Here is a 54,891-nt window from a genome sequence, read left to right as displayed (position 1 = left end):
ATGTTCGGTGTGACCGATTACGGCGCCTTCCTGATTGCCTTCGTGGTGCTCCTGGCCATCCCCGGCCCCGGCAACTTCGCGTTGATCACCGCGACCGGCAAGGGCGGCGTAAGGGCGGGGCTGGCGGCCACCTGCGGGGTGATCCTGGGCGACCAGGTGCTGCTGTGGATGGCGGTGGCGGGCGTGGCGACGCTGCTGGCCACCTACCCGGCGGCCTTCCATGCAGTGCAGTGGCTGGGTGCGGCCTACCTGGCCTGGCTGGGCCTGCGCATGCTGATGAGCAAGCCGGGCGATGCACCGCGGCAGAGCCGCATGGACAACGGCCACTACCTGCGCCAGACCATGCTGATCACCCTGCTCAATCCCAAGGCCATCGTGTTCTATATGGCCTTCCTGCCGCTGTTCGTCGACCCGGTGAAGCACCAGGGGCTGGTGACCTTCGCCTTCATGGCGGCGACCGTGGCCGTGGTGACCTTCCTCTACGGGCTGATAGCCGTGCTGCTGACCCACCGGCTGGCCGAGCGCATGCGCGCCAATCCGCGCGTGACCAACCTGCTGGAACGCCTGGCCGGGGCCTGCCTGCTCGGTTTCGGCATCAAGCTGGCGGCGATGCGCTAGGGCCGCGACACGCTAATCGGTTTTCCAGGGGCCGGCTCGAAAGACCGGCCCTTTGTCATGCGCAGCGCGTGTTGTCAGCGCGACGGGCGACCTGCTTTGATAACCCCACCACCCAACCTCGATGGCGGCGAATGGAAACCATGCTCGACGAATCCCCGGAACCCCAGTCGGTCGACAGCCCGATCACCCGCAGCGCGATCTTCCTGGTTGCCACCCTGACGCCGGGCAAGGACTGGAGCCCGCTACGCTCGCTGTGCGAGGACGTGTCGGCGCTGGTGCGCTCGGTCGGCAAGCGCGTGCCGACGGGCAACCTGTCGTGCGTGGTGGGCTTCGGTGCGGCGGCCTGGGACGCCTTGTTCGGGGCTCCGCGCCCGGCTTCGCTGCACGCCTTCCGCGAGATCGGCAGCGGCGCGCGTGTTGCCGTATCTACGCCGGGCGACCTGCTGCTGCACATCCGCGCCGAGCAGATGGACCTGTGCTTCGAGCTGGCCACGCAACTGCTCGCGCGGCTCGGCGAGGCGGTCACGGTGGTCAATGAGGTCCAGGGTTTCCGCTACTTCGACATGCGCAGCATCATCGGCTTCGTCGACGGCACAGAGAACCCGCAAGGGCGTGAAGTCCCGCACTTCACCCTGATCGGCGACGAGGATGCCGGCTTCGCTGGCGGCAGTTACATGCTGGTGCAGAAGTACCTGCACGACATGACCGGCTGGAACCAGCTTTCCACCGAAGCCCAGGAACGCATCATCGGCCGCACCAAGCTGGCCGATATCGAACTGGGCGACGACGTGAAGCCGAGCTGCTCGCACAGTTCGCTGACCACCCTGGAGAAGGACGGCCAGGAGGTGAAGATCCTCCGTGACAACATGCCGTTCGGCCGCCCCGGGGCCGGGGAGTTCGGCACCTACTTCATCGGCTACGCGCGCTCGCCGGCGCCGCTGGAGGAAATGCTGCAGAACATGTTCGTCGGCCGCCCGGCCGGCAACTATGACCGCCTGCTGGATTACAGCAAGGCGGTGACGGGCAGCCTGTTCTTCGTGCCGTCGGCCGACCTGCTCGAAGTGCTGGCCGACAAGCAGCCCTGAGCGCCCCAGCGGCCCTGAGCGCTCAAGCGCCGACCTTCGCCGGGAAACACTGCACCAGCCAGTCGATGAACACCCGCAGACGGTGCGTGACGTAGCGGTTCTGCGGGTAGACGACGTGGAACGGGTAGGGGGCCGGGCGCCAGTCGGCGAGGATTTCCACCAGCGTGCCGTCGCGCAGGGCGCCGGCGGCGGCGTAGGAAAAAGTCTGGATGATGCCGAGGCCGGCGACGCAGGCCGCCAGGTGTGCATTGCTTTCGTTGACGCCGATGCGGTGCTCGATCTTCAGCTCGCTGCGTTCGCCGTTGCGCTCGAAGCGGAACGGTACCGCGCGGCCATTCTGTGGTGACAGGTAGCTGACCAGCCGATGGCCGTTGCGCAGCTCCTCCGGGTACGCAGGGATGCCGTTCTGGCGCAGGTACTCGGGAGTTGCGCAGGTGACCATGCTGGCCTGGCCGATGCCGCGTGCCACCAGTGACGAGGCGTCCAGCGCGCCGCCGCGGATCACGCAATCGACGTTGTCGCCGATCAGGTCTACCGAGCGGTCGGACACGCCCAGGTCGATGCGGATGTCCGGGTAGCGCGCGAGGAAGTCCGGCAGCAGGGGCAGCAGCACGTCGCGCGCCGTCGAGCCGCCGACGTCGATGCGCAGGTGCCCGCGCGGCTTGCTGCGGGCGATGTTGAAGGACGAATCGATGTCCTCCAGGTCGCGCAGCACGCGGCTGGCCTTGGCGTAATAGTCCTGGCCTTCGGGTGTCACCGTGACGCGCCGCGTGGTGCGCTGCAGCAGGCGCACCCCCAGGTGCGCCTCCAGTTCCTGCACGAGTTTGCTCAGGGTGGCGTTGGGCATGTCCAGCGAGTCGGCGGCGCGGGTGAAATTGCCGGCCTCGACCACACGGGCGAAGGCGCGGATGGCCTGGAGCTGATCCATGGGAGTTCCTCTGGAGGGATCAGGTGATTATCCATGGGTGTGGATAGTCATTCCATTGTAGGCGCTTTTTCGCTTAATCGACGGGCCCTAGAGTAGCGCCATGCCTCACCGCAAAGCCGCGCCAGACGCTGGCCAGGAGGCAGAACCCGACATCCTGAAAACCCTGGAGCTCATCATGAACAAGTCCCTCACTGGTAAAGTTGCACTGGTCACCGGCGGTAGCACCGGCATCGGCCTCGGCGCCGCACAGGAACTCGCCGCGCAAGGCGCCCGGGTGTTCATCACCGGCCGCCGCCAGGCCGAACTGGAGGCCGCCGTCGAAGCCATCGGGCCGGCCGCCACGGCCATCCGCGCCGACGCCTCGGTGCTTGCCGATCTCGATGCGGTGTACGCGCAGATCGCGAAATCCGCCGGCCGCCTGGACATCCTCTTCGCCAACGCTGGCGGCGGCGACATGCTGCCGCTGGGGGCGATCACCGAAGAGCATTTCGATCGTATCTTCGGTACCAACGTGCGCGGCGTGCTGTTCACCGTGCAGAAGGCGCTGCCACTGCTGAGCGATGGCGCGTCGGTGATCCTCACCGCGTCCACCACCTCGATCCAGGGCACCGCCAACTTCAGCGTCTACAGCGCGAGCAAGGCCGCCGTGCGCAACTTCGCCCGCTCCTGGGCGCTGGACCTGAAGGAGCGTGGCATTCGCGTCAACGTCGTCAGCCCCGGGCCGGTGCGCACTCCCGGCCTCGGCGACCTGGTGCCCGAGGAGGCACGCCAGGGCCTGTTCGATGCGCTGGCCAGCCAGGTGCCGCTGGGCCGTCTGGGCGAGCCGCGGGAAGTCGGCAAGGCGGTGGCTTTCCTGGCCTCCGAGTCGGCCAGCTTCATCAACGGCATCGAGTTGTTCGTCGACGGCGGCATGGCGCAGGTCTGACAGTGCACCGGGTCGGGCAGGGCTCAAGTCCTGCGCCGGCCCGCGTGGCCCTGGCCTGTTTGCCCGTTCGCCCATTACATTGGCGCGAAGCAAGTCTTCCAGACAGGAGCCGCCAGCCATGAATGATTCGTCTACCGACCTGCGCAACTGGTTCGACCAGGGCGGGCAAGCCTACGCGCGTTTCCGTCCCGAGTACCCGGCGGAGCTGGCCGCCTACCTGGCCTCGGTGACGCCCGAGCGGGCGCTCGCGGTGGATGTCGGTTGCGGCAGCGGCCAGTTGACCCGGCAACTGGCCGAGCATTTCCAGACGGTGATCGGCTTCGATCCCAGCGCGGACCAGCTCGCCCACGCGGCGGCGCAGCAGAACGTCAGCTATGTCTGCGCGCCAGCGGAACACCTCCCGCTGCCCGAGCGCAGCACCAGCCTGATCACCGCCGCCCAGGCCGCGCACTGGTTCGATCTGCCGAGGTTCTATGCCGAGGTGCGGCGGGTTGCCCAGCCCGGGGCGATCCTGGCGCTGATCAGCTACGGCGTGCTGCGCCTGGCTGGCGCGCTGGGCGAGCGCTTCGAGCAGTTCTACTGGAAAGAGATCGGCCCCTACTGGCCCGCCGAACGCAAGCTGGTGGACAGCGGCTACGCCACCCTCGACTTTCCCTTCGGCGAGTTTGCCGGGCCGGAGATTGCCATCCGCCTGGAGTGGAATCTTGCGGAGTTCCTCGGTTACGTCTCCACCTGGTCGGCGCTGCGCAGCGCGCGCGAGGCCGGGCGCGAGGAGCTGTTGCAGCGCTTCGCCGCCGACATGGCCGAGCGCTGGGGCGACCCTGCGGCGCGCCACCCGCTGAGCTGGCCGATCAACATGAGGATCGGTCGCCTGTGAAGCCGGCGGCAATGGCAGGCTGAGCTGTTCAGCCGGTACCCCGGCAACTCTCGGCCTGCCGCTTCGGCACCGCCTGAGCGGCCGCTGCCTTGGCTCCCGACAACCGCGAAACGCCGAACAGCACCAGTGCCAATCCGGCAATCTGGTAGAGCGTAATCGCCTCGCCGAGCAGCGCCCAGGAGGCGAAGACGGTCAGCACCGGGCCCAGGTTGCCGAACGCCGCCGCATGAGTGGCGCCCATGCGCTGGATGGCCAGTGCCATCCAGTAGATCGGCAGCACGGTGGAGATCAGCGCCATCAGCGAGCCGTGGATCCATACCGCACCGGGCAGCGTTGCCAGTTGCCCGGCGTTGCCGCTCACGGCGTAGTGCATCAGCACCATCACCGACGATGCGCCGCCGGCCAGCCCGGCCAGGCGCATCGAACCGACGCGGCGCACCACGGCGGCGGTGCCCATGTAGTACAGGGCATAGGTCACGGCGCTGGCGAACACCCAGAGAGCGCCGAGCAGGATCTGCCCGTCGCTGCCCTCCACGCGCAGGTCATGCACCAGGGCGATGCCCAGGCCGAGGTAGCACAAGCCCATTGCCGCGAGGGTGCGGGAGCCGGGGCGCTCGCGGGTCACGACCATCTGCAGGAGCAGCACCAGGGTCGGGTAGGTGAACAGGATCAGCCGCTCCAGCCCGGCGCTGATGTACTGCAGGCCGTAGAAGTCGAACAGGCTGGAGAGGTAGTAGCCGAACAGCCCGAGGAGCAGGATGCGCACGCCATCGGCCAGCGTCAGGCGAGCCTGTTCGGGGCTGCGGCTCAGCCAGATCAGCCAGAGAAACAGCGGCAGCGCCAGGCCCATGCGGATGGCCAGCACCGTCAGCGCATCCACCGGCGCGGCAGCGTAGGACAGCTTCACGAAGACCGCCTTGAGGCTGAAGCCGGTGGCGGAAAGTACGGCGAAGAGTACGCCGCTGCGCAGGCTGCGCTGGTAGAGGGAGGTCAGGCTGGTCATCGCGGCACGGCTGCAAGGCAGGGGAAAGGCTTTATTCTAGAGAGAAGGCTGTTCCACTAGAATCGCATCTTGGCGAACATTGCTTTCGTTTTTGGAGAACGCTCAATGCACTTTGATCTTGCCGACCTGCGCCTGATCGCCGCCATCGCCAGCAGCGGCAGCCTGAGCAAGGCGGCGGCCTCGGTGCCGGTAGCGGTGTCGGCGGCGAGCAACCGCCTGCGCCTGTTCGAGGAGCGCTGCGGGCTCTCGCTGTTTGTCCGGCATAGCGACGGCATGAGCCTCACGCCCAGCGGCCGCCTGGTGCTGGAGGCCAGCCAGCGGGTGCTGAAGGAGGCGCGTCAGCTCAGGGACACCCTGCAGGAACTCAGCGGCGAACGGCGCATCACCTTGCGCCTGGCGGCCTCGACTGTCGCCAACAGCACCTTCCTGCCGACTGCGCTGGGCCCTTTCCTGGCCGATTACCCGGAAGTGGACCTGCAACTGACCGAGCAGAACAGCAAGGACGTACTGCGTGCGGTGCAGGACGGGGCGATCGATATCGGTGTCTACGACGGCAACCTGCCCACCGCCGGCCTGCTGTCGCTGCCGTTCCGCAACGACAAGCTGGTGCTGCTGGTGCCGCAGGATCACCCGCTGGCCAGCCAGCACTTGCCCAGCCTGCGCGATGCGCTGAGCTTCGCCTTTGTCTGCCTGCCCGCCGAACGCGCCATGCAGCGTTTCGTCGAGGCGATGGCAGTGCGCAACGCGCTGCCGCTCAGGGTCCGTGTGCGGGCACCGAGCTTCGATGCGATTGCCCAGCTGGTTGCCCAGCGGGTCGGCGTGGCGATGCTGCCGGAGGCCGCCGCGACTCGCCTGGCGCAGGAGCTGCCGGTGGCGGTGGTGGCGCTGGAAGATGCCTGGGCGACCCGCGAATTGCGCATCTGCGTCAGCGATTGGGATGCACTGTCCTCCCACGCCCGGCAACTGCTGAGCTACCTGATGAACGAGGGCGCCACCGCCCGCTAGGGAAGGGCGCCAGGCCGGCCGCACGGGGTCAGGCGGAGGTGTTTACCGAGGTTCCGCTGGTGCTGTTGCCGGAATCGCTGAGTGCTTCGGAATAGGCCGCGGTGGCCGCCGCTACCGCCGCTGCCGCGGACGACACACGCGCCTGCGCGGCCTGTGCCGCGACCTGCTGGGCCTGCTTCTGTTCTTCTGTCTGGCCGGCACCGCCCTGGGTGGCCTTGGCGGCCGCCTTCTCGGCCTCCTGCAGTTCCTTCTGCGCCTGCTCCAGGGCCAGCTTGAGCTTCTCCAGGGTGCTGTCGGAACTGCTCTCCGAACTGCCGCTGGCCGTGGCGCCGGCGCCACCGGAAGCGCCCTGCGCGGATGCGCTCGGGGAAGCCTGGGTGCTGCTGGTGGCGTCGCTGGTGGTGCTGTCTTCGCCGTTCGCCGTGGAGTTGCTGGAGGCGGCTCCGGCGGTGGCCGGATAGCGAATGCTGGTGGTGCTGACGGTGCCGATGCTGGTCATGGATATCTTCCGCTGAGGGTGGATATCCGCTGTGGCGGCCGTCGCACGAGGAAATTTAGCGCGGTTTGTTATCGACTTGGTATCAACCCTGGTACGTTCGGCTCCAGCCCGGCGCTGGCGTCAGTTCAGTTCGACCAGGCGCGGCGTCTGCGCGCCTTGCAGGGACAGGTGGATCACGCCGGCGCGGCTGGGGAAGTTCGGCGAGTCGTCGTCGCTGTTCTGCATGACGGGAATGTCGATCAGGGTGCGCTGCTGCGTTGCTTCGCCGACCAGCCTGGCGTCCAGTTTCTCGATCGAGCGCCAGCCACCGCCACCAATCTGCATCGCGTCCAGCAGGCTGAAGTGCTCCTGGCCTTCCTCGTCCGGAGTAGAGGAGAAGACCGCGAGGTACTGGTTGTAGTTGTTGCCCATGTCGAAGCCTTCGATGGTGAAGACTGCCAGGGTGAGTTCGGTGCCCTTGCCGATCTTCAGCGTCTGCACGCGAGTGGCTGCGGGGTAGCCGGTGGCGAAGCTGTCCTTGTACAGCTCCACCAGGCGGCCGACCTGCTCCTCCAGCGGCCTGGGGATGGCCGGCTGCTCGGCGGCGTGGGCGAGGGTGCAGGCCAGCAGCAGGCTGGCGGATAGCAGGCGCAGTGTCATGGGGGGAAATCCAGGCAGTGCTCCGGTCAGCAGCGGTGGATGCTGACCTTCGCGGTATTACGGCTTGAGGCCGGGCACGCTGTTCTTCGGCACCCAGTCACCGACTGCCGAACAGGAGTAGGTGTTGGAGTAGTCGTAGTAGCGCTCCAGCGGCGTGTTGCTCTCGTAGGTGCCGCACTGGTAGACCGACGTGCCTTTCTGCAGGATCAGGAAGTGAACCTGCGTGACCCGCCCCGGGGCCACGTAGGCCGCCTTCACCTCATAGCCGCCGCGCAGCAGCTCCGTCACCTTCACCTCTTCGGCAGACGCCGGCGAGCCGATGGCCAGGAGGCCGAGCAGCACAGCGGTGGCTTGCGCCAGGTAGTTCATGGTTGGCATGGTTTCGCTTCCTCCTTGATGGCGATGCCTGGCCTCAGGCTTCCGGCTTCAGCGGGATGCCGCCGCAATTGCCGCGGGTCAGCAGGTAGTCCACTTGCCGGGCGCGGTTGATCGCGACGCGGATTTCGCAGCTGGCCGAGTGGACCACGTCGCCCCAGTACTCGGTATGCACCAGTTGGCCGTTCTGCGGGCCGGTGTAGGTGCCGAGCGCTTCACGGGAAACGTAGGAGGTGTCGCGGCGATAGATCAGCACGACCCAGTCGTTCTCCGGCGCCAGGCCGATGTCGCTGGGCGCGCCGAAGTGGTCGATGGCGTCGCCGGCCGGGCGGCCCTTCCAGTAGCTGCGGGCCTGCGCCTCGGGCAGGGTGGGGATGGCGGAGCAGCCGCCGAGCAGGATGGCGATCATCCCCAGTGCGAGTAACCCTTTCATTGCACGCCCTCCTTGGCCGGTGCGTTCTTGACGGGCATCTGTTCAAAGCCCTTGTCGACCATCTCCAGGATCAGGTTCTTGGCGTGCTCGCGGTTGCGCAACTGGAACAGGCCGGGAGCGGCCGAAACCAACTGCGCAGTGGGCATCTTGCCCAGTGGATACATCTTCTGCTCCACGTGGGCGTCCGGCTTGCAGAGGAAGTCGCGGCTCTGGGCGATCCACGCCTCAGGCTTCTTCTGCCACTCCTTGGAGACCTTCTTCGGACGGATGTCGTTGTAGAACTTGTCGTAGTTCTGCGCGCCGTTGAGGCGCACGCGGTTCTTCGCGCAGTCGACCTCGACGTCATAGGCGGTAAAGGTCGGCTTGGCGCCTTCCTCGTAGAACTGATAGACGCCCAGCGAGCGCACACCGTTCTTGCGGTCATAGATGTTGGCGGGGTCGCCATCGATGACGAAGATTTCGTTCTTGTAGAGGCTGCCCTGCTGGTGAATCAGCCAGAAGTCGCCGGAGGGACCTTCCGCTTGCGCGGCGAGAGGGCTGCAAAGCAGCACGGCAGGCAGCCAGGGCCTGAGAGGCTTGAACATAACGGGACATTCCTTTGCCGTTGTGATCGCCAGGGCGCAGCGCACCCCGGCGAAAGAAGGGTAGGAATCTAGTGACGCGGGGAGGGACGGTCAACCAGAGTGTCTGAATTCTGTGACGAGTGGCAGCGAACTTTCCTGGTCGACAAGGCACCAGATTGTGTAGGCCGAGCCACTCCACCAGCGGCCATCAGCGGGCGAGTGCCGCTGCAGTCTCCCCCTTGAGGCGCCGGCCATGCCTGAACGCCTCCCACCTGTCACTCACTCCGTTCTGATCGCTTCCTGAACAGAAAGTCAGCTTGCACATCGCGATTGGTTATCTAGGCTCTCCTGCACAGTCGTCGATCCTGTACGGGAAAGTCAGCAGTCGTCTCCAGTGTGCATTCGGAGCCTGGGTTCGCCACTCACTTGCGTGTGTGGCGGTGGGTAAACGAATGGGCAGGGAGCGCTGGATGAGTTCAGTCGATGGCCAAGCCGGACACGCCGCAGCCTCGTTGGCTGGTGGGCTTTCCCTGGCCGGCGAGGCGGGCCAAGGGGAAACCGGCCCCGGCTCGACCGGGCGTCAACTCGCCGGTCATTCCTGGCGATCTGTATTTCCCAGGCGGCAACTCCAGCGCCGTTGCACTGCACGCCTTCACGCCACCCGCCACCACATCACCCTGCACCTCGTCGACAGGGGCGCGAGCTGCGCTCCGGATAGCGTGCGGCAGAAAGATTTCGGCCCCGAAACCGAGCGGAAAAATCCACAAGGAGCAACTCGATGAACTGGAAGACGATGGCGTTACCGCTGTGCCTGGCGACATTGACGCTGGCCGGGTGCGCGAGCAAATACGTGGCGCCCGAGGAGTATTCCGGGTTCCTGAAGAACTACAAGGCACTCAAGGAAGAGACGTCGCCGTCGGGCGCCCCGGTGATGCGCTGGATCAAGCCGGGCGTGGACGTGAACAGCTTCACCAGCGTCTATGTCGAGCGCAGCCAGCTTTACCCGCAGCCGCAGCCGACCGAGAAGATTCCGCAGAAGACCCTGCAAGGCATCACGGACTACTACGACCAGGTGCTCCAGACCCAATTCTCCAAAGCTCTGCCGCTGGCCAACGGCCCCGGGCCGAACGTCCTGGTGGTACGTCCGGCGATCACCGCCGTCAGCGCCTCCACCAAGGGCCTGCAGCCGTATGAGGTGATTCCCATCGCCCTGATCGCTGCTGGCGTCAGCACCGCCACCGGCATCCGTGACCAGGACACCAGCCTCGCCACCGAAGCGGCCTTCCTCGACGGCGGCAGCGGCGAGGTGGTGGCGCAGGTCGTGCGCAAGGGGGCTGGTGCCGAGCTGGAGAACTCTTCCCAGGTCATGACCGCCAACGACGCCAAGGCCGTTCTCGATGGCTGGGCACGGGACATGGTCAAGTCCTACGAGCAACTGAAGAAGTGAGCCTTGGTGCGAAAGGGGCGGCCAGGAGCGCGCTCCTTTCCGGACTGAACACAGCAAACATCACAACAACACTGCTGGCAGTTGCCTCGAAGGGTACAGCGCTTCAAGCAAGAAGGAGCTTGAGATGAAACTGATCGCGCAATCTTCGAACCCACTGGATGGCCAGGGCGCCGCCAGGCTGTGGAAATTCAGCTCGTCGTTCCTGTTGGCCGCGGCCATCTCCATGACCACCCAGGCCTGGGCCGCCGAAGCGCCCAAGCCGGCCACCGATGCCACCAAGGCGGCCAACGATGCACTGCTGCAGGAACTGCCGTTCAACGACAAGACCTCGTTCGAACTGGCTCACAAGGGTTTCATCGCGCCGCTGCCCGCCGAGCCGATCAAGGGTGAGAAAGGCAACCTGATCTGGGACCCGGCCAAGTACAACTTCATCAAGGAAGGTGAAGCCGCGCCGGCCACCACCAACCCCAGCCTGTGGCGGCAATCGCAGCTGATCAATATCTCCGGCCTGTTCCAGGTCACCGACGGCATCTACCAGGTGCGCAACTACGACCTGTCGAACATGACCATCGTCGAAGGCAAGAGCGGCATCACCATCTTCGACCCGCTGATCTCCGCCGAGACCGCCAAGGCGGCGCTCGACCTCTATTACGCGCACCGGCCGAAGAAACCGGTGGTCGCGGTGATCTACACCCACAGCCACGTCGACCACTACGGCGGCGTGCGCGGCGTGGTCGACGAGAAGGACGTGAAGGCCGGCAAGGTGAAGATCTACGCGCCGCTGGGCTTCCTCGAACACGCCGTGGCGGAGAACGTCATGGCCGGCACCGCGATGAGCCGCCGCGCCAGCTACATGTACGGCAACCTGCTGCCGCCCAGCGAAACCGGCCAGCTCGGCGCCGGCCTGGGTACGACCACGTCCGCCGGCACCGTGACCCTGATCCCGCCCACCGACATCATCTCCAAGACCGGCGAGAAACGCGTCATCGACGGCCTTACCTACGAGTTCCTCTACGCGCCGGGCAGCGAGGCGCCGGCCGAGATGATGTATTACATCAAGGAGAAGAAGGCCCTCAACACCGCCGAGGACTCCACCCACACCCTGCACAACACCTATTCGCTGCGTGGCGCGAAGATCCGCGAGCCGCTGCCCTGGTCGAAGTACCTCAACGAGGCGCTGAAGATGTGGGGCGACGATGTGCAGGTGATGTACGCCATGCACCACTGGCCGATCTGGGGCAACAAGGAGGTCCGCGACCAGCTCTCCTCGCAGCGCGACATGTACCGCTACATCAACGACGAGACCCTGCGCCTGGCCAACAAGGGCCTGACCATGACCGAGATCGCCGAGCAGGTGAAACTGCCCAAGGGCATCGCCGATCGCTTCTCCAACCGTGGCTACTACGGCTCGCTGAACCACAACGTCAAGGCCACCTATGTGCTCTACCTGGGCTGGTTCATCGGCAACCCGGCGACCCTGTGGGAACTGCCGCCTGAAGAGGAAGCCAAGCGCTACGTCGACATGATGGGCGGCGCCGACGCCGTGCTGAAGAAGGCCAAGGAGTACTACGACAAGGGTGACTTCCGCTGGGTGGCCGAGGTGGTCAACCACGTGGTCTTCGCCGATCCGAACAACCAGGCGGCGAAGAACCTGCAAGCCGACGCGCTGGAACAGCTCGGCTACCAGGCCGAGAGCGGCCCGTGGCGCAACTTCTACCTCACCGGCGCGCAGGAACTGCGCAACGGCGTGCAGAAGCTGCCGACCCCGGACACCGCCAGCCCCGATACCGTCAAGGCGATGGACCTGGACCTGTTCTTCGACTACCTGGCCATGCGCCTGAAAGGGCCTGAAGTCGCCGACAAGCACATCACCCTCAACTTCGACTTCACCGACCTGAAGCAGAAGTACAGCCTGGAGATGGTCAACGGCGTGCTCAACCACACCGAAGGCGCGCAGGCGAAGGATGCCGACGCCACCATCACCCTGACCCGCGACACCCTGAACAAGCTGATGCTCAAGCAGACCACGCTGAAGGATGCGGAAGGCTCGGGCGAGATCAAGGTGCAGGGCGACGCGGGCAAGCTCGACGAGCTGATGAGCTACATGGACAACTTCGACTTCTGGTTCAACATCGTGACGCCCTGACGTTCCCTCCGAAGCCTGAAGGGTTCAACGGCAAGCCATCCGCGACGGCGGATGGCTTGCCGGCTTTTTCAGCGGGGCGGCCAGCGCCATGGCCGCCATTCGCGGATGGTGCTCCCGCAGTCCGGCAAGTCGGACCCGAACCCCGGGCACGTCGCCGCGGCGCCGGGCGACTGGCGCACCATCGGTTGTTGCCGTGCGCAGCCGCCCATCGAGCCCGGACGGCCACTCAACGAATGCAGCCAGCGACGGCCGGGTAGCGTGCTGCGGCCAGGAGGAAGCATGCTCAAGTTCATCAAGACAACCATTGCCGGTGGCTTGCTGCTGATCCTGCCCCTGGTCCTCGTGGTCATCCTCATCGAGAAGGCAATCCACCTGCTCAGCGGTCCGCTGCAGAAGGTGCTGCCGTTGTTCGACGGTTTCGGCGTGGCGGCGGCGACCTCCGTCACCCTGGCCGCTGTCCTGGCGCTGGCCGCCCTGTGCTTTCTTGCCGGCCTGCTGGCGCGGACCCGACTGGCATCGAAGGGGCTGCAGACGCTGGAGGATCGCCTGCTCGGCAACCTTCCTGGGTATCAGTTGCTCAAGGATGCCACCGCCCGTTTTGCCGGGCTGGAGCAGATCGAAGGTGCGCGCGTCGGCATGATCAGCGAGGGCGGTGGCTTCCGCCTCGGGCTGATTCTCGAAACCCAGGGCGACTGGGTGCTGCTCTATCTTCCCGACGGCGGCCCCGCAGGAGGCACCGCCGGTGAGGTGCGGGCCCTGCCGGCGACGGAAGTCATGCTCACGGAGATTCCCTGGCTGTCCCTGCTGGCCTGCCTGCGGCGAGGTGGCAGAGGTACCCTGGAACTGGCGGCCCGCCACCTGGATGCCAGTGCCCTGAGAAATCCACCAGCGGCCGACTGATTGGCCGCAGCCGGCGCCCGGGATTCGACCAGGCCCGCCCTGCAGCGGGCCTTCCGGCGGCGATGCAAGCCGTCAGTGATGCTTGTGCTTGTGCTTGTGCTTGTGGTTGCCATGCCCACCATGATCGTCGGCCAGGCTGTTGCCAACCGCGCTGCCCGCAGCGCCCCCGAGGCCCGCGCCGACCGCGCCGCCGGTGGAACCACCGAGATTGTTGCCGATCACCTGTCCGCCGGCTGCCCCGAGGCCGCCGCCGATTGCCGCTTCCGTCTTCTTGCCGTTCTTCGCCGACATGGCCCCGCCGGCCGCGCCGCCGACACCCGCACCGATTGCCGCGCCAGTACTGCCGCCGACGGCATTACCGACAACGCTGCCCAGTGCACCGCCCAGCCCGCCACCGACGGCGGTGCTGGCCGTTTCGCCAGCCATGACGCCTTGCGACGCCAGGATAGTGAGCGCAAGCGCGGAGAGTGACTTTCGCATCATTCGTTCCTCAAACTGTATACAAGAGGCCCAGTCTGTAGGATGCGGAAATGACCGACAAACCGACCTCCAGGCTTCATCGACCTGGGTCAATGAAATTGTCCTGAATACTTCCGCCCATCGCTTCGCTGTGTGCCCTCACGGCAGTGATCCCGGCGCAGGCCGGTCGGCCGACGAGGGCTCCGCGGCGGGAGGCGTGCCTTCTGCTCAAGCACCGCCGCGCGAACATGCGCGACTGCACGCCATGCCTGCGGCCCTCGTGCGTGCCTTGTATCCCACTGTATCTGCCGAGCGCTGAGACACGTGGCGAGATGACCACGGCGCTTTTCGACACGCTGCAGATACTCCGCGAGTCCTCAATGAGCTCCAACAGTTCAGCGGACATGGCAGGAACCCAAGGTTCCCCAGTGCGTTGAGCTGCCCCCTTTGGACCCTTGAGGATCGATGCCATGAAAAACCTGAAGACCTTCGTGACCGCCGTTGCCTTCTCGCTGGCCGGCGTGGCTGTCCATGCCAATGCAACCGAGGCGAGCTGCGCCCATGCGGCCGCCTGTTTCCAACTGACGCCCCTGGCCGAGCGGAGCGTGACGCCAGAACTGGCCGAAGATGGCTTCAGCCGGACACCCCTGGGCATGCGGGTAGATTCGCCAACACCGGCACAGCAGCGGATTGCCGCCGACGGCTTCGGCAGGACGCCGCTGGGCAAGCGCGTTGCTGCAGCGCAGGAGTCGGGCGTGGCCTGATGTCGGCCCGGCGAGGTGCATGCCCTGACGGCTGCGGTGAATGGTGGTGTGGATGAACTGGCCCGGCGCGGAGGCGTTTGTATAATCCCTGCCAGAAGCGGCAGATCGGCTCTGTGCCGGGCGGTCACACCGGTGGACGCCCGGCCGCGGCGACTGCCGGCCAGCATTCGCAAGGGTACGCAACCGTGGAAAGAAGGCAGTTCAGCGAATCGATGCAGGGGCAGAACCTGCGTTTCGTCAACGCGCGCAAGGGCGAGCCGCAGCGCCAGCACAAGGTCGGTTTCGTCCTGCTGGAGCACTTTTCGCTGCCAGCCTTCACCCAGGCGCTGGACACCCTGGTCACGGCCAACCTGATCCGCGAAGAGGCATTCACCACGCGGACCTTCAGCCTCGATGGCGAGTCGGTCACCAGCGACCTCGGATTGCTGATCTGCCCGGCGGCCGCACTGCAGGGCAAGGACCTGGACATGGACCTGCTGGTGGTCTGTGGTGGCCTGCGCACGCCGCTCAGGGACATGCCGGCTCTCAGCCGCCTGCTGCAGCTCGCCGACGAGCGCGGCATCGCCTTGGCCGGTCTGTGGAACGGTGCCTGGTTCCTCGGCAAGGCCGGCCTGCTGGATGGCTACCAGTGTGCGGTGCATCCGGAGAATCGTGCGGCATTGGCGGAGGTCGCGCCGCACAGCGTGGTCACTGCCGAAAGCTACATCCTCGAGCGCAACCGCCTGACCGCCGGCAGCCCGACCGGCGCCTTCAACCTGGTGCTGGAGTGGATTCACAGCCTGCACGGCCGCGAGCTGGTCGAAGGCATCGTCGACATTCTTGCCTTCGAGGAATCGCGCTACCGCCGGACTCGCCCGGCGCTGCACGAAAAGATGACCGAGCCGCTGCGCGAGGTGCTCAACCTGATGAGCGCGAACATCGAGGAGCCGCTGAGCACCGACCAGTTGTCCGCGTACGTGGGCCGCTCCAAGCGCCAGCTCGAGCGGCTGTTCCAGGAGCAGCTGGGCACCTCGCCGGTACGCTACTACCTGGAGCTGCGCATCACCGAGAGCCGGCGCCTGCTGCAGCACTCGGACCTGTCGCTGGTGGAGGTGGCGCTGGCTTGCGGCTTCGTCTCGCCCAGCCATTTCAGCAAGTGCTACACCTCGTTCTTCGGCCATTCGCCGTCGAAGGAAGTGCGCCTGGGCTGCGTACGTTCCGCCAGATAGCGCGGGTGCCCGGTGCGTCGGTCTGCGTGCCCGCAGTGCCTTGCCGGTGGTGTTCCCCGGGTGGGTCGGCTGGTTAACTGGCCGGACGTGCGAAGAACAAGAGCGAGGAACAGGACGTGATCTTTCTTTACAACGCCGAACCCGAACACGCGGACCAGTGGCGTGCCCTGCTGGCCGCCCAGGTACCGGACCTGGAGTTCGTCGAAGGCTTCGAATCGGTCGACCCGGCGCGTGTCACTTACCTGCTGACCTGGAAAGCGGTCGCCGATATCGAGCGTTATACCAGCCTGCGTGTGTTGTTCGCGGCGGGCGCCGGGGTGGACCAGTTCGACCTGTCGAAGATTCCCGAATCGGTGGCGCTGGTGCGCATGGTCGACGACTCCCTGGCGGACATCATGGCCGAGTTCGTGGTGATGTCCGCGCTGGCACTGCACCGCGAGATGCCGGCCTACCGCGTGGCGCAGGCCGCCCAGGTGTGGGAGCCGCTGAGCATCTTCCCGGCCGCGACCAGTCGGGTCGGCGTGATGGGCCTTGGCCAACTGGGCCAGGCCTGCCTGGCGCAACTGCGCCACCTGAAGTTCCAGCTGCTCGGCTGGAACCGTTCCGCGCGACAGATCGACGGCGTGACGACCTACACCGGTCCCGAGGAGCTGGCGAGCTTCCTGTCCCAGTGCGACATCCTGGTCAACCTGCTGCCGCTGACCGACAGTACGCGCGGCATCCTCAACCGCGAGACGCTGGCGCAGTTGCCCAGGGGCGCGGGGCTGGTCAATGTCGGCCGCGGCGAGCACGTGGTGGAAGCCGACCTGCTCGCCGCGCTGGATGCGGGGCAGGTGGGGGCGGCGATCCTCGACGTGTTCCAGCAGGAACCGTTGCCGCAGGAGCATCCGCTGTGGTCGCACCCGCAGGTGTGGGTCACTCCGCACATTGCCAGCACCATGCAGGTGGAAGGCGGTGCAGCGGTGGTGGCGAAGAATATCCTGCGTGACCTCGAAGGCGCCGAACTGCTGCATACCGTGGACCGGCAGGCGGGCTATTGAGGCGTTTGGCTTATCACTGAAATAGCCGGCGCAAGCTGTTTGTCCGGATCGGCACTTTCGATACTGGCGGCTCCCAACCGCTGTTCAGGAAGTGCCGTTCATGGATCACGAACCGATCGAAGCCGGCGATTTCGCCTTCATCCACTTCGCTGCCGTTGCCTGGTGCGGCGCACTGATCGCCGCCCTGGCGCTGTTCCTGGCGCGGCTGGGCGTGCTCCTGCACTGAGGCTCAGGCGCTGACGGCCTGGCTCAGTGCGTCGATCAGCGCGCGCGTCTGCGCGTCACGCTGGGCGCAATAGACCACCACATCGCGGGGTGGCAATTCAGGCAGGCCGAGGCGCTCGCGCACATCGACGCAGCCCGCCGGCGCCATGCGCTCGACCATCGCGCCAATGCCGATACCGGCCGACACCGCCGCTCCTATGGCGAGAATGCCCGAGCCGACGAAGGCTTCGCGCCAGTTGCGGTTCTGCCCCTGCAGCGCACTGCTGACCATGCTGCGCATGCCGCAGGGCGCCGGCTGGATCGCCAGTGGCAGCGGCGCGCCAGCCTCCAGCTCGAACGACTCGGCAGCCATCCAGCCGAAGCGTGCGCTGCCGATCAGCTCGCCGTCCTGGCGGCGGTTGTCGTGGCGCAGGATCAGCGCGATATCCAGTGCGCCTTCCTCGTAGCTCTCGAGCATCTGCCGTGAAGTGCCCAGGCTGAAGGCTACGATCACTTGCGGATCGGCCTGGGCCAGACGCCTGAGCCAGTGGCTCAGGTCTGCGCCGAGGATGTGGTGGCTCACGCCGATGCGCAGGGTCCGTCGTGGCGTGTCGAAGCAGCGCAGTGTTTCGTCGTAGCTCTGCAGCAGGTGGCGGGCGCTGGCGAGGAATACCGAACCGTGGGCGGACAGGGTGACGCGGCGAGGGGTGCGCGCCAGCAGGGCGCGGCCGAGGGATTCCTCCAGGCGCTTGATCTTCAGGCTGATGGCGGCCTGGGTCGTGCCGGTAACCTCGGCGGCGCGGGTGAAGCTCTTCAGGTCGGCGACCAGCACGAAAGCGCGGATGGCTTCTATATCGGGGGTTTTCATGGCAGCGAAGCGTCCTTGGGGCTGCCGCCAGTCTGGCAGCTGGGCGGGCACAACCCAAGCCCCGGATGCGCTACAGTGCCGCCTTCGAGACTGACAAGGAGCTGCGATGCTGACCCAGGCCTTCGCCTACAAATGCTGGTCGGACCGCCGGACACTGGACGCCGTCGCCCTGATCGACCGCGAGCGCTTTCCCGCCGAGCACGCCTTCGCTCTGCAGCAGCTCAATCACATGGCCATCGTCGAGGAGCTGTTCCGCGCACGGCTGAACGGTGAAGCGGACCCGCACCCGGCGACCAATACCGCGACGCTGCCCGGCTACGACGAGCTGCGCGAGCGCCTGCTGAGCTCCACCCAGTGGTACGTCGAGCAGCTCGCCGCGCTGACCCCGGCGCAGGGACGTGAAGTCATTCGCTTCCGTTTCACCGACGGCCGCAGTGGCAGCCTGACTCGCGAAGAGATGTTCTTCCACATCCTCAACCACGCGACCTACCACCGCGGGTCCATCGCCCGCGCGCTGGACCAGGCTGGCGTGGCGCACCCGGCCGACACCTACACGGTATTCGTGCACGCCACGCAACCGCAGCGCCGCGAGAGCTGAGGACTCAGCAGGCTACCTCGTCGATGATGATCTGCAGCGTCTGCCGCGAGCAGCGTTCGACCCGCGCCCGGACGCCGTAGACCTCGCCGAACAACGCTGGCGTCAGGATGCTTTCGGCAGCGCCGGCGGCCACCAGGCGGCCCCGGTGCAGCACCGCCAACTGATCGGCGTAACGCGCGGCGAGGCCGATGTCGTGGAGCACGGCAATGGCGATCAGGCCGTGCTGGCGCACTTCTTCCTGCACGCATTGCATGACCCGCAGCTGATAGTTGAGGTCCAGCGCGCTGGTCGGTTCGTCCAGCAGCAGCACCTGCGGGCGCTGTGCCAGCAACTGGGCCAGGCTGACCATCTGCCGCTGGCCGCCGGAGAGACGGTCCAGGCGCTGGTCGCGCAGGTGCAGGATGCCGACCCGGCGCAACGCTTCGAGGGCGGCGGCCAGTGGGTCGGCGCGGCGCAGATCGGTGTCGAACGGGTTGACCCGCAGGCTGGCCAGCAGCGCATCGAGTACGCTCAGGGCGATGCCGCCGGGCAGGTGCTGCGGCATGTAGGCGATGCGCCGGCTGCGTTCGCCGACCGACAGCGATGTCAGGGATTGGCCGTCGAGACTCAGCTCACCGCGTACGCGCTCCAGGCCCGCGAGACCGCGCAGCAGGGTCGACTTGCCGGCGCCGTTGGGGCCGATCAGTGCGGTGAGGGTGCCGCGTCTCAGTTCCGGCAAGGTCACCTCGTGGACCACCGCATGGCGGCGGTAGGCGACCGTCAGGTTCTGCGCAAGCAAGCTCATGCGTGGCGTCCTCCGCGGCAGACCAGTACGACGAACACCGGCACGCCGACCAGTGCAGTGACGATGCCCACCGGTACGATCAGCCCCGGCATCAGCAACTTGCTCGCCACCGACGACAGCGACAGCAGCAGCGCACCGACCAGGGCGCTGGCCGGCAGGTAGAAACGCTGGTCCTCGCCGATCAGCAGCCGCGCGATGTGCGGGCCGACCAGGCCGATGAAGCCGATGGTGCCAACGAACGCCACTGCGCAGGCAGACAGCAGGCAGATGCGCAGCAGGGCGAAACGGCGCAGGCGGCGCACGTCCACACCCAGGCTGCGGGCGCGGTCCTCGCCCATGCGCAGTACGGTGAGCTTCGACGCGGCAGCCTGGGAGAAGGGCAGGCACAGGGCGAGCACCAGCGCCAGTGCGCCGGCCTTGTGCCAGTCGGCGCGGGCGAGGCTGCCGAGGGTCCAGAACACCAGCTGTTGCAGCACGTCCTCGCTGGCCATCATCTGCAGCAGCGCCACCGCCGCGTTGCAGCTGAACACCAGGGCGATGCCGAACAGCACCAGGCTTTCCACGCCGCCGCCGCGCAGGCGCGAGAGCCCCTGCAGCAGGACCAGCGACAGGCAGGCGAAAACGAAGGCGGCCAATGAGACGGCCGTGTTGGCCGACAGCCAGGCGTTGCCCAGGTGGAAAAAGATTGCCAGGGATGCGCCCAGCGCAGCCGAAGACGACACGCCGAGGGTGAAGGGGCTGGCCAGCGGGTTGTCGAGGATGGTCTGCATCTCCGCGCCGGCCAGCGCCAGCGCACCGCCCACCAGTAGCGCCATCACAGCGTAGGGCAGGCGCACATTCCAGATGATCACTCGCTGGCTCGGCTCCAGCTCAGCCGGATGCAGCAGGCCGTGGAACAGGGCGGAAGGCGTCAACCCGGACGGCCCGCTGAGCAGGTCCCAGGCCAGGGAGCCGAGCAGCAGGGCGAGCAGGACGACCAGCACCGCCCCGCGGCGGCGCAGTTGCAGCCGGCGCTCGTGGCGCGCCAGCTGCAGGTCGATAGTGTCCAAGGCGGCGTTCATTCCGGCTGGCCGGCATCGACCCAGTAGGTGCCGTCCAGGCCGATGCGCAGGAAGTCCAGGTTGATCTGTGCCTGGGTCTGCGCCGGGTCGAGGTCGGCGAAGCGTTCGGGATGCACCCAGCGCGCCATGGCCTCGATGGCGAGGATGTTGAACGGCGAGTTGTAGAAGTCGTGCCAGAGGCCGTGGGCCTTGCCGTTGCGGATGGCGTCGAGGCTGGCGAACTCGGGGCGCTGCAGGACCTTGCCCAGGCTTTCGCGGGCCTGTTGCTGGCTGACGCCGGCGCCGAGGATCAGCCCCGGCTGGCGGTTGCCGGTGGCGATGTACAGGTCCGGTTTCGCCGACAGCGCGTACTCCACACTGATGTCGCCCAGCGCGCCGGGCACCACGCCGGCGGCGATGTTACGCCCGCCGACGGTGTCGATCACGCTGCCCAGGCCGCTCTTGCCGGTGGTGTGCCCCGGCGCCTGCCAGACGCCCGCCAGCAGTTCGAGGAACACGCTTGGCTTGTGCGCGTCATCCAGCCCGGCCACGCCATCGCGGATGCGCTGGAGGTGGGCGTCGTAGAACTTCAGGTACTGGTCAGCCTCGGCCTGGCGACCGAGCGCCGCGCCCAGCGCGGTGAGGCTGGTGCGCACGCCCTCGATGGGGTGCACGCGGAAGTCGACGAACAGCACCGGGACGCCGGCGGCGGCGAGGATATCGGCAAGCGGGCTGTGCTGGGTCGGGCCTTCGCCGGCGATGCTGAACACCGCGAGGTCCGGCTTCAGCGCGAGGATCTGCTCGGCGCTGACGCTCTGCTCCGAGGCCTGGCCGATCAGCGGGATCTGCTTCACCTGGGGGAAGCGCTGGGCGTAGACGTCGAAGGTGTGCGGGTCGAGCAGACGCACGTCGTTCTGCCAGCCGACCACGCGCTGGAAGGGGTTGTCGCGGTCGAGCAGGGCGAGGGCGAAGAACAGGCGGCCTTCACCCAGCACGACGCGCTGGGCATTGCCACTGACCTCGACCTTGCGCCCCAGCACGTCGGTGACGCTCAGCGCTTCGGCGGGCACGGCGAGGCCGAGCCAGCCCAGGCAGAGCAGGGCGAGGGTGGCGAGGGAACGGAGCAGACGGGAGCGGGACGACAGGAAGGGCATGCGGAACGACCTGGGCATGAAGTAGAATTAATCGCATTTGCAATCCACTCTACCGCTGCCGCCGCGGGCGAGCCGGGCGGCAATGTATCGGATCGGCGTGAAATCCCGCGCCACAACAATCCATTACATTTGCGCCGTGCAACCCGTGTCGCCAGCCCGTACCGATAGCGCCCCGCCGCGAGTTTTCCGATGTCCAGGCCAGACCACATCCTCGTCGTCGACGACGACCCCGAGATCCGCCAGTTGCTGGCCGACTACCTCAAGGGCATGGGCTACCAGGTGTCCGCCGCCGCCGATGGCCGCGAGATGCAGCGCCAGCTGCAAGTGCAGCCGGTAGACCTGGTGGTGCTCGACCTGATGCTGCCCGGCGAGGACGGCCTGACCCTGTGTCGCGACCTGCGCGCGCGCAGCGACGTGCCGGTGATCATGCTCACCGCGCGGGGCACGCTGATCGACCGCATCATCGGCCTGGAGATGGGTGCCGACGACTACCTGCCCAAGCCCTTTGACCCGCGCGAATTGCTGGCGCGGATCAAGGTGGTGCTGCGCCGGGTACAGAGCTTCCCGCAGCGTGCCCAGGTGGATGAAGCAGCGACCCTGCGCTTCGCCGGCTGGGAGCTGGACACCCGTGCCCGCCACCTGCGTTCGCCCGCCGGGCTCAGCATTGCCCTGGCCGGCTCGGACTTCCGCCTGCTGCGCCTGCTGCTGCAGCACCCCAATCGGCCATTGAGCCGGGATTTCCTGCTGCGCCAGGTGTTCGACAAGGAGCGCCTGCCGTTCGACCGCGCCATCGACGTCTGCGTCAGCCGCCTGCGCCAGCACCTGGAAGATGATCCAAAGTCGCCCCGGCTGATCCGCACCGTGCGCAACCAGGGCTACGTGCTGACCGCCGACGACGTGGTCAGCGCCTGATGCGCCTGTGGCCGCGCACGCTGTTTGGCCGGCTGGTGGTGATCCTGGTGGGCGGGATGATCGCCGCCCAGGTGCTCACCGGCAGCATCTGGTACGACGTGCGCCACACCCAGGCGCTGGAGATTCCGCTGCGCCTGGCGGCGGCGCGGCTGACTGATCTGCAGCACCTGCACCAGCGCCAGCCGGCGGATTTTCCGCAGGCGCTGAGTGCACTCGACAGGCCGGGATTCGAGGCGCGCCTGGTCGATGCGCCGGAGGACCCCGACGGCTCTTTCGACCCGGCGGCCGAACGCCTGTTGCGCCGTGCCGTGCAAGACCAGGGCGGCGATGCCCAGGGCTTGCGCTTGTTGAGCGTGGAGTTGCGCGATGGTGCCGACGAGCGCACTGGGCTGAGCGGATGGTTCACCGGCAATGGAACCAAGGCGCATCTGTTGCTGGCGGCGCCACTGGGCGAAGGCAGTTGGCTGCGTATCTCGATGGTCGAAGGGCAGGGCTGGAGCAGCCAGTCGACCCTCGACGTGGCGCTGGATTACCTGTTGCGCCTGTACCTGCTGCGCATCCTTGTCGTCGTGCTGCTGGCCTTGCTGGCGGTGCGCCTGGCCATCGGCCCGCTGGACAAGCTGGCCCGTGCCGCCGAAGCCCTGGGCAAGGACATCCAGCGCCCGCCGCTGGCCGAGGAAGGCCCGCTGGAAGTGCGCCGCGCCGCCCGCGCCTTCAACGCGATGCAGCAGCGACTGATCCATAACCTTGGCGAGCGCATGCGCTTCCTTGCCGCCGTGTCCCACGACCTGCGCTCGCCGATCACCCGCCTGCGCCTGCGCACCGAGATGCTCGAGGATGACAGTGCGCGGCAGAAGATGCGCAAGGACCTCGATGACATGGAAGGGATGGTCACCGCCACCCTGGACTTCATCAGCGGCAGCGACCTCGACGAGGCGCGGCAGAACCTCGACGTGAATGCGCTGCTGCAGAGCCTGCAGGCGGATTTCGAGGAGCAGGGCGCAGCGGTTTCCGTCTCAGGTCGAGCGCAGCAGCCGCTTGCGGGGTATCCGCTGAGCCTGCAGCGGGCCTTGCTGAATCTGCTGGAAAACGCCGTGCGCTATGCCGGCGGCGCGCAGGTGCAGATCGAGGACAGTGCGCAGGCGCTGCGTATCCGCGTGCTGGATCGCGGGCCGGGCATTCCCCCGGAACAACTGGAGCGGGTAACCGAGCCGTTCTACCGGCTGGAACAGTCGCGCAATCGCTCCACCGGCGGTTATGGACTGGGCCTGAGCATCGCCCAGACCATCGCCGCGGCGCACCATGGCCGGCTGCAATTGCGCAACCGCGAAGGCGGTGGGCTGGAGGCGACGCTGCTGTTCGACCGCGGCGCCTGAATGTTTGATGTCCACGATCTCCACCCCTGCCGGCTGGGCCTCTCTGTAGGAGCGAGCTTGCTCGCGAACCGCTTGGCGCCGTGCCGTTCAGGTTCGCGAGCAAGCTCGCTCCTACAAGGGAAACATCGTTGCGGGGATTGGGTCGCGAACCTGCCCGCCGGGTTTCCGGGGAGGAGTCCTGATGGTGGACAGATTCGCGGTTGAGGTGCTGCTCGCGTAGAGCAACTAATCGCTGCTGGGATATCTGTACCGACGCTTGCCCCTCACCCCAGCCCTCTCCCGAGGGAGAGGGGGCAGATTGTGCCGGCTGATGCGATGGTTTCAGCCTGCTCTGAACGGTTCCCTCTCCCCTTGGGAGAGGGTTAGGGTGAGGGGCGGCCCCAGCGCAGAAATACCCCGTAGGAGCGGACTCCGTCCGCGATAGGTCTGCATCGCGCCGGACATCATCGCGGACGAAGTCCGCTCCTACGCAAGCCCAGGCGGTCCGGCCTAGAACGAATAATCCGCACTCAGCACCGCACCACGGCCCGCGCCCGGCACGCCGTAGCCGCGGCCGTTGTATTGGCTCCAGTAGTGCTTGTCGAACAGGTTGTTGACGTTCAGGCGCAGCTGCACGTCCTGGGTCGCCTGCCAGCTGAGCATGGCGTCGTGCACCACGTAGCCGGGCACGGTGGTCTGGCCGGCGCGGGTCAGGGTGGAGCCCAGGCCCGGATAGATCTTCACGTCGTCCACGTAGCGCACGCCGTAGCTCAGCGCCAGGTCGTCCGGCAGCAGCCAGGTGCTCCACAGGCTCAAGGCATTCTGCGGCGTGTTGGCCAGTTGCACGCCCTTGTCCGAACCGTTGTAGGGCTTCACCAGCTTGCTGTTCTGGTGCACGTAGGCGGCATACACCGACCAGTTGCGGGTGATGTTGCCGCTGGCCGACAGTTCGATGCCGCGCACCCGCTCCTCGCCGCCGGTGTAGGCGGAAAGCTCTTCGTCGTCGATGTAGGTCAGCTGGCGCCTGGTCTCGAACACATCGCCATTGAGCGCCAGCTGGCCATCGAGCAGCTCCCACTTGCTGCCCACTTCATAGGTCTTGCCACGGTCGCCCTTGGTCGAGGCGATGCTGCCGGTCTGTGCCACTGCGAGCACGCCGGAGGGCTGCTTGGCGTTGGCGTAGCTGAGGTAAATGCTGCCGTTCTCCACCGGCTTGTAGGTCAGCGCGGTATGCACGCTGGTGAGCTTCTCGTTCTGCGAGGAGCTGCCCTTGTCGACCCAGGCGGCGCTCTGGCTGGCGCGGGTCTGGCTGTCCAGCACGCGGGTGTCGAAGTGGTCCTGGCGGGCGGCCAGGTGCAACTGCCAGTGCTCGTCGAATTTCAGGGTGTCGAGCAGGTAGAAGGCCTTGTCGAGCTGCTCCACCGACTGCTTGGCCGAGGTGTAGGTATCCAGCGCATAGGGGTACTTCGACCAGTCGTTGCTGGCCACTGGCAGGTTGCCCATGGCGGTGCGGCTGGCGGCGCTCAGTGCGCCGGTCTTCGAGTCCAGCGTCTGTTTGCTCAGGTCGACGCCGCCGACCAGGGTGTGGCCGATGCCGAAGGTGTCGACGCGCCAGGTCAGGTTGGTCTGGTTGCTGTAGGTGTCGTTGGTCTGCTCGCGCAGCGGCGTGTTGATGTTGCGCCGGTAGATGCCCTTGCCGGCCTGGATGCCCGGCGCGCCGGCATTCGGGTCGCCGCCGGGGGTGGTGACGAAGAAGTCGTGGTCCAGGTGGAACCAGGTGAAGCGGCTGTCCAGGCTCAGGGCGTCGTTGAAGTCGTGGGCGAACTTCAGGTTCACGCGGTGCGATTCGTTGTTCTCGTAGTCGAGGTTGCGCCAGCCCCAGTAGCTGCTCCAGCTGGCGCCGCCGGCGCGGTGCGGCGAGCTGCCGTTGCTGCCATTGACCGTGGGGATGCCGTAGTCGGGCGTGGCATTGTCATGCAGGTATTCGTAGGCGAGGGTGACGCGAGTGTCGGTGCCCAGGCCCAGCGCCAGGGACGGAGCGAAACCGTAGCGCTCGTCGCCGACCCAGTCGCGGCCATCGGTGCCGGTGTTGGCACCCATCACGTTGACGCGGAAGGCGGCGCCTTCGCCGAGGCCGTCGATGCGGTGGTTGACGTCCAGCGTGCCGCGCTTGAAGTTGGCCGTGCCGACGCCGCCGCTGAGCAGGTTGAAGTCGTCCAGCTGCGGGGTCTTGGTCACCAGGTTGACCGCGCCGCCAACGGCGCCGACGCCCCAGGCCGCGGTGCTGGAACCCTTGAAGACTTCCACGCCTTCGGTGTTGAAGAAGTCGTCGCGCGAGTACTTGGCCGGGTCGCGCACGCCGTCGCGGTAGATGTTGCCGTCGGCGTTGAAGCCGCGGATGGTCAGGCTGTCGCCCACGCCACCGCCGCCCTCGCCGGAGTTGAAGGTGATGCCCGGCACGTTGCGCAGGGCGTCCTTCAGGCTCTGCGCGTTCTGCTCCTTGAGCAGCGATTCGGAAAGCACGGTGACGCTCTGCGGGGTATCGCGCAGCGGCTCGCTGTACTTCGCCGAGCTGGCGCGGTCGACCTTGTAGGGCGACTCCTGGGTGGCCTGCACGGTGCTGTCGGGCAGGGCCAGAGCGTCCTGGTCATCGGCGGTGGGCGGCTGATCTGCCCAGGCACTCAGCGGGATCGCCATGAAGGTGGCGAGGCCGACGACGGGGGCGAGGGTGAGAGGTGCGTCGGAACGGGTAACGGGAGTGAGGTTCAGGCGGGACGACATGGACGGAAAGCTCTCCGGCAAATGCGAGTTATTTGCATTGCGGAAAGGCTAACAGTGATGGCCCGTGGCCCAGGCGGCGCAAATGTATCGCCGGCGAGGCTCAGGGCGCTTTACAACAATCCATTACATTTGCCCGCGCACGAACGGCCGGGCGAAGGGTTTGCCGCCGGCTCGGGGCCGGCGGCAGCGGTCGGTCAGGCCTTCTTCGCGGCCGGCTTTGTCGACGGCAGCAGGATGGTGATGCAGCCCATCAGCGGCAGGAACGAGCACAGCGTGTAGACGTACTCGATGCCGTGGATGTCGGCCAGGTGGCCGAGGAAGGCCGCGCCGATGCCGCCGAAGCCGAACATCAGGCCGAAGAACACCCCGGCGATCATGCCGACGTTGCCCGGTACCAGTTCCTGGGCGTAGACCACGATGGCGGAGAAGGCCGAGGCGAGGATGAAGCCGATCACCAGGCTCAGCACGCCGGTCCAGAACAGGTCGACGTAGGGCAGCGCCAAGGTGAAGGGCGCCACGCCGAGGATGGAGAACCAGATTACCGCCTTGCGGCCGATGCGGTCGCCCACCGGGCCGCCGAAGAAGGTACCGGCCGCCACCGCGCCGAGGAAGCCGAACAGGTAGAGCTGCGAGCTGGCCACCGAAAGGTCGAACTTCTCGATCAGGTAGAAGGTGTAGTAGCTGGTGAAGCTGGCCATGTAGAAGTACTTGGAGAACACCAGCAGCGCCAGCACCACCAGCGAGGCGGTCACCCGGCCCTTGGACAGACCATGGGTGGCCACGCCGCCAGCCTTGAGCTTGAACAGGCTGAGGTGGTTGCGGTACCAGCGGCTCAGGCCCCAGAGCACGCCGACGAGGAACACCGCGAACAGGCCGAAGTAGGCCACGTGGCCCTGGCCATAGGGAATGATGATGGCCGCTGCCAATAGCGGGCCGAAGGCGCTGCCGGCATTGCCGCCGACCTGGAAAGTGGACTGCGCCAGCCCGTAGCGCCCGCCGGAGGCCAGCCGCGCGATGCGCGAGGTTTCCGGGTGGAAAGTCGACGAGCCGATGCCCACCAGCGCCGACGCCAGGAGGATGGCGTGGAAGCTGCCGACGAAGGCCAGCATGAGGATGCCGATCAGCGTGCAGACGCTGCCCAGCGGTGCCAGCCAGGGCTTGGGATGACGGTCGGTGTGGTAGCCGACCCAGGGCTGCAGCAGCGAGGCGGTGAGCTGGAAGGTCAGGGTGATCAGGCCGACCTGGGTGAAGCTCAGGCCGTAGTTGGCCTTGAGCACCGGGTAGATCGACGGCAGCACGGCCTGGATCAGGTCGTTGGTCAGGTGGGCGAGGGCGCAGGCGCCGATCACGCGCATGACCAGCGGGCTGGCCTGGCTGGCGACGGACGACGTGGCCAGGGGGGAAGCGGTGGTAGACATGGGACTCCGGGGCAGCAAGGTGTGGCGCGCGGGCAGGGCGCGCCGGGTTCTTCATGTTGGCTGGCCTATGCTAGGCGCGCTGCCGTCGGCTGTCTCACGCGATCCGGACGACGAATATCGCGAAACGGCCAAATCGGCCGCATGCCTTCCGGATCGGCTATGCTCGCTGCCTTTCCGCAAACCCATCTCGCCAGGTCCGCCGCATGTCGTCCGCCGTTGCCCTCCGCGTGCCCTTCGAAGGGCGCGAGCTCCATGCCGATACGCTGAGTGGCGACTCGCCGCTGCACCTGTTCGGTATCCATGGCGGCGGCGCCAGCAACCGCTCGGTGTGGGATGGCCTGCGCCAGTCCTTGCGCCAGCGTGGCGTGGGTTCAACGGCGCTGGACTGCGTCGGCCATGGCCAGACCGGCGGGGTCTTCGCCGACTCCTCGCTGCATGGCCGCAGCCGCCAGGCGCGCTCGGTGATCGCGCACGCCGGCGTGCGCCCCACCGCGCTGGCCGGTATCAGCATGGGTGCCTACAACGCCCTGCGCCTGAGCGAAGAGCTGGACGTACAGGCGCTGATCCTCATCGTCCCCGGCATCTATACCCCCGAAGCGCACGAAGTGCCGTTCGGCCCGGACTTCTCGGCGATCATCCGCCGCCCGCGCAGCTGGGTGGACAGCGACGCCTGGGAGATTCTCGGGCGCTTCCGTGGTCGCCTGCTGGTGATTGCCGGCGAGCAGGACAGCGTGATCCCCCTGGAAATCCCCGAACGCCTGCACGCCGCCGCCACCCGTGCCAGTCGGCGCGAATTGCTGGTGGTGCCCGGCGCCGGGCACAGCGGATTGCTGCCGGTGCTGCTGGACAACCCGGCATGGCACGCGTCGCTGCTGGAGTGCGTCGGTCTGCAGGACTGAATGGCGGAGTCCGGGCTGCTAGGGTGACAGGGTCAACCCTGTCTCCAGAGGAGCTGCAGCATGGACAAGGTCACCGGTGGCTGCCTGTGCGGAAACGTTCGAATCCACGCCACGGGCCGCCCGAACCGGGTCGGCATCTGCCATTGCCTGGATTGCCGCAAGCACCACGGCGCGCTGTTTCACTCGTCGGCGATCTTCCCCGAGGACGCCGCGCGCATCGAGGGCGAAGTGCGCGAGTACGCCGGGCGCTGCTTCTGCCCGCGCTGCGGATCATCGGTGTTCGGCCGCAGTGAGGGCGAGATCGAACTGAACCTGGGCGCCCTGGATGCGCCGGACCAGTTCCAGCCCACCTACGAACTCTGGACCTGCCGCCGCGAAGCCTGGCTCCCGGCGTTCCCCGTGAAGCATCGCTACGAGCGCGATCGCGAGTCGTCCGGGCCCACCGAGGAGTAGCGAACAGCGCCGATCACGGACAGAAAACGCACCTCACGGACAGATCGCGCGAGCATTTCGCGACTCCGCGCAATTGTCATATTCGCTGCCGAAAACCCTGCCGATAGTAGCCCGCCAACAAGTTCAAAGAGGCTACATCGTGCTGCATCGAATCCTTTTCTCCCTCTCCGTGCTCGGCGTGTCGATCGCTTCCGCCCATGCCGCCGAGACCTACTCCCTCGAGACCCCGCACCTGGCCGGCATCGACAACTTCCGCGACATTGCCGGGACCACCACCGCGTACTTAACCAGTACTGCGGGGACCAGCAACGACGGTGTGATGCGCTCGGGCGTGTTCTACCGCTCCAATGCCCTGACCCCCAAGGGCACCGACCTGGCGGTACTGAACAGCCTGGGCATCAGCAACGTCTACGACCTGCGCACTCCGGTCGAGGCGGCTGCCACGCCGGACACCCTGCCGGCCGGCGCGGTTTACCAGAACATCGACATCATCGGCAGCACCACCTCGGGCGCCAACATCACCAATGTCTCCTTCACCAGCGCGGCCCAGGCCGTGGCCATGATGGAGGAAACCAACCGCGCCTTCGTCAGTGACGCCGGCATGCGCAGCCAGTTCACCGTGCTCTTCAACGAACTGGCCGGCGCCGATGGTGCCGCGCTGTTCCACTGCACCGCCGGCAAGGACCGCACCGGCTGGACCGCCGCCGTGCTGCTGAGCATCGCCGGGGTGGACAGCCAGACCATCATGGAAAACTACCTGGCCACCAACGACTACACCGCCGCCCGCATCAAGGCGACCCTGGCGATGATGCCGGCGAGCATGGCGGCCATCTACGAGCCGCTGATCGGCGTGCAGGCCAGCTACCTGCAGGCGGGCCTGGACGAAGTCACCGCGCAGTACGGCAGCATGGACAACTACCTCAAGGAGGGCCTCGGCCTGTCCCAGGAAACCCTCTACGTGCTGCGCGGCAAGATGGTCTACTACAACAGCCTGCCGGGTACCCTCGGCCTCTCGGGCAACGCCGCCGCGGGCGCGCAGCTGCTGACCCAACTGCAGAACAGCGACCTCTCCGGCAATTACACCGCGTACAACTACTACCTGCAGTCGGCCATCGATGCCGGCACGCTCGGTGGTGTCGAGTCCACCGTCGGCGGCCAGGTGCACGCCGACGCGGCCAGCTACCTGCTGCGCCAGGATGCGCTGATCGACCGCGCCGCCGCGCCTTACGCCAGCGGTGTCGACCTGAAGACCGGGCAGACCCGCCTGTGGACCACGGCACTGGCCGGCTATCAGGGCAACTCCGCGACCTCCAGCGCCGAAAGCAGCAACGAGCACACCCAGGGCCTGATGGTCGGCGTCACCCAGCGCTTCTCCGAGCAGCTCAGCGGCAACGCCGGTTTCGGCTACAGCAAGGGCAGCATTGGTGGTGCCGGTGGCGACGTGGACACCGACCTGACCTTCATTCGCGGTGGCGCGCGCTTCGCCCTCGACGGTCTGGAGCAGGGCCTGTTCGTCGACGCCGACCTCAGCTACGGCTGGCTCGACTACGACAGCAAGCGCGATATCGGTGGCGGCCTGGGCAAGGCCAAGGGCGACACCAGCGGCAACCTGAGCGGCGCCAGTGTTGCGCTGGGCTACCGCACGGCGGTGTCCAGTGTGACCCTGGAGCCGAGCATCGGCCTGCGCTACAGCCACCTGGACCTGGACGGCTTCCAGGAAAAGGGCAGCGAGCTGGCGCTGGACGTCGACGATATCAGCGAGAACCGCCGCAGCGCCTACGCCAACCTCAAGGCCTCGTTCGCTCCGGTGGCGCTGGGCAGTGGCTGGCAGATGGTGCCGGGCCTGGAGGTCGGCTACGACCATGCGCTGGGCGACTACAAGGTCGACAGCGAAGGCCAGCTGCTGGGCTTCGACGTGTCCCAGCGCGCCGCCTTCGACAACCGCGACCAGTTCAGCGGCGCGTTCAGCCTCACCGCCAGCCAGGGCGAGTTCAGCGTCGGTGCCGAAGTCGGCGCGCTGGGCGGCAGCGGCAGCCACGGCGCCAGTGGCAGCCTGAAGGCCAGCTACCAGTTCTGATCGGCGTTGCCATGAGCAAACGGCTCGTCGCGGAATACGCGGCGGGCCGTTTTGCTTTCCAGCAAGTTGGGCGGATAACCCGTGCCGGGTTATGCGCCCTACGTGGCGGATCGGCATTGCCGTGTTGGTGGTGATGTTCGCGAGCAAGCTCGCTCCTACGAAGAGCTCGAAACCCTGTAGGAGCGAGCTTGCTCGCGAACCGGGCGGTGCGACCTCGCCCTTCGCGGCTACCCGGCAGCACGACCGGACCGTGGACGCGCGGAAATAACCGGACGCGTAGGAGCGGACTCTGTCCGCGATGTCCTCCGGCGATGCGGACCTATCGCGGACAGAGTCCGCTCCTACGCCCTACGAAGAGCTCGGAATCCTGTAGGAGCGAGCTTGCTCGCGAACCGGGCTGGCGGCGGCCTTGCCGGCGAGCGTTGGGAGCAGGGCGCCGGTGGTTTCCCTAGGCCGGTGTCGACAGGTTCCTGCGCAGGTCCGCCGGGCTCATGCCGTAGGCGCTCTGGAAGTACTGGCAGAAGCGCCCGACGTTGCTGAAGCCCAGGGCCAGGGAAATCTCGCTGACCGATTGCGCCCCGTCCTGCTGCAGCGCGTCATAGGCGCGCTGCAGGCGCACCTCGCGCTGGTAGGCGACGATGGAGCTGCCGACGAAACGGCGGAAGCCTTCCTGCAAGGCGCGCAGGCTGACGTTGGTCAACTCGGCCAGGTCGCTGCCGCTGAGCAGGGCGTCCGGATGCTCCTGGATGTAGTCCATGGCCAGTTTCACGTGGCGCGGCGCGATCTGCGGAGCGGGGCGCCTGAGCGCGTCGCTGTAGTTGTGTGGCCAGATTTCCAGCACCGAATCCACCAGCATTTCCTGCAGGCGTGCCGGCATCAGCGCGCTGGAGTTGATCAGCAGGTCGAACTCGTTGCCGGTGGCCATGGCGACGATCGCCTTGATGCCCTGGAAGGCTTCGTTGCTCAAATCCACCCGTGGCTGGAAGCGCACCTTGTGGCTGATCGGCCGGCCCAGCAGCGTCGCCAGCCGGCGCGCGAACAGCGAGCGGCGCACCGACAGGCCGTGGTGTGCGTGGCCATCGATGAAACCCACCGAACGTACCGAGGCCTTCTCGATGGCGAGGCCGATGCCTGGTGTACCGACGGTTTCGTCGGACTGGTTGAAGACCACGCGTCCGGCACTGGGAAAGATGAAGGTGATCTCGTCGTCGAGGTCCGGCATTGCGGTCAGCAGGTCGCCGCGAAAACTCAGGCGGCGGAAGCTCACGCCCTCGTAGCGGCCGTAGACGCCGCCAATGGCGATGGGGCGTTCGGGGCGTGGCATGGCCGAATAGAGGTTGCCGAACAGGCGCGTGTAGAGATCGCCGAAATCGTCGGCGCTCATGTGCTCCGAACGGATCAGGAACTGCTTGCGGGAGGTGCTCGTGTCTACCGTCATGGTCCGTCTTCTGGCAGCGCCGTAGGAGCCGCTCCGGGCGTGGCACGCCAGGGCGCGGAATGTGGGCGAGCAAGTTAGCGGTCGCGGGTTACAAATCCGTGATGCCGGTGCGCTGCCCGCATGCCGTTTTCACCGAGGGACGTTGTCTGCGCAGGGTGCATGACGCCAGCGGCGATATTCGTCCTGCTGGCCGGCGGATAACCCGTTCCGGGTGATGCGCCCTACGGGGTTCAGGGCACCGCCCGCAGACAACTCCCCAGGTCGCAGGGCGCCGGCAACGCGCGCTGCGCTGCCAGTCGCATCTGCTGCGAGCGTTCGTGGATGTCCAGCATCAGGTGGGCGGTGAACAGGCAGCTGCCGATGGTCAGCGCAACGAACAGCGGAATGAGTCGGGACATGCTGGCGACCTCGTCGACCAACTGGGGGTTGCCCCACGTTAGTCGCCGGGATCGCCGGACAAATCGTCCGCTCGGACTAGCCCAGGGTCGCCACGCTGCGCAGGATCAGGCGCACCAGCATGGTCTGGCGGGTTACCCCGGTCTTGGAGAAGGTCGAGCGCAGGTGGGCGCGCGCGGTGTTGCGGCTGATGCCCAGTTCCTCCGAGGCTTCGTCCAGGGTCAGGCCGTTGGCCAGCAGCATGGCCAGCTGCGCCTCGGCCGGGGTCAGGTCGAACAGCGCCTTGACGATTTCCTGCGGGGCGCGGGATTCCTGTTCCGGGTCGCTGACGAAGATCACCACCGAAGGGCAGTGCTTGCCCTCGTTCCATTCGCTCAGCGGTACCGAGCGCACGATGATGCCCAGGTCCGCGCGGCCCGACGGGCGCTGCACGCGCATCGCCTCGACCACCGAGGGTTGCGCGCCTTTCTGTGATTGCAGCGCCTGCTTCACCAGCCGGCGAAACTCCTGGCAGTCGCGCGGGGTGCCGACCTGCAGGCTGTCCGCGCTGATCTTCAGGCCGTCCTTCTCGCGCAGCAGGTTCTCCGCCACCTGGTTGGTCTGCAGGATCTTGCCGGCCTCGTCGAGGATGATGGTGCCGACGGCGAACTGGTCCACCGCGCCGGCGTAGAGGTTGCGCTCGGTCTCGATGCGGTTGATCTGCGTATGCAGCGCCACCGAGCGCTCCAGGTGCGGCACGAAGTAGGCCAGCAGCGCCTTGTCGTTCTCGGTGAAGCCGGGCGACTCCACGCCGCGGCTGACGCGGATGCGGCACAGCGCGCCGTCGCTGGTGCGGATATCGGCGCCGAGGATGTGGAACACCCCGACCGGTTCGAGGAAATTACGGTAGAACTCCGAGGCCAGCCACTCTTCCTTGGAGACGAACTCCTCGAGTATCACCACCTGGCCGCTGGGCAGGTCGACGAAGGGATCGAGGTTGAAATAGTACTGGTTGTACGACGCCACGACCTCGGCCGAGCTGCCGTTGGTGTTGACCATCAGGCCCTCGCTCTGGTCGCTGGGCGGACGCAGGATGAAGGTGACGTACTTGGCCTCGAGGAACTGGTTGAGCTGGTTGAGGAAGGATTGCCACGGCGTGGGCTCAAGGGGGCCCTGGTAGAGATTGCCGAGCATCCCGCTGAACTGGTCGAGATCGAGCGACTGTGCCATCGGTAGAACCATTCTTATTGTTGTTGTAGGAAAGCGCCGAGGAGATTAATCGGCGCTTTCCGCAAAAGGCAATCGGTCCCGCAAGGCAGGGGACCGGTGGCTCAGGCCGGCTCCGCCTGCGCCGCCCGCACCACGAAGCTCTTGCGCTCGGCGAGGCCCGCCGGCAGCTCGGCAACGTCGATGTAGAACTGCTCGTACCACTTGCGCAGCTGGTACACCGGGCCATCGCCGTCGCACAGCAGCGGGTTGTCGACGCGGGTCTTGCTGTGCCAGATGGCTACGTCCTCGTAGAAGGCGGCGCGTGCCTGTTCGACGTAGGCCAGGGCCATGGCGCGGTTGTCCTCGGCGGACAGGCCCGGCAGCTTCTTCACCAGCACGCCGTAGCGCAGGGTGAAGCTGTTCTGGTCGATGGGCACGTGGCAGTTGAGCAGGATCGACTCGATCGCCTGGCCGCCCATGGCGCCGGTCATCCAGGTGATCTGGTAGGCCGGGCCGTAATAGGTGGCCACCGTGCGCAGCTCGCTGTCGCCGGACAGCCGCGCGCTGCGGCCGCGCATCACCTGGGAGGCGGTGTGCGCCTCGAAGTGGTTGCTGAATTCGTCGATCGGCGCGCCATGCACGCTCTTGAAGTGCGCCATGTCGGAGACGTTGTCCACCAGCTCGCGGCAGTTGGTCTCGATTTTCAGTTCGGCCACTTCCCACTCGGCCCATTCGGCGTCGTAGCAGGCGTCGATGCGCGGGATCGCCTGCTCGGCGATGGGCGGGTTGCCTTCGGGATCGTTCCAGACGAACAGCAGGTGGTTCTGCTCCATCACCGGCCACGACTTGATCTTCGCCCGCGGCGGGATGCGCTTGGCGTAGGGAATGTCGTTGCACACGCCATCGGCGCCCCAGCGCCATTCATGGAAGGGGCAGCGCAGGCTGTTGCCCTCCACGCAGCCGTCGCTCAGGTCCGCGCCCATGTGCGGGCAGTAGCCATCGAGGATGTGCAGCTGGCCATCCTCGCCCTGGAAGGCCACCAGGCGGGTGCCGAAGACGTCCAGGCGGTGGGCTTTGCCGTCGTGGTACTGGCTGGCCAGCCCGAGGCAGTGCCAGCCGCGCGCGTAGCGGTCTTCCAGCGGGCGCGCTTCGATACGGTGCAGCGTACTCATCTTGTTGTTCTCCCATCAGGTTGCCGCAGGCAGAGGGGCGGCACGAGCCTGGATGGGATTCTGCAAGCCAGGGCGTTCGCGGCATCGTCTGAACGGACGAGGGCGCCCGCCTAGTCCGGGTGGACGATGCCGGCGCGGCTGCGGCCGGCGATAACGGCGGCATCGACCGACAACAACGACAAACGGTGGAACGATGAGCGAGCAGCAGGGCCGCGTGGCGGTCATCACTGGGGCTGCCAGTGGCATTGGCCGTGGCCTGGCACGGCACGCGGCAGGCCTGGGCATGCGCATTGCGCTGGCCGACCGCGACCGCGTCGGCCTGGACGAACTGGCCGCCGAGCTGATGGCCGGCGGCTGCGAGGTCCTGGCGCAGGTCACCGATGTCAGCCGCGAGCAGGACCTGTTCGCCCTGCGCGATGCCACCCTGGCGCGCTTCGGCGGCGTCGACCTGCTGTTCAACAACGCCGGCATCATGCAGACCGGCGCCAGCTGGGAGCTCAGCGAGGCGCAGTGGCGGCGCATGCTCGACATCAACCTGCTGGGCGTCACCCATGGCCTGCGCGCCTTCGTGCCGACGCTGCTGGCCCAGCAGCGGCCCGCGCATATCGTCAACACTGCTTCCCTGGCCGGGCTGCTCGCCAGCCCGTTCCTGGCTGCCTATACGGTGACCAAGCAGGCGCTGGTGGCGCTGTCCGAAGTGCTGCACCACGAGCTGGCCGCCTCCGGCGCGGCCATCGGCGTCTCGGTGCTCTGCCCGGGGCCGGTGGCCAGCCGGATCATGGACTCGGACCAGGCCGGCCATGGCGCCGGTTCCGCCCTCGGCGCGCTGCTGCAGCAGAGCATCCGCGCCGGCATGCCGGCCGAGGAGCTGGCCGCTCGGGTGTTCGAGGCCATCGAGCACAAGCGCTTCTGGATCCTTCCGCACCCTGATTTCAAGCCTGCGCTGCAGGCGCGCACGCAAAGCATCCTCGACGAGACCAACCCGGTCTTCCTGCTGGCCGACGTATAAGGAAACAATATGGCCCTCGATCCCCACATGCGGGCACTGCTGGAGCAGTTCGCCGGCGCCTTTGACCTGGACTTCCAGCAGCTCGACGCGGTGACCTACCGCCGCTTTGCCGATCAGGGGCTGGCTGCCGGTGAACCGCTGCCATTGGTCGAAGTGCGCGAGTTGCGCGTGGCCGGCGAGCTGCCCGCGCGGCTCTATCGTCCCAGCCATGAGCTCGGTCTACCGCTACTGGTGTTCTTCCACGGCGGCGGCTTCGTCGCCGGCACTGTCGACACCCACGACGACCTCTGCCGGCGCCTCGCCCTGGGTAGCGGCGCGGTGGTGGTGTCAGTGGGTTATCGGCTGGCGCCGGAAGCGCCGTTCCCGGCGGCACCGAACGACTGCTGCCAGGCGGTGGCCGAACTGGTGGCACGTGCCGCCGAACTGCAGGTGGACGCCACGCGCCTGGCCCTGGCCGGCGACAGCGCCGGCGGCAACCTGGCCATCGCTGCTGCGCGCCTGCTCAACCAGCGCGGCGGGCCTATTCCCGGCGCGCTGTGCCTGTTCTACCCGGTGACCGACCAGAGCTGCGGCAGCGCGTCCTACCGCGAGTTCGCCAGCGGCCACTTCCTTGAAGCGTCGATGATGCACTGGTTCTGGCGACAGTACCTGGGGAGCTGGCCGGCGCCGCTGGATGTACTGGCTTCGCCGCTGCATGCCGCCGACCTGGGCGCACTGCCGCGGACGTTGCTGATGAGCGCCGAATGCGACCCGTTGCGCGACGAAGGCGAAGCCTTCGCCGAGCGCGCCCGCGCGGCCGGCGCCGATGTCGAATGCGTGCGTGCCGAGGGCATGTTGCACGGCTTCGCCAGCTTCGCGCCCTTTGTGCCGCGCGCCCAGGCCTACCTCGACGACGCGGCCGCCTGGCTGCGCGACGTGCTGCGCTGAGGTGCCGGGCATGACGCTGGACAGTCCGCTGCACCTGATCGAAGCGCTGCGCCAGGGCCGGCCGGTGATCCTGGTCGACGGCGAGGAAGAGGGCGGCGACGGCATGCTGGTGCAGGCTGCCGAATTCATCGATGACGCCGCGCTGAATTTCTTCGCCGTCGAGGCGCGCGGGCTGGTCTGCCTGGCGCTCACCGACGAGCGCTGCGCGGCGCTCGGCCTGCGTCCGATGAGCGACAGCCCGCGCGGTGACAGCCTTGGCTTCATGGTCTCGATCGAGGCCGCGCAGGGCATCAGTACCGGCATCTCCGCCGCCGACCGCGCACGCACCGTGCAGGTCGCGGTGGACCCGGCCAGCAGCCCGGCCGACCTGGTCAGCCCTGGCCATATCTTCCCGCTGCGCGCACTGCCCGGCGGGGTGATGAGCCGTGCCGGGCATGCCGAGGCGGCCTGCGACCTGGCGCGGCTGGCCGGGCTGCAACCGGCAGCGTTGCTCGCCGGCATCCTCGACGAAGCGGGTGAGAATGCCCGTGGTGAGGTACTGCGTGCTTTCGCCCAGCGCCACGGCCTGGCCATCGGCGGCATCGCCGAACTGATCCACCACCGCATCCTTCATGAAGGCACCATCGCCCGCGGCACCGAGCACCGTATCGACACCCGCCATGGGCCGTTCCGCGTATGCACCTACCACGATGCCTTCAAGGACGTGGTGCACCTCGCCCTGGTGCGTGGCCAGGTCGACTCCACCCAGCCGGTGCTGGTCCGCGTGCAGGCGGTGGAGACCCTCCGCGACCTGCTCGCCGGCGAGCCGCCGCGCGGGCCGCAGCAGTGGAACCTCGAGCGCTCGCTGGCACGCATCGCCGCCGAAGGCAGCGGCGTGCTGGTGCTGCTGGCCCAGCAGGAAAGCGCCGCCGCCATCCTTGACCAATTGGCGCGCGGGCCGGGGCTGCAGGCACCGAAGTTTGCCCAGCGCACCCTCGGTGTCGGCGCGCAGATCCTCCGCGACCAGGGCGTCCGCAAGATGCGCCTGATGAGCTTCCCGGTACCCTACAAGGCGGTCTCTGGCTTCGAGCTGGAAGTCGCTGAATTCGTCCCGTTCACCCAGCCCGAGGAGGCCTGAGATGACCCCGCAGGAAGCACTGGACAAAGTCCTGGCTCCCACTCGCCTGGCCGGCCTCGCGCTGCGCAACCGGGTGATCAAGACCGCCACCTTCGAGGGCATGTGCCCAGGCGGTATTCCCGGCGCCGACCTGGCCGCGCACCACGCGCGGATGGCTCGCGGCGGTGTCGGTCTGACCACGGTGGCCTATTGCGGCGTATCGCCGGACGGCCTGACCTTCGCCGACCAGATGTGGATGCACGAAGGCATCTTCAGCCAGCTGCGCGGGCTGGCCGAGGCGGTGCACCGCGAGGGCGGCGCGATCTCCGCTCAGCTCGCGCACTGCGGCTTCTTCAGCCGCACGCGGCCGCAGAACATTCCGCGCCCGCGTGGGCCCAGTGCCGGGATCAACCAGTACGGGCTGTTCAGCGGCGTGCCGTTCGCCGGGGCAATGGGCGCGGCGGACATCCGCAAGACCCTGGCCGAGTATCGCGATGCGGCGGCGCTGGTGAAGCGCGCCGGCTTCGACGCCGTGGAAATCCACATGGGCCACGGCTACCTGCTCAGCCAGTTCCTCTCGCCGGCCACCAACCGCCGCAGCGATGCCTACGGCGGCAGCCTGGACAATCGCCTGCGCCTGCTGCTGGAAGTCCTGGCGGCGGTGCGCGAGGCGGTGGGCGAAGACTTCCCGATCCTCGCCAAGCTCAACCTCAGCGATGGCTTTGCCGGCGGGCTGGAGATCGACGACTGCTGCTACGCCGCCAGGCGACTGGCCGAGCACGGGCTGAATGCGCTGGTGATGAGCGGCGGCTTCACCAGCCGTTCGCCGATGTACCTGTTCCGCGGCGAGAGCCCGCTGGCGCAGATGATCCCGCTGGAACCCAACCCGCTGCAGCGCACGGCGATGAAGTGGTTCGGCGGGCGGCTGTTCTCCAGCCTGCCGTACACCGAGATGTACTTCCTCGACCAGGCGCGCCGGGTACGCCAGGCTACCGACATGCCGCTGGTTTACCTGGGCGGCGTGAGCCAGCGCGACAGCCTGCAGCGTGCGATGGCCGAGGGTTTCGATTTCGTCGCCCTGGGGCGTGCGCTGTTGCGCGATCCGGACCTGGTCAAGCGGGTGCGCAGCCAGGGCGAGGCCTACGCAAACGGCTGCAACCACTGCAATCAGTGCGTGGCGAGCATGGCCTTGCCGGGCGGCATTCGCTGCGTGCTCAACCAGCCGGACAGCTTCGCCCACCTCTAGGCGCAGGGTTGCTTGCGAACCTGAACACCCGGCGCCAGCCCATTCGCGAGCAAGCTCGCTCCTACAAAATCAAGAGCCGCTCTCCCGCAAGCAGGAGAGCGGCCCATGTGGTGCAGGATGAGTCTTCGGCGTCAGCCGGCGCGATCTGCCCTCTCGCCCTGAGGGAAGGGCTGGGACGAGTGGAAACACAGTCACGGATTTTTCCAGCAATAGACAGTTGCTCCCACATCGGCTGGCTCGTGCTCGCGCTTCCTGTCAGGGACGCACCGTACCAGCCCGACCTGTAGGAGCGAGCTTGCTCGCGAACCTGTTTGAACGGGCGCGACGATTGGCCGATCGCGCACCGATGCCGTGTGAAAGGCAGTTGCTCCTGCGAGAGGCTCCGCCCGGTGTCCGCGTTAGCCAACTCGGACGGACAGTGCAGCGTATGAGCCCCGCGTCATACGCTGCACTCCGCACCTGCCCGGCATCCGCCGACTTCAGGGTTTCATGCCCTTCAATATTTCCTGTACCTGCCGCACAGCCTCGCGGCTGCCATTGAGGTCCGTCCCCACCACGCTGAGCACCGCGTAGCCCTGGGTCAGCAGGTAGGCATCCTCCCGACGCTGCCGCTCGTTCGGTGCTTTCGCGGTGCTGAGGTTCACGCGCGCACCGCCATCCTTGTCCGCCTGCACGGCGAAGACGATGGGCGACCAGTCGCTCACCGGCGCATATACCAGTCCGCGTACCTGGGCCGCCGGGCGTGCCGGGTAGTTGAGGTTCAGGCCCTGGCCGACGGGCAGGCCGAGCAGGTTGAAGTCGCACGCTGGCTTCTTCCCGCATGCCTTCTGCGCAGCCTGGCCGGCGGCGAGTGCGTGGTCGAGTACCCGCACGGCGAGGCGTGCGCTGTCGTCCAGGGCATCTCGGGTGCGCTGCATCCCCGCTTGGGGATCGCGCTGCATCAGCGGCAGGTCGATGGCGGTGGACACTGCCAGCGCCGGCACGCCGCGGCGCATGGCCCAGAGTGCGGCGTTGAGGGTGCCGGACATCTGGATCAGCGGGCCCGCGTTGTCACCGAAATTGCTGCCGGAGACCAGCAGGTCTGGCGGATTGTCCTTGAGCAGCAGGTCGAGCCCTGCGTTCACCGCATCCACCGGTGTGCCGATAGCCATGTTCTTGCCCGGCGGCAGGGCGAAGCCGGCGGGAGCGCCAACGCAGTACTGCTGGTCGGCGAGGCGGCTGATGGCCAGCGCCTGCCCGGGAGCGACCACGCTGGCGGCGCCGATACCGCTGTTGTCGGTGTCCGGCGCGACCAGGGTGACGTGGTGCCCCGCGGCACTCAGTTCGCGGTACAGCGCCTGGATGCCCGGTGCGCGGCAGCCGTCGTCATTGGTGAGCAGGATGTTCAGCGCACTGGCCTGCTGGGCGAGGCACAGGCCGGCCATGGCGATGGCGGCGCGGAGGAGGTTGTGCATGGAGCTTTCCTTGTTCTGCGGAGCAAAAGACAAAGCCCGCGCGGTGCCCCGCGCGGGCTTTCGAAGGCGACCTTACTGGCCGAGTTTGCGCATGTTGGCGGCGGTGAAGTAGTTGGCGTCGTAGTCGGCGCTGTTGAGCTTGGGCGCCGGCTGTTCGTTGGCCATGCGGTCGGCCAGGTAGGAGCCGGCGATGAGGTCGTGGAACAGCGCCACACGCGCCTGGTTCACCTGGATGTCGTAGGCGTAGACGGTGGTCTGCATGTTGGTGCGCCACAGCTGGCCACGGGAGTCGTAGTTGTCGGCCAGCGCGGCGGACCAGCTGTCCTCGTCGAGGTACAGGGTGCGCTTGCCGTAGATGTGCCGTGCGCTCGGTTTCAGCGTGGCTTCCACCACCCACACGCGGTGCAGCTCGTAGCGCATGAAGTCCGGGTTGACGTGGTTGGGCGTGAGGATCTGCGAGTACTTCAGCGCCGGGTCGTCGAGCTTGTAGTTGTTGTAGGGGATATAGATTTCGCGCTTGCCGAGCATCTTCCAGTCGTAACGGTCCGGTGCGCCGTTGAACAGGCGGTCCTCGTCGATGGTGCGGAAGCCGCCCGCACCCGTGGGCGTGTCATAGCCGACGGTGGGCGCACGGCGCACGCGACGGGTTCCGGGCAGGTACTGCCAGCTCTGGCGCGGGCTGGCGACCGGGTCGAAGAACTCGTTGCCGCCGATGATCTCGCCCTTGGAACGTACCGGCTTGAGCGTGGTGATCATGAAGTGGCTCATCACGCCGCCGTCATAGCTCTGCAGCGAGCCTGTCGGCGAGCACCAGGGCGCGAGGATCTGGTAGTGCACGGTCTGCAACGCCTGGTTGCCGTTGGAGTAGATCACCGCCTGGTCGTAGATGGCTTCCTCGCTGTTGGCGCGGGCCTGCAGGGCGTGGTTCCACATCAGCTCGTAGCCGTCCTTGGGGATCGGGAAGGGCGACGCACCGAAGGCGTTGCGCACGGCGTTGCCGCCGTCCACCAGCTCGGCGCTGGTGGCATTGGCCTTGATGTTGGCCTCGATCTTCTCGCTGAAGCGGAAGTCGCGGTGCGAGGGGTAGACCGGCATCCTGAACGTGTCGGGATAGCGCTTGAACAGGGCGCGCTGGCCATCGGTGAGGTGCTTGGAGTACTGCTCCATGTTCTGCGCGGTGATGACGAACAACGGCTTCTCGTCGGCATAGGGATCGGCATAGCGGCTGCCGGGGCCGTCGTACTTCACCTGGGGCGGCGCGCCGCGCCACTTGCCGGTCCACGCGGGGATGGTGCCCTCGGCATTGCCGGCTTTCTCGGCGCCCATCGGGGTGAGGTCCTGGCCGAGGCGCGCGGCCTCCTCGGGGCTGACCTTGGCCTGGGCCTGGGCGGACAGGCAGGCGAGTCCGGCGGACAGCAGCAGGGCGGGCAGATAAGTCTTGCGGTTCATGGTCTGGCTCCTTGGGCTGGGTCAGAAGCTGTATTTCGCGGTCAGCGAAAGGTTGTCGCGGTCCGCCAGCGTGGTTTCGCTCGGGTTGCCGAGGAACATGTTGTAGCGGGCTTCGAGGCTGAAATTGTTCAGGTAGCGCCAGGTGGTGCCGACGGCGAAGCGGTCGTCGCCTTCGCCCAGGCCGAAGCTGCCGGGCATGGACGAATTGCCGTTGACGGCCTGGCTGAAGATGATCGGCACGCTCAGGTCCCAGCCGTTGAACACGTTGTTGTAATCCAGCGTCAGGTTGAGGGTGTAACCCCAGGCGGAGCGGTCGTAGTAGAGCTTGTCGCTGTTGGGCGTGCGGATCTGCGCGACCCCGGCGCCGGTGGGCACGAACACGTCGAAGCTGGGCGCCTTGTCGTTGTCCATCACGCGGTTGTAGCCGACCTCGCCGGTGAGCGTGGTGTTGTCGGCGAAGGGCAGGGCGCCATAGGAGTGGATGAACGACACCAGCGCCTGGGCGACATTGGCGCGCACCGGTTGCGGCGTCAGGCCGGTGTCGACCAGCACCGGCTGGCCGTCGCGGTAGCTGATCTCGCCGCTGACGTTGGTCTCGCCGAGCATGCTGGAGAAGCTCGCGCCGTAGAGCTTGATGTCGTCGTAGAAGATCGCCCGGTAGTTGCCGGTGTTCCAGTCGCTGAGGAAGTCCAGCTGCGGGCTGTGGTCGCTGAAGCGCAGGTAGTACAGGCCGAACTCGGTGTTGTTCAGCTGCTCCACCGTGTAGGTCAGCGCGGCGCCGTACTGGCCGCTGTTGCCGGGCGTCTCGTCGCCCAGGCGGCGCTGCTGGCCGGTGGAGTCGTTGAAGCCGCCTTCGTCGATGTAGTCGGTGGTGGAGAAGAAGTGCCCGACCGGGGTCAGCTCGTTGCGCTTCCACTGGTACTGGTAATACAGCTGCACGCCGAGGTTGTCGGTCAGGCTGTACTGGGTGAAGACCTGGCCCACCGGCAGGAACAGCTCCTTCACCTCGATGCCGGGCGTGTTGGCTTTGGTGGCGTCCACCGGGCTCATCGCCCCGGAGATGCCGAAGCCGTTGAACAGGCTCTCGCCCCAGGCCACCACCTGGTTGCCGGCGCGGGCGTTGAGGGTGTGGTCGTTGAGGTCCCAGGTGCCGTAGGCGTAGGTGTCGAGCAGGCGCAGGTCGTCGCCGGCCTGGTCCTCGGTCTCGCCGGAGAAGTGGTCGGGCTTGGAGCAGCGGCCGCCGGCGAAGCAGTTCGAGGTACCGAAGTCGTTGTCGTTGCCGCGCTGGTAGACATCGTCATAGAAGCCGGTGGCGCGGACGAACAGGCCGTAGTCCTGGCGGAACTTGAAGTCGGCCTCGGTGAGGAAGCTGGCGCGGTTGTTGATCAGCGCGCCGCGGTCGAAGGCGTTGTCACCGTCGTCGCCGTTGGCGATGGCCGCGTTGCTGCCGCCGTTGGACAGCGCATGGGCGCGCTTCTCGGTACGCCACGCCAGGCTGTAGCTCAGGGTGGTATCCCAGTTGACCTGCAGGTCGTCGTTGAACTGGTAGGACAGCGCCTGCGCCTGGCTGGCGAGGAGCAGGCCGCTGGTGCTGATCGCAAGGGCAAGGGGCAACGGCGGGAAGGCGATTCTTATTCTTGTCATCTCGTCCTCTGCTCGGGCAGGCGCTGTCGGCCAGACCCGGAAACGGTGTTGGCGGGAAAGTGGCGGGGCTGACTATGTGGTCACCCGAGTGCGTCAACATCGTCCAAAAAGACTAAGCCGGCGGGACGGGGCCGGGCCGCTCTGGCGCTAGTCCCATCGGACGATGCCGGGTCTTGGCGGGGGCGCGAACAATCGCCGGGCGAGCGTGGTTTTCCGCCACGCCAGATCCCGGAGAACAAGCGCATGAACGCAAGGGCGAGCGGCCAGCGAAGCCGCGAGTGGGACATGGAATGCGACGTCCTGGTGGTGGGCAGCGGCGCCGGCGGCATGACCGCCGCACTGCGCGCCCGCGACCTCGGGCTGGACGTTCTGCTGGTGGAGAAGAGCGACCGCTACGGCGGCACCACGGCGGTATCCGGCGGTGGTATCTGGATTCCCTGCAACCACCGGATCGCCGCCCTGGGCGGGCAGGATTCGGCGCAGGAAGCCATCCGCTACATCCGCACCGTCAGCCACGACCTGGTGGATGACGGCCGTGTCGAAGCCTATGTCGAGCACGGCCGGCGCATGGTCGAATACCTCGAAGGCAACAGCCGGGTGCGCTTCGAGGCCCAGGCGGAGTACGCCGACTACTACCCGGAAGTGCCCGGCGGCAAGCCCGGCTACCGCTCCATGGACCCGCTGCCCTTCGATGCCCGCGAGCTGGGCGAGGAATTCGCGCGGATGCGCGAGCCGTCCCCCGGTACGCTGATGATGGGCCGCGTCGCCATGACCATGAAGGAAGCCCGCGTGCTGCTCTGCCGTGGCCCCGGCTGGGTTGGCCTGACCATGCGCATCCTCTGGCGCTACTGGCGCGACCTGCCCGCGCGCCTGAGCTCGCCGCGTGATCGCTTCCTAACCCTGGGCAACGCGCTGATTGCCGCGCTGCGCCGTTCCCTGCTGGATCGCCAGGTGCCGCTATGGCTGAACACCTCACTGGAGGAACTGATCGAGGAGGAGGGCCGGGTCATCGGCGCGGTGCTGCAGCGCGAAGGTCGGGTTCTTCGGCTTCATGCGAGACACGGCGTGGTCATCGCCGCCGGCGGCTTCGAGCGCAACCAGGCGATGCGCAGCCAGTACCATCCGCAGCCTTCGAATACCCAGTGGACTGCCACGCCGCCGTACAACACCGGCGACGGCATCCGCGCCGGCCAGCAGCTCGGTGCGGCCACCGCACTGATGGAGCACAGCTGGTGGGCGCCCAGCTCACAGGTTGCCGGTGAGGAAAAGGCCCGCGTGCTGTTCGTCGAACGCAACCTGCCCGGCTGCGTGATGGTGGACTCCGCCGGGCAGCGCTTCGTCAACGAAGGCGCGCCCTACACCGACATCGTCTACGCCATGTATGCCCACGACAGCAAGCAGGCGCGCAGCGTGCCGTGCTGGATGATCTTCGACGCCGAGTTCCGCCGCAAATACCCCTGTGGCGCGCTGCTGCCTGGCTATGCGCAACCGGACAGCCGGGTGCCGAAGCATCTGCAGGGCTACTACCACAAGGCCGACAGCATCCAGGCGCTGGCCGGCGAGATCGGCGTCGATGCCGCCGGGCTTGCGCGCACACTGGAGCGTTTCAACCGCTACGCCGTGCTCGGCCAGGACCCGGACTTCCACAAGGGTGAGTCCTTGTTCGACCGCTACTACGGCGACCCGCACGTGCAGCCCAACCCGTGCCTGGCGCCATTGCTGAAGGCGCCGTTCTACGCGGTGAAGATCGACGCCGGCGACATCGGCACCAAGGGCGGCCTGCTCACCGACGTGCATGCCCGCGTACTGCGCGAGGATGGCAGCGCCATCGACGGCCTCTACGCCATCGGCAACTCCGCCGCCTCGATGATGGGCGCCACCTATCCCGGCGCCGGCTCCACCATCGGCCCGGCGATGACCTTCGGCTTCCTCGCCGCCGAACACATCCAGCAGCAGGCCGGGCAGGCCCGCGTCCAACCGGAGGTATCGCGCCATGCCTGAGTCCACTTCCCGCATCGCCCTCGTCACCGGCGCCAGCCGTGGTGTCGGCAAGGGCATCGCCGAGGCGCTGGGCGCTGCCGGCATGACCGTCTACGTCACCGGACGCTCGGCCGAGTCGGGCAACGCACGCCTGCGCGGCCAGGTGATGCACGGCAGCATCCACGAGACGGCGGCGGCCATCGACGCCGCCGGCGGCAAGGGCATCGCCGTGCAGTGTGACCACGCCGATGACGAGCAGGTGCGCGGGTTGTTCCAGCGCATCGACGCCGAGCACGGTTGCCTCGACCTGCTGGTGAACAACGTCGCCTTCATCCACGAACAACTGATCGATCCCGGCCCGTTCTGGGAGAAACCGCTGGAGCTGGTGGACATCCTCGACATCGGCCTGCGCTCGGCCTACGTCGCCAGCTACCACGCCGCACCCTTGCTGCTGCGCGCGCCCAAGGCCCTGGTGGCGTTCACCTCGTCCTTCGGCGCCGGCTGCTACATGCACGGCCCGGCCTATGGCGCGCAGAAGGCCGGCGTGGACAAGCTCGCGGCAGACATGGCCATCGACTTCGAAGGAACCGGCGTGGCGGTGCTGTCCCTCTGGCTCGGCCCGCAACTGACCGAGCGCACTGCCATCGCCGGCCAGGCCCGCGCCGAGCAGTACCAAGCCTTCCTCGCCATGGCCGAGACGCCGCAATTCAACGGGCGGATCATCCAGGCGCTGCTCGCCGACCCGGAACTCGCGCAGCTCTCCGGGCAGACCCTGGTCAGCGCCGAACTGGCGTTGCGCTATGGCATCCAGGAAGCCGACGGCCGCCAGCCACCGTCCTGGCGCGAGCAACTCGGCGCGCCACGGGTGCAGCATCCGGCGCGGGTGATCTGAACCGAGTGATTGCGCGGCGATAGCTTACGCCGCGGGTGATGAGCGCCCCACGCCGGGATTCGGCGTGGGGCGTTTGCGTTCGTGGGCGGCGTGCTTTTCGGTACAGCGGTTCGCGAGCAAGCTCGCTCCTACAGTGACCATTTGCATCAGGCGCAGCTCTTTGTAGGAGCGAGCTTGCTCGCGAACAGAGCCTGCTCGATGCCAATCCGTAGGGCGTACAACGCCCGGTGTTGCACGCCGTATGCCCGCTGCCGGTTTCGACGATGATCGGCCAGGCAAGTTCTGCGCAGCAAAACAAAACGGGCCCCGAAGGGCCCGTCCTGGTGATGCCGGTTCCGTCTCAGGCGATCTGCAGCTTGTCGCGGAAGTAGGGGATGACCTTCTCGCCGATGTTCTTCAGCGTCTCGATCTGCGCCCACTGCGGCACGGTGCCCATCTGGCAGATGAACAGGATCTCGTCGGCGCCGGCGTCGATCAGGCGCTGCACGTAGCCGATGCAGTCGTTCACCGTGCCGTAGGCGTGGTTGGGGTTCATCATCGCCATGGTCGGATCGGAGAAGTCCACGGTCACTTCCTCGGAGGCGAAGCGCGAGCGGATCACCGCCTGGCCGTTGCCGTCGACGAAGGTGTCGTCCTGCCACTTGGCCGGGTCCGGGCGCTCGCCGCCGGCGTACCAGTAGGCGAGCGATTCCATGAAGTAACGCTGGCCACGGACGCCGATGGCGCGGGCCTTCTCGTTGTCGTCGAGGACAATGGCCGGGCACAGCGCGGCGATGTGGCGGTTCGGGCGGAAGCCGACCTGGTTGGCCTCGTCACGGTTGTCCCAGGCCTCGTGGTAGACCGCGACCTTCTTGGCGATCTCCTCCGGGCCGCCGAAGCCCAATACCAGCGCGCCCATGCCGCGGCCGCCGGCATTCTTCAGCGACTCGGTGTTGGTGCAGGCCAGGTACATCGGCGGGTGCGGGTCCTGGTAGGGCTTGGGATGGATCGGCCGCCGGGGAATCTTCACGTACACGCCGTCGTGCTCGATCTCGTCCTGCACGAACATCTTCGGGATCAGGTACATGGCTTCGTCGATCTGCGGCTGCAGGGTCGCCAGGTCGTAGCCGAAGGTGCCGGCTTCCTGCTGGGTGCCGCCCTTGCCGACGCCGAAGTGCACGCGGCCGCCGGACAGCAGGTCGAGGGTGGCGATGCGCTCGGCGACCTTCACCGGGTGGTTCATCGCCGGCGGCAGGCAGACCACGCCGTGGCCGATGCCGATGCGCTGGGTCTTGCCGGCGACAAAGGCCAACATGGTCTCCGGCGCGGACATGTGCGAGTAGTTGGTCAGCGCGGTGTGCTCCACGCACCAGAAGGTATCGAAGCCGAGCTGGTCGGCCAGCACGGCCTGCTCGACGGTTTCCTCGAAGATGCGGCGGTCGCCTTCGCGGGTGCTGTCCAGCGTCTGCGCTTCGTAGATCAGAGAGAATTTCATGGGATGCGTCCCTTGTCAGGTTTGGCGGGCCGACGGGCTCTGCCTCGTGGCCATGTTCGATGTTCGCCGGCGCCGCGGAATCGCCCGAACGGACTACGCCGAAACGCCGGGAGCCGGGACGTAGGATGGGTGGAGCGGAGCGATACCCATGCTGTCTGTCGACAGCCGCTGCATGGGTATCGCAGGCTCCACCCATCCTACGGGTGCTCCCGGGCCGGGCTCAGAGGAAGAAGTCCGTGGAGTCCTGGCCCATGCTCACGCCGCCGAGGTTCCAGGCGTACTTGGCCGGGCTGTTGGCGACGTGGGCGCGGCCGGTGTGGATGTCGCGGAAGGCGCGGTTGATCGGGTGCTCGCGGAAGATGGTGGCGGCGCCGCTGTTGAACATCAGCGTGCTCGCCGCGCGGGCGCACTTGTCCGCGACCAGGGCGGAGTCGTAACGCATCTTCACCCGCTCGGGCATGCTCAGCGGCTCGCCGTCGCGGGCGCGCTGCATCATCACCTCGAAGTTGCGCAGCAGCACGGTGCGGCACTCGTCGGCGACCACCATGGCATCGGCCAGCGCCTGCTGTGCGCCGGCGTCCTGGCCCATCCTGCGGCCGTCGTTGACGCCCACGCGGGCGCGGTTGTGCTCGATGAACAGGTTCACCGCGCCCTGCAGCGCGCCGATGGCCGCCGAGGACACTGCGCGGACGAAGATCTGCCCGAATGGCAGACGGAACAGCGGCGCACTGTTCACTGCGTTGCCCGGGCTGTTCTGCATGAAGCCGTCGAGGGCGCGGTGCGTGCGGTACTCGGGGACGAAGGCGTCTTCCACCAGCACATCGTGGGAGCCGGTCGCCTCCAGGCCCATCACGTTCCAGTTGTCGAGCACCTGGTAGTCACTGCGCGGCACCAGGAAGGTACGGTAGTCCGGCGCGCCGCCCGGCTCGCTCGGCGGCACCAGCGCACCGAGGAAGGCCCACTGGCAATGCTTGCTGCCGCTGGAGAAACCCCAGCGTCCGGAGAGGCGGAAGCCGCCCTCCACCGGCGTGACCTTGCCCACCGGCATGTAGGACGAGGAGATCAGTACGCTGGAATCCTTGCCCCACACATCCTGCGCGGCGCGGTCGTCGAACAGCGCCAGCTGCCAGTTGTGGATGGCCACCACGCCCAGCACCCAGGCCGACGACATGCAGCCTTCGGCGAGGGTCATCTGCACGTCGAAGAAGTCTTTCGGCTCCAGCTCATAGCCTTCCCAGCGCGCCGGCTGGAGGATGCGGAAGAACCCGGCTTCATGGAAGTCGCGAAGGGTTGCCTCCGGCAGTTGTCCTTCACGGGCGGCGTCGGCGGCGCGTTCGCGCAGCACCGGCACCAGCTCGCGGGCGCGCTGGCGCAGGCGCTGACGGATCAGGTCGTGGTCGAGCATCTTGTTGTTCTCCTGTGGTCGCCCGGTGGGGCGGTGCTCGGTCTCCCGCGTCGGATCGCAGGGGCCTTCGCGGGCATTTGAACAACGCGGGAATTCGCCCACATCCCACAAACGGACCATATCGGCGCGCTGCTCGGGCGCGGCACCGACTAGTCCCCTCGGACGATGTTGCGCAGCGGGCACCACCACAGAATCCATCGCACAACACCTCAGCCCAACACCTCAGTCCAACAAGACCCAGCGAGGCCCCGTGCGATGAACCAGGACACTCTGAAAGCCGACATGCTCCAGGCCATGCGCCGGCTCGCCAAGTCGGTGACCATCATCACCACCAGCGATGGCCGCGAGCGCTACGCCATGTCGGCCACGGCGGTGGATTCGCTGTCCACCGAGCCGCCGTCGCTGCTGATCTGCGTGAACCAGACCGCCTCGCTGCACCGCGTACTGGAGGCCGGCGCGGACTTCTGCGTGAACATCCTCGGCCAGGAGCAGGAGCACCTGTCGCACCTGTGCAGTGGCCCGGTGAAAGGCGAGGGGCGCTTCGCCAGCGGCGACTGGCGCACCTCCGAGTGTGGCGTGCCGTACCTGGCGGACGCGCAGTCCAGCGTGGTTTGCGAGCAGGACGGGCGCTTCACCTACGGCACCCACACGGTGTTCATCGGGCGTATCCGCGAGATTCGCAACACCCCGCGCATCACCCCGCTGATCTACGTGAACGGCACCTACACCACCGCCGTCGCCGTGCAGGCGCCGAGCGTGGCGGCGGCGGGCTGATCGCCATGGCCGGCACACTGCCGATCGCCCCGCTGCGCCTGGAAGCAGGCGAGCGCCTGGCCTGGCACGCCGAGACCGACCTGCTGGTGGTCGGCTTCGGCGGCGCCGGCGCCTGTGCCGCCCTGGAGGCCCGCGAACGCGGCCTTGAAGTGCTGGCCCTGGACCGCTTCGCCGGCGGTGGCGCTACCGCGCGCAGTGGCGGGGTGGTCTATGCCGGTGGCGGCACGCCGTACCAGCGCGAGGCCGGTTACAGCGACGACGCCGAGGCGATGTTCCGCTACCTGCAGGGTGAAGTCGGTGACGCCGTGCAGGGCGACACCTTGCGCGATTTCTGCGAGCGCAGCGTCGACCAGCTCGCCTGGCTGGAGCGCCAGGGCGCGCGCTTCGAAGCCAGCCTGCCGCCGCAGAAGACGTCCTATCCCAGCGACCGTTTCTACCTCTATTACTCGGGCAATGAAGCCGTGCCGGCCTACGCCAGCCTGGCGCAACCGGCGCCGCGCGGGCACCGCAGCAAGGGCCGCGGCATGTCGGGCGCGGCGCTGTTCGCGGCCTTGCGTGCTGCGGCGCGGGAGAAAGGCGTGCAGCTCTACCGCCAGTGCGAAGTACGTCGGCTGGTGCAGGATGCCAGCGGCGCGGTGGTCGGCGTCGAGGCCTGGCGCCTGCCGCCGGGCAGCTTCGCCGCGCGCCGGCATGCCTGGCTGAGCCGCCTGGCAACCGGCCTGCACCCCTATGCGCCGCCGCTGGCCGAGCGCTTGATCGCTGCCCTGCGGCGCATCGAGGAGCGTCATGCGCGGCCGCTGCTGATCCGCGCGCACAAGGGCGTGCTGCTCAGTGCCGGCGGTTTCATTTTCAACCGCGAGATGCTCGCCGAGCATGCGCCGCGGTACCTGGCCGGCCTGCCGCTGGGGACGCCGGGCTGCGATGGCAGCGGCATCCGCCTGGGGCTCGGCGCCGGTGCTGCGACGCAACGCCTGGACAAGGTCAGTGCCTGGCGCTTCATCAATCCGCCGCTGGCCTGGGCCCGTGGCGTGATCGTCAACGCTCAGGGCGAGCGCTACTGCAACGAAGAGGTCTACGGCGCCACCCTCGGCCACGCAATGGTGGAGGAGCAGGGCGGCCGCGCCATCCTGATCCTCGACCGGGCGCTGCTCAGGGAGTCGCTGCGCGAGGTCGGGCCGGGCAAGGTCTGGTCGTTCCAGCGCCTGCCGGTGCTGCTCAACCTGCTGTTCAACCGCCGCCGGGGCGACACGCCCGCAGCGCTGGCCCGCGCCATCGGCGTGCCGGCGCAGAACCTGCAGCACACGCTGGAGGAGTACAGCCGCGCCGCGCGGGGTGAACACACCGACGCCTTCGGCAAGTCTGCGGCGATGCTCGCCGATCTGGACGATGGCCCCTGGTACGCCCTGGACCTGTCCTTCGACAGCAAGCTCTTCCCCTGTCCAGCCATCACCCTCGGCGGGCTGCGCGTGTGCGAGCGCAGCGGTCGCGTGCTGGACCACGCCGGCGCTGCGATTGCGGGGCTGTACAGCGCCGGCCGCAACGCGGTGGGTGTCGCTTCCAACCTCTACGTATCCGGCCTGTCCATCGCCGACTGCGTGTATTCCGGCCGTCGCGCCGCCGCCCACATGGCGGTGCGCGTGCAGGCCGCCACTCCCGAAACCGCCTGAAGGAAAACAAGCATGAATCGAGTACAAGGCAAGGTCTGCATCGTCACCGGCGCCGCCAGCGGCATCGGCCGCGAGGACGCGCTGCTGCTGGCCGGCGAGGGCGCCCGCGTGGTCCTCACCGACCTCAACGAGGAGGCCGGCCGCGCGCTGGCCGAGCAGATCGGTGGCGACGCGCTGTTCATCCGCCACGACATCGCCAGCGAGAGCGACTGGCAGACTGTGGTGAAGACCACCCTGGAGCGTTTCGGCCGCCTCGACGTGCTGGTCAACAACGCCGCCATCCTCGCCCTGGGCAGCATCGAGGACACCAGCCTGGAGCTGTGGCGCAAGGTACAGACCATCAACGGCGAGGGCTATTTCCTCGGCTGCAAGTACGCCATCGCGGCCATGAAGGAGAGCGGCGGCGGTTCCATCGTCAACATGTCCTCGGTGGCGGCGCTGGGCGGCATGCCGGCGTTCTGCGCCTACTCCGCATCCAAGGGCGCGGTGGCGGCGATGACCCGCTCGATCGCCCTGCACTGCAAGCAGCAGGGCTACCGCATCCGCTGCAACAGCGTGCACCCGGACGGCGTCAACACGCCGATGACCCAGGCCCTGGCCGGCGGCCAGCCGATCCCGCAGGAGGCGCTGGACGCCGACCCGATGAACCGCATGTGCGCGCCGCAGGATATCGCCAATGTGGTGCTGTTCCTCGCTTCGGACGAGTCGCGCTTCATCAACGGCGCCGAGATCCGCGTGGACAACGCCCAGCTGATCAGCGGTATCTGAAATGGGTAGCGCGCAGCCCCTGGCGCCCCAGGCATCGAGCGTTGCCGGCAGCTTTCAGCTGGAGGTGGCCGAGGTCATCGAGGAAACCGCCGATGCGCGCTCGCTGGTGCTGCGCGTGCCGGCACCACTGGCCGAGCGCTTCACCTACCAGGCCGGGCAGTTCCTCGGCTTCCGCGTCAGCGTGGCGGGCAAGCGCCTGCTGCGCTGCTACTCCATGTCCAGCGCGCCGGGGCTCGACGCGACGCTGCGGGTGACGATCAAGCGCGTTGAAGGCGGGCGTGTCTCGAACTGGATGAACGACAACGTTCGCCCCGGCGATTGCCTGGAGGTGCTGCCGCCTGCGGGGCACTTCCACGTGAGTGCGGAGCAGCGTGACCTGCTGCTGTTCGGTGGCGGTTCGGGCATCACGCCGGTGTTTTCCATCCTGCGCGAGGCACTGGCCAACCGCGATTGCCGCATCCGCCTGGTGTACGCCAACCGTGATGCCGATTCGGTGATCTTCCGCGAGGCGTTGCGCAGCCTGCTGCGCGAGCATGGCGAGCGCCTGCAGGTGATCCATGTGCTGGACAGCGTGCAGGGCTTTCTCGCCGCCAGCGATGTGCGCCATCTGCTGCGTGGCTGGGAGGATGCCGAGTGTTTCATCTGCGGCCCCGGCCCGTTCATGGATACCGTGGAGAACGGTCTGCTGGCGGCGGGTATGCCGTCGGCGCGGGTGCACGTCGAACGCTTCGTCTCGCCGCCCGATCCGGACGAGCTGGAAGCCGCCGACGAGCAGGCCCGGCGCGCCACCGCGGGCCTGCAGGTGGAGCGGCTGACCGTCAGCCTCGACGGTGCCGAGCACGAGATTGCCTGCGCCGCCGGCGAAACCCTGCTGGAAAGCTGCCGCCGTGCCGGCCTGGCGCCACCGGCGTCCTGCGAGGAAGGCTTCTGCGGTGCCTGCATGTGCCGGGTGGAGCAGGGCGAGGTGCTGCTGCCGCGCAACGATGTGCTCAGCGCCGCCGAGCTGGCCGAAGGCTGGACCCTGGCCTGCCAGGGCCGCGCCGGCAGCCGCGAAGTGCGTGTGCGCTTCCCGGATTGAGGCCGGATAGCAGGCCGGAGCGAAAGATTGCTCTCGAGTGAGGGGCGGTGCCTGCCCCTTTTTTGCCCGGCTCTGCCGGGCTTTTTTCTTCCTGTAGGAGCTCGCTCGCGAACGCACTCTGCCGCCTGTCCCGGTGTGGGCGGGGTTCGCGAGCAAGCTCGCTCCTACAAAAAAGCGGTACTGGCTGAATCTGGTATGCAAGCCAGCGCTCTTCGCCGTGCAGGTGCTGGCGGAAAACCCGTTCCAGCCTGCGCGCCCTGCAGTCCTGTAGGAGCGAGCTCGCTCGCGAACGCACCCTGCCGCCTGTCCCGGTGCGCGCGGGGTTCGCGAGCAAGCTCGCGCCTGCAAAAAGCGGGGCTTGCGCAGCGGCTAGTCCC

General features: G+C 67.3%; 51 protein-coding genes. 28 read left to right on the top strand and 23 right to left on the bottom strand.

Annotated features, from left to right (window positions below; translation table 11 throughout):
* Together N5C91_RS16795 and N5C91_RS16790 are read left to right on the top strand one after the other, a co-directional pair.
* A complete protein-coding gene (locus N5C91_RS16795; protein WP_279830655.1) occupies positions 1 to 618 on the top strand; it encodes a LysE family transporter in 618 nt (205 codons plus the stop codon).
* A gap of 131 nt (positions 619 to 749) precedes the next feature.
* Positions 750 to 1,703, top strand: a complete 954-nt coding sequence (locus N5C91_RS16790) for a Dyp-type peroxidase (protein WP_279830653.1) — start codon at positions 750 to 752, stop codon at positions 1,701 to 1,703.
* A gap of 22 nt (positions 1,704 to 1,725) precedes the next feature.
* Here N5C91_RS16790 and N5C91_RS16785 read toward each other — a convergent pair whose 3' ends face one another.
* A complete protein-coding gene (locus N5C91_RS16785; RefSeq protein WP_279830650.1) occupies positions 1,726 to 2,631 on the bottom strand; it encodes a LysR family transcriptional regulator in 906 nt (301 codons plus the stop codon).
* A gap of 175 nt (positions 2,632 to 2,806) precedes the next feature.
* Between N5C91_RS16785 and N5C91_RS16780 the strand changes: the two genes are divergently transcribed.
* Together N5C91_RS16780 and N5C91_RS16775 are read left to right on the top strand one after the other, a co-directional pair.
* Complete coding sequence (locus tag N5C91_RS16780) at positions 2,807 to 3,556, top strand: glucose 1-dehydrogenase (protein ID WP_236175289.1); 750 nt, start codon at positions 2,807 to 2,809, stop codon at positions 3,554 to 3,556.
* A gap of 118 nt (positions 3,557 to 3,674) precedes the next feature.
* A complete protein-coding gene (locus N5C91_RS16775; RefSeq protein WP_279830648.1) occupies positions 3,675 to 4,433 on the top strand; it encodes a class I SAM-dependent methyltransferase in 759 nt (252 codons plus the stop codon).
* Between the two features lie 28 nt (positions 4,434 to 4,461).
* Here the strand turns inward: N5C91_RS16775 and N5C91_RS16770 are convergent, their stop codons facing one another.
* The gene (locus N5C91_RS16770) at positions 4,462 to 5,436 is read right to left on the bottom strand and encodes a DMT family transporter (RefSeq protein ID WP_279830645.1); all 975 of its coding nucleotides are present in this window, start codon (positions 5,434 to 5,436) and stop codon (positions 4,462 to 4,464) included.
* A 105-nt stretch (positions 5,437 to 5,541) separates the two neighbouring features.
* On the opposite strand from N5C91_RS16770, the gene N5C91_RS16765 reads away from it, so the two are divergent.
* A complete protein-coding gene (locus tag N5C91_RS16765) occupies positions 5,542 to 6,441 on the top strand; it encodes a LysR substrate-binding domain-containing protein (protein ID WP_236175292.1) in 900 nt (299 codons plus the stop codon).
* A gap of 28 nt (positions 6,442 to 6,469) precedes the next feature.
* Here N5C91_RS16765 and N5C91_RS16760 read toward each other — a convergent pair whose 3' ends face one another.
* The 5 genes from N5C91_RS16760 to N5C91_RS16740 form a co-directional block, all read right to left on the bottom strand.
* Positions 6,470 to 6,940, bottom strand: a complete 471-nt coding sequence (locus N5C91_RS16760; protein ID WP_279830644.1) for a hypothetical protein — start codon at positions 6,938 to 6,940, stop codon at positions 6,470 to 6,472.
* 120 nt (positions 6,941 to 7,060) lie between these two features.
* Positions 7,061 to 7,579 carry a hypothetical protein gene (locus N5C91_RS16755; protein ID WP_279830642.1) on the bottom strand — a complete coding sequence of 173 codons (519 nt, stop codon included), beginning with the start codon at positions 7,577 to 7,579 and terminating at the stop codon, positions 7,061 to 7,063.
* Positions 7,580 to 7,636: 57 nt separating this feature from the next.
* Positions 7,637 to 7,957 (bottom strand): hypothetical protein, encoded by a 321-nt coding sequence (locus N5C91_RS16750; protein WP_279830640.1) that lies wholly within the window; start codon positions 7,955 to 7,957, stop codon positions 7,637 to 7,639.
* Between the two features lie 34 nt (positions 7,958 to 7,991).
* On the bottom strand, positions 7,992 to 8,387 hold the full coding sequence (locus N5C91_RS16745; protein ID WP_236175296.1) for a hypothetical protein: 396 nt from the start codon (positions 8,385 to 8,387) through the stop codon (positions 7,992 to 7,994).
* Positions 8,384 to 8,971 (bottom strand): hypothetical protein, encoded by a 588-nt coding sequence (locus N5C91_RS16740; RefSeq protein ID WP_279830636.1) that lies wholly within the window; start codon positions 8,969 to 8,971, stop codon positions 8,384 to 8,386. The genes N5C91_RS16745 and N5C91_RS16740 overlap by 4 nt, the downstream gene beginning before the upstream one ends.
* Positions 8,972 to 9,728: 757 nt before the next feature.
* On the opposite strand from N5C91_RS16740, the gene N5C91_RS16735 reads away from it, so the two are divergent.
* From N5C91_RS16735 to N5C91_RS16725, 3 genes are all read left to right on the top strand, one after another.
* Entirely contained in the window at positions 9,729 to 10,397 is a 669-nt protein-coding gene (locus tag N5C91_RS16735; protein ID WP_236201911.1) for a DUF3313 domain-containing protein, read from the top strand.
* 124 nt (positions 10,398 to 10,521) lie between these two features.
* The gene (locus N5C91_RS16730; RefSeq protein WP_236175299.1) at positions 10,522 to 12,543 is read left to right on the top strand and encodes an alkyl sulfatase dimerization domain-containing protein; all 2,022 of its coding nucleotides are present in this window, start codon (positions 10,522 to 10,524) and stop codon (positions 12,541 to 12,543) included.
* A gap of 279 nt (positions 12,544 to 12,822) precedes the next feature.
* Complete coding sequence (locus N5C91_RS16725) at positions 12,823 to 13,443, top strand: hypothetical protein (protein ID WP_279830635.1); 621 nt, start codon at positions 12,823 to 12,825, stop codon at positions 13,441 to 13,443.
* Between the two features lie 72 nt (positions 13,444 to 13,515).
* Here the strand turns inward: N5C91_RS16725 and N5C91_RS16720 are convergent, their stop codons facing one another.
* On the bottom strand, positions 13,516 to 13,923 hold the full coding sequence (locus N5C91_RS16720; RefSeq protein ID WP_279830633.1) for a glycine zipper domain-containing protein: 408 nt from the start codon (positions 13,921 to 13,923) through the stop codon (positions 13,516 to 13,518).
* 449 nt (positions 13,924 to 14,372) lie between these two features.
* On the opposite strand from N5C91_RS16720, the gene N5C91_RS16715 reads away from it, so the two are divergent.
* The 4 genes from N5C91_RS16715 (at position 14,373) to N5C91_RS16700 (ending at position 17,140) form a co-directional block, all read left to right on the top strand.
* Positions 14,373 to 14,666 (top strand): hypothetical protein, encoded by a 294-nt coding sequence (locus N5C91_RS16715; protein WP_279830631.1) that lies wholly within the window; start codon positions 14,373 to 14,375, stop codon positions 14,664 to 14,666.
* A 185-nt stretch (positions 14,667 to 14,851) separates the two neighbouring features.
* Complete coding sequence (locus N5C91_RS16710; protein ID WP_279830629.1) at positions 14,852 to 15,874, top strand: GlxA family transcriptional regulator; 1,023 nt, start codon at positions 14,852 to 14,854, stop codon at positions 15,872 to 15,874.
* 116 nt (positions 15,875 to 15,990) lie between these two features.
* Positions 15,991 to 16,914: a glyoxylate/hydroxypyruvate reductase A gene (locus N5C91_RS16705; RefSeq protein WP_279830627.1), complete on the top strand. Its 924-nt coding sequence runs from the start codon at positions 15,991 to 15,993 to the stop codon at positions 16,912 to 16,914.
* Between the two features lie 100 nt (positions 16,915 to 17,014).
* Entirely contained in the window at positions 17,015 to 17,140 is a 126-nt protein-coding gene (locus N5C91_RS16700; protein WP_275094726.1) for a hypothetical protein, read from the top strand.
* 3 nt (positions 17,141 to 17,143) lie between these two features.
* On the opposite strand, the gene N5C91_RS16695 is transcribed toward N5C91_RS16700, so the two are convergent.
* Positions 17,144 to 17,986, bottom strand: coding sequence for a LysR family transcriptional regulator (locus N5C91_RS16695; RefSeq protein ID WP_279830624.1), 843 nt, complete (start codon positions 17,984 to 17,986; stop codon positions 17,144 to 17,146).
* 106 nt (positions 17,987 to 18,092) lie between these two features.
* On the opposite strand from N5C91_RS16695, the gene N5C91_RS16690 reads away from it, so the two are divergent.
* Positions 18,093 to 18,584 carry a DinB family protein gene (locus N5C91_RS16690; RefSeq protein WP_279830622.1) on the top strand — a complete coding sequence of 164 codons (492 nt, stop codon included), beginning with the start codon at positions 18,093 to 18,095 and terminating at the stop codon, positions 18,582 to 18,584.
* Positions 18,585 to 18,588: 4 nt separating this feature from the next.
* On the opposite strand, the gene N5C91_RS16685 is transcribed toward N5C91_RS16690, so the two are convergent.
* The 3 genes from N5C91_RS16685 to N5C91_RS16675 are packed head-to-tail and all read right to left on the bottom strand — an operon-like array spanning position 18,589 to position 21,562.
* Entirely contained in the window at positions 18,589 to 19,368 is a 780-nt protein-coding gene (locus N5C91_RS16685) for an ABC transporter ATP-binding protein (protein ID WP_279830619.1), read from the bottom strand.
* Complete coding sequence (locus N5C91_RS16680) at positions 19,365 to 20,429, bottom strand: iron ABC transporter permease (protein ID WP_279830618.1); 1,065 nt, start codon at positions 20,427 to 20,429, stop codon at positions 19,365 to 19,367. The genes N5C91_RS16685 and N5C91_RS16680 overlap by 4 nt, the downstream gene beginning before the upstream one ends.
* Positions 20,426 to 21,562, bottom strand: coding sequence for an ABC transporter substrate-binding protein (locus N5C91_RS16675; RefSeq protein WP_279830617.1), 1,137 nt, complete (start codon positions 21,560 to 21,562; stop codon positions 20,426 to 20,428). The genes N5C91_RS16680 and N5C91_RS16675 overlap by 4 nt, the downstream gene beginning before the upstream one ends.
* Positions 21,563 to 21,751: 189 nt before the next feature.
* Between N5C91_RS16675 and N5C91_RS16670 the strand changes: the two genes are divergently transcribed.
* Both N5C91_RS16670 and N5C91_RS16665 read left to right on the top strand, forming a co-directional pair.
* A complete protein-coding gene (locus N5C91_RS16670; RefSeq protein WP_236175310.1) occupies positions 21,752 to 22,474 on the top strand; it encodes a response regulator in 723 nt (240 codons plus the stop codon).
* Positions 22,474 to 23,850, top strand: a complete 1,377-nt coding sequence (locus N5C91_RS16665) for an ATP-binding protein (protein ID WP_279830614.1) — start codon at positions 22,474 to 22,476, stop codon at positions 23,848 to 23,850. Before N5C91_RS16670 ends, N5C91_RS16665 begins: the two co-directional genes overlap by 1 nt.
* A 489-nt stretch (positions 23,851 to 24,339) precedes the next feature.
* Here N5C91_RS16665 and N5C91_RS16660 read toward each other — a convergent pair whose 3' ends face one another.
* Complete coding sequence (locus N5C91_RS16660) at positions 24,340 to 26,610, bottom strand: TonB-dependent siderophore receptor (RefSeq protein WP_279830612.1); 2,271 nt, start codon at positions 26,608 to 26,610, stop codon at positions 24,340 to 24,342.
* A gap of 194 nt (positions 26,611 to 26,804) precedes the next feature.
* Positions 26,805 to 28,028, bottom strand: coding sequence for an MFS transporter (locus N5C91_RS16655; RefSeq protein ID WP_279830611.1), 1,224 nt, complete (start codon positions 28,026 to 28,028; stop codon positions 26,805 to 26,807).
* Positions 28,029 to 28,231: 203 nt separating this feature from the next.
* Here N5C91_RS16655 and N5C91_RS16650 point away from each other — a divergent pair, with 203 nt between their 5' ends.
* The 3 genes from N5C91_RS16650 (at position 28,232) to N5C91_RS16640 (ending at position 31,457) form a co-directional block, all read left to right on the top strand.
* On the top strand, positions 28,232 to 28,927 hold the full coding sequence (locus tag N5C91_RS16650; RefSeq protein ID WP_279830610.1) for an alpha/beta hydrolase: 696 nt from the start codon (positions 28,232 to 28,234) through the stop codon (positions 28,925 to 28,927).
* Between the two features lie 60 nt (positions 28,928 to 28,987).
* Entirely contained in the window at positions 28,988 to 29,380 is a 393-nt protein-coding gene (locus tag N5C91_RS16645) for a GFA family protein (protein ID WP_279830609.1), read from the top strand.
* Positions 29,381 to 29,519: 139 nt separating this feature from the next.
* A complete protein-coding gene (locus N5C91_RS16640; protein WP_279830607.1) occupies positions 29,520 to 31,457 on the top strand; it encodes a tyrosine-protein phosphatase in 1,938 nt (645 codons plus the stop codon).
* Positions 31,458 to 31,905: 448 nt separating this feature from the next.
* Here N5C91_RS16640 and N5C91_RS16635 read toward each other — a convergent pair whose 3' ends face one another.
* The 4 genes from N5C91_RS16635 to N5C91_RS16620 form a co-directional block, all read right to left on the bottom strand.
* Complete coding sequence (locus tag N5C91_RS16635) at positions 31,906 to 32,895, bottom strand: AraC family transcriptional regulator (RefSeq protein ID WP_279830605.1); 990 nt, start codon at positions 32,893 to 32,895, stop codon at positions 31,906 to 31,908.
* A 230-nt stretch (positions 32,896 to 33,125) separates the two neighbouring features.
* Positions 33,126 to 33,293, bottom strand: coding sequence for a hypothetical protein (locus N5C91_RS16630; protein ID WP_236175072.1), 168 nt, complete (start codon positions 33,291 to 33,293; stop codon positions 33,126 to 33,128).
* 76 nt (positions 33,294 to 33,369) lie between these two features.
* The gene (locus N5C91_RS16625) at positions 33,370 to 34,500 is read right to left on the bottom strand and encodes a helix-turn-helix transcriptional regulator (RefSeq protein WP_279830602.1); all 1,131 of its coding nucleotides are present in this window, start codon (positions 34,498 to 34,500) and stop codon (positions 33,370 to 33,372) included.
* 101 nt (positions 34,501 to 34,601) lie between these two features.
* Positions 34,602 to 35,651 (bottom strand): Rieske 2Fe-2S domain-containing protein, encoded by a 1,050-nt coding sequence (locus N5C91_RS16620; RefSeq protein WP_279830600.1) that lies wholly within the window; start codon positions 35,649 to 35,651, stop codon positions 34,602 to 34,604.
* 193 nt (positions 35,652 to 35,844) lie between these two features.
* Between N5C91_RS16620 and N5C91_RS16615 the strand changes: the two genes are divergently transcribed.
* From N5C91_RS16615 to N5C91_RS16600, 4 genes are read left to right on the top strand one after another with little or no spacing between them, the layout of a single operon-like run.
* On the top strand, positions 35,845 to 36,660 hold the full coding sequence (locus N5C91_RS16615) for an SDR family NAD(P)-dependent oxidoreductase (protein WP_279830599.1): 816 nt from the start codon (positions 35,845 to 35,847) through the stop codon (positions 36,658 to 36,660).
* 9 nt (positions 36,661 to 36,669) lie between these two features.
* On the top strand, positions 36,670 to 37,587 hold the full coding sequence (locus tag N5C91_RS16610) for an alpha/beta hydrolase (protein ID WP_279830598.1): 918 nt from the start codon (positions 36,670 to 36,672) through the stop codon (positions 37,585 to 37,587).
* A 10-nt stretch (positions 37,588 to 37,597) separates the two neighbouring features.
* Complete coding sequence (locus N5C91_RS16605) at positions 37,598 to 38,704, top strand: 3,4-dihydroxy-2-butanone-4-phosphate synthase (RefSeq protein ID WP_279830596.1); 1,107 nt, start codon at positions 37,598 to 37,600, stop codon at positions 38,702 to 38,704.
* Between the two features lies 1 nt (position 38,705).
* Positions 38,706 to 39,929, top strand: a complete 1,224-nt coding sequence (locus tag N5C91_RS16600; protein ID WP_279830593.1) for an NADH:flavin oxidoreductase — start codon at positions 38,706 to 38,708, stop codon at positions 39,927 to 39,929.
* A 479-nt stretch (positions 39,930 to 40,408) separates the two neighbouring features.
* On the opposite strand, the gene N5C91_RS16595 is transcribed toward N5C91_RS16600, so the two are convergent.
* The 3 genes from N5C91_RS16595 to N5C91_RS16585 form a co-directional block, all read right to left on the bottom strand.
* A complete protein-coding gene (locus N5C91_RS16595) occupies positions 40,409 to 41,383 on the bottom strand; it encodes a 5'/3'-nucleotidase SurE (protein WP_279830591.1) in 975 nt (324 codons plus the stop codon).
* Between the two features lie 72 nt (positions 41,384 to 41,455).
* Positions 41,456 to 42,832: a DUF1329 domain-containing protein gene (locus N5C91_RS16590; protein ID WP_279830589.1), complete on the bottom strand. Its 1,377-nt coding sequence runs from the start codon at positions 42,830 to 42,832 to the stop codon at positions 41,456 to 41,458.
* A 21-nt stretch (positions 42,833 to 42,853) separates the two neighbouring features.
* Positions 42,854 to 44,476, bottom strand: coding sequence for a DUF1302 domain-containing protein (locus N5C91_RS16585; RefSeq protein ID WP_279830588.1), 1,623 nt, complete (start codon positions 44,474 to 44,476; stop codon positions 42,854 to 42,856).
* 285 nt (positions 44,477 to 44,761) lie between these two features.
* On the opposite strand from N5C91_RS16585, the gene N5C91_RS16580 reads away from it, so the two are divergent.
* Both N5C91_RS16580 and N5C91_RS16575 read left to right on the top strand, forming a co-directional pair.
* Complete coding sequence (locus N5C91_RS16580) at positions 44,762 to 46,477, top strand: FAD-dependent oxidoreductase (protein WP_279830587.1); 1,716 nt, start codon at positions 44,762 to 44,764, stop codon at positions 46,475 to 46,477.
* On the top strand, positions 46,470 to 47,348 hold the full coding sequence (locus tag N5C91_RS16575; protein WP_279830586.1) for an SDR family NAD(P)-dependent oxidoreductase: 879 nt from the start codon (positions 46,470 to 46,472) through the stop codon (positions 47,346 to 47,348). The genes N5C91_RS16580 and N5C91_RS16575 overlap by 8 nt, the downstream gene beginning before the upstream one ends.
* A 340-nt stretch (positions 47,349 to 47,688) precedes the next feature.
* On the opposite strand, the gene N5C91_RS16570 is transcribed toward N5C91_RS16575, so the two are convergent.
* Both N5C91_RS16570 and N5C91_RS16565 read right to left on the bottom strand, forming a co-directional pair.
* Positions 47,689 to 48,822: an LLM class flavin-dependent oxidoreductase gene (locus N5C91_RS16570; RefSeq protein WP_054907172.1), complete on the bottom strand. Its 1,134-nt coding sequence runs from the start codon at positions 48,820 to 48,822 to the stop codon at positions 47,689 to 47,691.
* Positions 48,823 to 49,042: 220 nt separating this feature from the next.
* Positions 49,043 to 50,227, bottom strand: a complete 1,185-nt coding sequence (locus N5C91_RS16565; protein ID WP_236201939.1) for an acyl-CoA dehydrogenase family protein — start codon at positions 50,225 to 50,227, stop codon at positions 49,043 to 49,045.
* A gap of 255 nt (positions 50,228 to 50,482) precedes the next feature.
* Between N5C91_RS16565 and N5C91_RS16560 the strand changes: the two genes are divergently transcribed.
* Genes N5C91_RS16560 through N5C91_RS16545 form a run of 4 tightly spaced genes read left to right on the top strand, consistent with a single transcriptional unit; the run spans position 50,483 to position 54,514 of the window.
* Complete coding sequence (locus tag N5C91_RS16560; RefSeq protein ID WP_236201940.1) at positions 50,483 to 51,001, top strand: flavin reductase family protein; 519 nt, start codon at positions 50,483 to 50,485, stop codon at positions 50,999 to 51,001.
* A gap of 5 nt (positions 51,002 to 51,006) precedes the next feature.
* Entirely contained in the window at positions 51,007 to 52,668 is a 1,662-nt protein-coding gene (locus tag N5C91_RS16555) for an FAD-binding protein (protein ID WP_279830584.1), read from the top strand.
* A gap of 12 nt (positions 52,669 to 52,680) precedes the next feature.
* The gene (locus tag N5C91_RS16550; protein ID WP_054907168.1) at positions 52,681 to 53,436 is read left to right on the top strand and encodes a glucose 1-dehydrogenase; all 756 of its coding nucleotides are present in this window, start codon (positions 52,681 to 52,683) and stop codon (positions 53,434 to 53,436) included.
* Position 53,437: 1 nt separating this feature from the next.
* Positions 53,438 to 54,514, top strand: a complete 1,077-nt coding sequence (locus N5C91_RS16545) for a ferredoxin--NADP reductase (RefSeq protein ID WP_279830581.1) — start codon at positions 53,438 to 53,440, stop codon at positions 54,512 to 54,514.
* The last annotated feature ends 377 nt before the right edge of the window (positions 54,515 to 54,891 follow it).

This window comes from Pseudomonas sp. GD03903, from assembly GCF_029840045.1.
GTDB classification, from domain to species: domain Bacteria; phylum Pseudomonadota; class Gammaproteobacteria; order Pseudomonadales; family Pseudomonadaceae; genus Pseudomonas; species Pseudomonas pseudonitroreducens.
Note: the sequence above shows the minus strand (reverse complement) of the source record. Positions and strands in the feature narration are given on the sequence as shown.

What these genes read in the sequence shown, in the direction of transcription:
- N5C91_RS16610 (WP_279830598.1), top strand. Translation starts at nt 36,670, where the DNA reads ATGGCCCTCGATCCCCACATGCGGGCACTGCTGGAGCAGTTCGCCGGC.
- N5C91_RS16730 (WP_236175299.1), top strand. Translation starts at nt 10,522, where the DNA reads ATGAAACTGATCGCGCAATCTTCGAACCCACTGGATGGCCAGGGCGCC.
- N5C91_RS16615 (WP_279830599.1), top strand. Translation starts at nt 35,845, where the DNA reads ATGAGCGAGCAGCAGGGCCGCGTGGCGGTCATCACTGGGGCTGCCAGT.
- N5C91_RS16775 (WP_279830648.1), top strand. Translation starts at nt 3,675, where the DNA reads ATGAATGATTCGTCTACCGACCTGCGCAACTGGTTCGACCAGGGCGGG.
- N5C91_RS16690 (WP_279830622.1), top strand. Translation starts at nt 18,093, where the DNA reads ATGCTGACCCAGGCCTTCGCCTACAAATGCTGGTCGGACCGCCGGACA.
- N5C91_RS16675 (WP_279830617.1), bottom strand. Translation starts at nt 21,562, where the DNA reads ATGCCCTTCCTGTCGTCCCGCTCCCGTCTGCTCCGTTCCCTCGCCACC.
- N5C91_RS16770 (WP_279830645.1), bottom strand. Translation starts at nt 5,436, where the DNA reads ATGACCAGCCTGACCTCCCTCTACCAGCGCAGCCTGCGCAGCGGCGTA.
- N5C91_RS16575 (WP_279830586.1), top strand. Translation starts at nt 46,470, where the DNA reads ATGCCTGAGTCCACTTCCCGCATCGCCCTCGTCACCGGCGCCAGCCGT.
- N5C91_RS16785 (WP_279830650.1), bottom strand. Translation starts at nt 2,631, where the DNA reads ATGGATCAGCTCCAGGCCATCCGCGCCTTCGCCCGTGTGGTCGAGGCC.
- N5C91_RS16790 (WP_279830653.1), top strand. Translation starts at nt 750, where the DNA reads ATGGAAACCATGCTCGACGAATCCCCGGAACCCCAGTCGGTCGACAGC.
- N5C91_RS16550 (WP_054907168.1), top strand. Translation starts at nt 52,681, where the DNA reads ATGAATCGAGTACAAGGCAAGGTCTGCATCGTCACCGGCGCCGCCAGC.
- N5C91_RS16745 (WP_236175296.1), bottom strand. Translation starts at nt 8,387, where the DNA reads ATGAAAGGGTTACTCGCACTGGGGATGATCGCCATCCTGCTCGGCGGC.
- N5C91_RS16740 (WP_279830636.1), bottom strand. Translation starts at nt 8,971, where the DNA reads ATGTTCAAGCCTCTCAGGCCCTGGCTGCCTGCCGTGCTGCTTTGCAGC.
- N5C91_RS16765 (WP_236175292.1), top strand. Translation starts at nt 5,542, where the DNA reads ATGCACTTTGATCTTGCCGACCTGCGCCTGATCGCCGCCATCGCCAGC.
- N5C91_RS16715 (WP_279830631.1), top strand. Translation starts at nt 14,373, where the DNA reads ATGAAAAACCTGAAGACCTTCGTGACCGCCGTTGCCTTCTCGCTGGCC.
- N5C91_RS16635 (WP_279830605.1), bottom strand. Translation starts at nt 32,895, where the DNA reads ATGACGGTAGACACGAGCACCTCCCGCAAGCAGTTCCTGATCCGTTCG.
- N5C91_RS16660 (WP_279830612.1), bottom strand. Translation starts at nt 26,610, where the DNA reads ATGTCGTCCCGCCTGAACCTCACTCCCGTTACCCGTTCCGACGCACCT.
- N5C91_RS16755 (WP_279830642.1), bottom strand. Translation starts at nt 7,579, where the DNA reads ATGACACTGCGCCTGCTATCCGCCAGCCTGCTGCTGGCCTGCACCCTC.
- N5C91_RS16585 (WP_279830588.1), bottom strand. Translation starts at nt 44,476, where the DNA reads ATGACAAGAATAAGAATCGCCTTCCCGCCGTTGCCCCTTGCCCTTGCG.
- N5C91_RS16655 (WP_279830611.1), bottom strand. Translation starts at nt 28,028, where the DNA reads ATGTCTACCACCGCTTCCCCCCTGGCCACGTCGTCCGTCGCCAGCCAG.
- N5C91_RS16725 (WP_279830635.1), top strand. Translation starts at nt 12,823, where the DNA reads ATGCTCAAGTTCATCAAGACAACCATTGCCGGTGGCTTGCTGCTGATC.
- N5C91_RS16650 (WP_279830610.1), top strand. Translation starts at nt 28,232, where the DNA reads ATGTCGTCCGCCGTTGCCCTCCGCGTGCCCTTCGAAGGGCGCGAGCTC.
- N5C91_RS16625 (WP_279830602.1), bottom strand. Translation starts at nt 34,500, where the DNA reads ATGGCACAGTCGCTCGATCTCGACCAGTTCAGCGGGATGCTCGGCAAT.
- N5C91_RS16750 (WP_279830640.1), bottom strand. Translation starts at nt 7,957, where the DNA reads ATGCCAACCATGAACTACCTGGCGCAAGCCACCGCTGTGCTGCTCGGC.
- N5C91_RS16565 (WP_236201939.1), bottom strand. Translation starts at nt 50,227, where the DNA reads ATGCTCGACCACGACCTGATCCGTCAGCGCCTGCGCCAGCGCGCCCGC.
- N5C91_RS16570 (WP_054907172.1), bottom strand. Translation starts at nt 48,822, where the DNA reads ATGAAATTCTCTCTGATCTACGAAGCGCAGACGCTGGACAGCACCCGC.
- N5C91_RS16700 (WP_275094726.1), top strand. Translation starts at nt 17,015, where the DNA reads ATGGATCACGAACCGATCGAAGCCGGCGATTTCGCCTTCATCCACTTC.
- N5C91_RS16580 (WP_279830587.1), top strand. Translation starts at nt 44,762, where the DNA reads ATGGAATGCGACGTCCTGGTGGTGGGCAGCGGCGCCGGCGGCATGACC.
- N5C91_RS16670 (WP_236175310.1), top strand. Translation starts at nt 21,752, where the DNA reads ATGTCCAGGCCAGACCACATCCTCGTCGTCGACGACGACCCCGAGATC.
- N5C91_RS16795 (WP_279830655.1), top strand. Translation starts at nt 1, where the DNA reads ATGTTCGGTGTGACCGATTACGGCGCCTTCCTGATTGCCTTCGTGGTG.
- N5C91_RS16620 (WP_279830600.1), bottom strand. Translation starts at nt 35,651, where the DNA reads ATGAGTACGCTGCACCGTATCGAAGCGCGCCCGCTGGAAGACCGCTAC.
- N5C91_RS16760 (WP_279830644.1), bottom strand. Translation starts at nt 6,940, where the DNA reads ATGACCAGCATCGGCACCGTCAGCACCACCAGCATTCGCTATCCGGCC.
- N5C91_RS16595 (WP_279830591.1), bottom strand. Translation starts at nt 41,383, where the DNA reads ATGCACAACCTCCTCCGCGCCGCCATCGCCATGGCCGGCCTGTGCCTC.
- N5C91_RS16735 (WP_236201911.1), top strand. Translation starts at nt 9,729, where the DNA reads ATGAACTGGAAGACGATGGCGTTACCGCTGTGCCTGGCGACATTGACG.
- N5C91_RS16600 (WP_279830593.1), top strand. Translation starts at nt 38,706, where the DNA reads ATGACCCCGCAGGAAGCACTGGACAAAGTCCTGGCTCCCACTCGCCTG.
- N5C91_RS16685 (WP_279830619.1), bottom strand. Translation starts at nt 19,368, where the DNA reads ATGAGCTTGCTTGCGCAGAACCTGACGGTCGCCTACCGCCGCCATGCG.
- N5C91_RS16545 (WP_279830581.1), top strand. Translation starts at nt 53,438, where the DNA reads ATGGGTAGCGCGCAGCCCCTGGCGCCCCAGGCATCGAGCGTTGCCGGC.
- N5C91_RS16555 (WP_279830584.1), top strand. Translation starts at nt 51,007, where the DNA reads ATGGCCGGCACACTGCCGATCGCCCCGCTGCGCCTGGAAGCAGGCGAG.
- N5C91_RS16720 (WP_279830633.1), bottom strand. Translation starts at nt 13,923, where the DNA reads ATGCGAAAGTCACTCTCCGCGCTTGCGCTCACTATCCTGGCGTCGCAA.
- N5C91_RS16590 (WP_279830589.1), bottom strand. Translation starts at nt 42,832, where the DNA reads ATGAACCGCAAGACTTATCTGCCCGCCCTGCTGCTGTCCGCCGGACTC.
- N5C91_RS16695 (WP_279830624.1), bottom strand. Translation starts at nt 17,986, where the DNA reads ATGAAAACCCCCGATATAGAAGCCATCCGCGCTTTCGTGCTGGTCGCC.
- N5C91_RS16630 (WP_236175072.1), bottom strand. Translation starts at nt 33,293, where the DNA reads ATGTCCCGACTCATTCCGCTGTTCGTTGCGCTGACCATCGGCAGCTGC.
- N5C91_RS16560 (WP_236201940.1), top strand. Translation starts at nt 50,483, where the DNA reads ATGAACCAGGACACTCTGAAAGCCGACATGCTCCAGGCCATGCGCCGG.
- N5C91_RS16665 (WP_279830614.1), top strand. Translation starts at nt 22,474, where the DNA reads ATGCGCCTGTGGCCGCGCACGCTGTTTGGCCGGCTGGTGGTGATCCTG.
- N5C91_RS16680 (WP_279830618.1), bottom strand. Translation starts at nt 20,429, where the DNA reads ATGAACGCCGCCTTGGACACTATCGACCTGCAGCTGGCGCGCCACGAG.
- N5C91_RS16605 (WP_279830596.1), top strand. Translation starts at nt 37,598, where the DNA reads ATGACGCTGGACAGTCCGCTGCACCTGATCGAAGCGCTGCGCCAGGGC.
- N5C91_RS16780 (WP_236175289.1), top strand. Translation starts at nt 2,807, where the DNA reads ATGAACAAGTCCCTCACTGGTAAAGTTGCACTGGTCACCGGCGGTAGC.
- N5C91_RS16645 (WP_279830609.1), top strand. Translation starts at nt 28,988, where the DNA reads ATGGACAAGGTCACCGGTGGCTGCCTGTGCGGAAACGTTCGAATCCAC.